Consider the following 57,297-nt stretch of genomic DNA (forward strand, 5'->3'; position numbering starts at 1 on the left):
GATCGCACCGAACTGGAAGTTCTGGTAGCAGCCACCGTTCTTCGTGCCACACGTATACGGACCCGTCGGAGCACCCAAAGCCCCGTCCGCGCCGGAGATCGCGTTCCAGCGACGCCCGATATCACCGGTCACCGGGAACGCACCCGCTGAGGTCCACCCAATGGCTCCCCCCTGGAACGCCTGCGACGCCCGCCCATCCGCATTCACCGGAGCTGCCGTCGGATACCCCAGCGGCCCGCCCTCGAATCCCGAGTCCCGCCAAGCCCCACGGATCGACCCATACGTCTCCCACGCCCCCGTCGACGGCGACCAACTGATCGCGCCGAGCTGGAAGTTCTGGTAGCAGCCACCATCCTTGGTGCCGCACGTCGGCGCCCCGATCGGATAGCCGAGCACACCACCCTCGAAACCGATCCGCGACCAGCGCGCACGAATATCCCCGTAGGTCTCCCACGCCCCCGTCGTCGGCGACCAACTGATCGCACCGAACTGGAAGTTCTGGTAGCAGCCACCGTTCTTCGTGCCACACGTATACGGACCCGTCGGAGCACCCAGCGGGTTGGCACGACCGCCGAGTTCCGTCCACCTGGCGAGGATCGCTCCCCCGATGGGCTGAGACGTCGACCCGAACCAGTCCGTGAAGTAATTGAAGAAGTTCCGGTTCCCATATGCCGAACAGGAATCCCCCTCGCCGTATCCCGCGCGCAGGGCGGCGGCATTGGGCTGGTAGGGCGTGTAGTAGTAGAGGTCGGCGGTCGCCTGATTAGCGATATAGACCGGCGACGAACCGCACGAAACGTTGGGGTTGAAGCGGACATTCCACGTCTGGCCGGGCGCATACCACGTGAAGTACTTGCTCGTCCCCGGCGGGTTGGCATACCGCTTCAGCTGCCACGCTGCGCCGTAGACCTGGTTGAAGAATCCGTAGTACCGGGTGTCGCATGCGGCGGTGTCCGGGCATCCCTGGCCCATGGCGATCCTGTACCGCCAGTCGCTCGGCCACGTGTGGTTCACCAGACCCTGCTCCTTCTGGAGCGTGACGAGAATGACCTGCGGATTGATACCGCAGGCCTGAGCGACCTTGAAGATGATCCGGGAGGCGCGCTCCCGCATCCCGCCCGAATACGCGCCGCACATGGCGTCCGCCGAGGTCGTGCGGGACGTGTCGTACCAATCCTTCAGACAGGTGTACCCGGCCCGACAGGTCGGAACCTTCGCCTCGAGGAAGCTCTGAATTTGAGCCTCCGTCATCGTGCCACTGTTGAAAAATGCCTGATCGGTGATGATCTGGGACGGATTGAAACCGGACGGAGCCGCCGCAACGGCGGCAACCGTCGACACCGACTGCGGCGTCGCAGCCTGCGCCGCCGATACGGACGTCAGAGAACCGATCGCCGTGACCAGGACGGCGACCGCCGCGAAGAATGTGGTCAGCGTGATTCGGCGCCCCGATTGCAGCATTGGCCCAGTGTGACGGATGAGGCTTATGTGAATCAAATGTTTGATCGATCGCGCAACCTACGCGCCCCGTCGACCTGGCCGTGATCGCGCGCTACAACTCCGCGTGCAGCGCCCACACGCGCTCGGCGCACGCCTCCCAGGCGAACCCCTTCGCGCGGTCGCCGGCGAGCACGCGCAGTCGCTCGGCGTCCTCACCGAGGGCACGAGCCACGGCTCCGCCGAGCTGCTCCTCCCCCGCGTACAGCGCGGCGTCGGCGAGCACCTCGCGGTGGACGGCGGTGTCGGCCGCGACGATCGGCACACCCACGGCGAGAGCGTCGACGGCGCGCCACGGCCAGTCCGTGCGTGTGCCGGCGGCGACGTAGACGACAGCGTGCGAGAGCACGGCCGCGCGGTCCCACTGGTCGAGCGACCCTCGTGCATGAACGCGGGACTCGGGGATGCCGGCCGCCGACGCGAGGTCGACGACGGCGGGTTCGTCTCCCTCGGGGACGTCCAGCACGACCACGTCGCCGCCCCACTCGGCGGCCGAGACTCCCGCGAAGGCGGCGGCGAGCCCGTCGGAGGCGGCGACACCGCCCGCGAGAGCGATGAACGACGACGGCAGATCGAGCGCGCGCAGTCGGCCCACGGCATCCGAGGGCACACGGAACCCGGCCACAGGGGCTCCGCCGATGACGCGCACCTTCGCGACGAGCTTCGCCTTGGCCACCCCCGCCAGACGCTCCGCCATCGCGTGTGAGGGAACGACGACGGCATCGGCGTGCTTGCCGGTCCGCGACAGCAGCGCACGCGCGGCGAGGACCTCTGCCTTGGGCAGCTCGTCCGGCGTCTCCCACGCTCGCAGGTCCCACAGCGTCACGACGATCTGGTGCGTCTCGTTGACGCGGTCGTGTCGCACGAGGGGGGCGAGGGGTGTCGGCGAGTGGATCAGCCCGCGACCGATGCCGGGAGCCACGCCGAGTTGCCAGGATGCCGCGAGCTCGCGTCTCCGCATCGACAGACGCGTCTCGCCCGACAGTCCCGTGATCGCCCCGTCGTCGGGGAGCCCCGGCGAGGGGGTGATCGCCGCGACGTCGCAGCCGCGCGGCGCGGTGTCCACGAGGGCTTGTGCGAGGGAGGCCGAGGCCTCGGCGAGATCACGGGATGTGGGCGTGACGAGCTGGTCGAGGACGACGCGAAGAGTGACGGTCACGGGGCGGGTGCCTCCGTCTCGGTGGGCGGGTGGAGCGTGTCGCGCACCATCTGTTGAATCTGGGCGTAGTCGGGATCGAACTCGTCGACTCCGCCTTCGGGGGTCAGTTCGATCGTACTCACGGGCTGGTCCTTCGCCTTCAGGGCGAGGTCCACGAGGGTGGGGGCGATGAGGCCCTGCGGCAGATCGGTCTTCACGATGGCCGTGCCGGCGGCGGCGACCTCCTGGAAGCGCGTGAGCACGGTCTGCGGGGTGGCCTGCGCGAGGATCGCCTCCTGCAGCTGACGCTGACGCCGCATCCGGTCGAAGTCGCTCGTGGTGTAACGCGAGCGGGCATACCACTGCGCGGTGTCGCCGTCCATGTGCTGCGGGCCGGGCTCGATCCACCCGAACGCCCAGTCGTCGACCGGCTGGCCGTCGTAGGCCGGGCCGCCCTTGGGCAGACGCTCGTCGACGGTGATGTCGACGCCGCCGAGCGCATCGACGACGTCGGCGAAGCCCTTCATGTCGATGAGGACGTAGTACGGGATCTGGATGCCGAGGATGCCCTCCGCGGCATCCTTGGTGGCTTCGATACCCGGCTCGGAGCCGTTGGCGACAGCGTCGGGATAGAGGGCGTTGCCGTCCTGGCAGACCTCGACCTCGGTGCGGAGTTGGTTCACTCCGCTGCCCCACCCGCAGGTCTCGTCGAACTTGCCCGTGTGCCCGTTGGGGTACTCGTCCTGCATGGGGCCGGGGGCGAAAGGGAAGTGCGGCATGTCACGGGGGATGCCGGTGATGGTCACCGCTCCCGATGCCGCATTGACCGAGATCACCGAGATCGAGTCGAAGCGCATGGAGTCGCGCCCCTCGCCGGAATCGGCACCGAGCAACAGGATGTTGTAGTACCCGTCCGACGGGGGGACCACCGGCGCGGACTGCGCGAAGATCGACGAGAAGGCATCGCGAGTCGCGCCCGCCGTCTGCGCGGCCCACGCCGCACCGGAGCCGGAGAGCACCAGCAGCAGGATCGACACCGACGCGATGGCGAACCGCGCGAGGGGGCCGGTACGAACCAATCGGACGAGCCGCAACGTGTCGATCGTGAGCACGATCCACAGCACGACGTATCCCACGATCACGATCTGCACGACGGTGAGGGGCACCCAGCGGAACCACGACAGGAAATCGGGGATGAACGAGCCGGTGGCCAGCGCGAACAGCCCGCTCGGCCATAGCAGCGCACCCAAGGCCGTCAGCACCAGGGCCGTCCAGAGGAACAGGGTGGCGCCGAGACCGAACCTGCCCAGTCGGCGGCTCCCCGCCAGCACCTGCGCTGACCCGGGGATGAGGAAGTTCAGGGTCACGAGCCACCACCCGCGGCGGGTCATGACCTCGCGCGACGAGGTGTCCGGGTTGCGCATCGGACGCGACTCCACGAGCGGCTCGCGGGGGCGCGCCCGCGGCGGAGCGGCCACGCTCACAGCGAATCCTTCAAGCGGCGGTTCTTCTCCTCCACCTGCGCCTCGAGGTCGGCGGCATAGGACTCGACGCGGTCGCCCAGCTCGGTGTCCGCGGCACCGAGGAGGCGGGCCGCGAGCAGACCGGCGTTCTTCGCACCGTTGATCGACACGGTCGCCACCGGGATACCGGCCGGCATCTGCACGATGCTCAGCAGCGAGTCGAGCCCGTCGAGGGTCGCCAGCTGCACCGGCACACCGATCACCGGGAGCGCCGTGACCGAGGCGAGCATGCCGGGCAGGTGAGCGGCACCGCCCGCACCGGCGATGATCGCCCGCAGGCCCCGGGCGCGGGCCTCCCGGCCGTAGCGGATGAGCTTGTCGGGCGTGCGATGCGCCGAGACGACTTCGACCTCGTGCGGGATGCCGAACTCGGTGAGCACCTGGGACGCGTCGCTCATCACGCGCCAGTCGGAGTCGGAGCCCATGACGACGCCGACCACGGGCGTCTCGGAAGAATGCAGCGGTCGGGTCACCGATCCAGGCTAGGGCGGCTCGCTGGAAGATCCCGGAACGGCGCGCTCAGTCGAAGAAGGCCGCCGCGGCCCGGGCCTCGTAGACCACGTCGTCCAGGTCGTCGCCGGCGACGTTGACGTGACCGACCTTGCGCCCCGGTCGCGGATCCTTGCCGTAGGTGTGGATCTTCGCGGTCGGGTGCGCCGCCATCGCCGGCGCGAACCGATCGGTCAGACCGCCCTCGGCCGGCCCGCCCAGGATGTTGATCATCACTGTCCACGGGGCGACCGCATCCGAGGATCCGAGGGGGAGGTCCAGCACCGCGCGCAGGTGCTGTTCGAACTGGCTCGTGACCGCGCCGTCCTGCGTCCAGTGCCCGCTGTTGTGCGGCCGCATGGCGAGCTCGTTGATGAGGATGCGCTCGTCGGAGGTCTCGAACAACTCCACCGCGAGCATGCCGGTCACCCCGAGCCCCTCGGCGACGGCGATCCCGATCTCGGCGGCGGCGCGCTGCATCCGCTCCCCCGCCCGGGGCGCCGGGGCGATCACCTCGGCGCACACGCCGTCGCGCTGCGTCGTGGCCACGAGCGGGTAGGTGCGCACCTCACCGGAGGGGCGACGCGCGACCTGCTGTGCCAGTTCGCGCGTGAAGTCGACGAGTTCCTCGACCAGCAGCGCACCGCCGTTGGCGTCCTCGGCGAGCGCCGCGAGCCAGTCCTCGGCCTCGGTCGCGGCCGATACGACACGCACGCCCTTGCCGTCGTAGCCGCCGCGCGGGGTCTTCACGACCGCTCGACCACCGTGCGCGTCGAGGAAGTCCTGCAGGCCCGCGGCATCGGAGACGGACGCCCAGTCGGGCTGCGGCATCCCGAGTTCGGCCATGCGCGCGCGCATCACGAGCTTGTCCTGGGCCACGAACAGCGGCGCGGGGCCGGGGTGCACGGCGACACCGGCCTCCACGAGGACCGACAGCACGTCCTGCGGCACATGCTCGTGGTCGAAGGTGAGCACGTCGACGTCCTGAGCGAAGCGCAGAACGGTATCGGCATGGCGGTAGTCGCCGACGGCCGTCGCCGCCAGCGCCGCCGACATGCCCTCGGTCTCGGCGAGGACGCGGATCTCGATCCCGAGCTCCTCGGCGGGCGCGATCATCATCCGCGCCAGCTGTCCGCCACCGACCACTCCGACTCGCAGCGCCATGCCGCTCCTTCCGTCCCGTCCATTGTGGACGACGGCTCCGGGGCCCGCGAGCCCAGAGGGCTCACCGAACACGAAGAAGGAAACCCCGGCACCCGGCTCCGCCCGGAACCGCGCGTGCGCGACCGGGAGCACGGATCTCCTTCGTCGTGTCTGCCGAGGGGACGGGCCGCCCGGAGGCACGGCGGAGGGGCCGGATGCCGGCCGACCGGAAGCAGCGGCAGGTCCGATGAGGCGTGAGGGACCGCTCAGTCGACGGGGCCGGACGCCTGCGCCTGCGAATCGCGGTGGGCGAGGATCTGGTTCACCTCGACCTGATCCACGAGAGTCTCGTGCACCAGCACGGCATGCGGCACGTTCTTCAACCGCATCGGCGGCTCGACGCCGTTCGAGAGCGTGAGCGTCCCCGCGCCCCACAAGCGCTGCAGGATGCCGCGACGCATCTGGATCGCGTACCCGCGGACGTGCGAGATCTCGCGGCTGCTCGAACCGAAGAAGCCGGAGCGTTCGATCACGCGCCGCGTCGTGATGGTCCAGGACCGCGACAGCCACACGAGATAGGGGATGAGTACGAGCAGCAGCACCACGGCCCCCGCCGCGCTCAGCAGCATCCAGTTCTCGAACGGGGCCGGAACGTTGTCGTAGAAATAGGCCGTCGCGCCCGACACCGCGATCAGCACGAGCGCGGACCACGAGAGCCGCCGCGCGTGGCCGCGCAGTCGCGCGATGCGGCGTTCGGGCATCGCCGAACCCGGGGCCGGCGTGCGCGGGCGGCCTCCGTAGATGGTCGGCTGGGTCACGTTCTCATTCTGCGGGGCCGCGGGCTCCACCGTCGCCCGCACACGCGGAACGACCGCGGGTCAGCGCACGTGGACGACGTCGCCCGCCGACACCACGGTCTGAATCGTGCCCGATCCCACCACGAGGCGTCCCTCCTCATCGAGCCGTTCGGCGCGGCCCTGCACGGTGGTGCCGTCGGGGAGCGACACGGACACCTCGCGCCCGACCGTGGCGCACAGCTTCTCGATGTCGCGGTGCACGTGCGCGATGTCGCCCTCCGACAGATGCGAGAGGAAGCCGGCCAGCGCCTCGAGGTAATCGGCGAGCAGCCGGTCCTCGTCGACCTCGAGCCCGATCGCGGCGAACGACGTCGCGGTCGACACGGGAAGATCGGCGCGGGTCATGCGTGTGTTGATGCCCGACCCGACGACGACCGTGTCGAGCGTGCCGGGAACGGCCTCGGCCAGGATGCCGCAGATCTTCGCACCGTCCACGAGCACGTCGTTCGGCCACTTCAGCTCGGCCTTCGAGCCGTGCCCGCTCAGACGGGCGTTCACGGCGCGCGTCATCGCGGCACCGGCAGCGAGAGGGATCCAGCCACGTGCCGCCATCGGTATGCGGCCGGCGTCCACGACGACGGACACGGCCAGGGCGGTTCCGGCCGGCGCGGTCCACGTCCGGTCCAGTCGTCCGCGCCCCGCGCGTTGGTCGTCCGTGATCAGCAACGACAGGTGGGGCCAGCCCGCGGGATCGGACGTGACGGCCGCGACGACGTCGGCGTTGGTGGAGTCGGTCGTCTCGACGACCTGGACGCGGGGACTGAGTGCGGCGGTGAGCGGGTATCCGGCAGCGGGGATCGGCATGTGCACACCCTAGGCAACACGCGGGGAGATCGGCATCCGCTTGCCTTCCGCGCGCGCACCGCCTCCGCGGCGCGGATGGATGGATGCCACAGCCTGTGGCCGAGGTGCTTGTGCGCACCCTCCAACATCGGCGCGGAACCGGTCGCTAGGGTGGAAAGCGTGACCGACCAGCCCGATCTCTCCACGACCGCCGGCAAGATCGCCGACCTGCGCACGAGGTTCCAGGAGGCGGTCGTCGACGCCGAGACCGCCGCGCGCACCAAGCAGCACGCCAAAGGCAAACTGACCGCCCGCGAGCGGATCGAGATGCTCGTCGATCCCGGCTCGTTCGTCGAGCTCGACGAATACGTGCGGCACCGCACGTCGGCGTTCGGCATGGACAAGTCGCGCCCCTACGGCGATTCGGTCGTCACCGGCACCGGCACGATCCACGGGCGCACGGTCGCCGTCTACGCACAGGACTTCTCCACGTTCGGCGGTTCGCTCGGTGAGGTCGCCGGCGACAAGATCATCAAGGTCATGGAGCTCGCCCTCCGCAGCGGCATCCCGATCATCGGCATGCTCGACTCCGGCGGCGCGCGCATCCAGGAGGGCGTGGTCGCGCTCGGCAAGTACGGCGAGATCTTCCGACTCAACACCGCCGCCTCCGGCGTCATCCCCCAGATCTCGATCATCATGGGGCCCGCCGCCGGCGGCGCCGTCTACTCCCCCGCCCTGACGGACTTCGTCATCATGGTCGACAAGACCAGCCAGATGTTCGTCACCGGCCCCGACGTCATCAAGACCGTCACCGGGGAGGACGTCGGGATGGAGGAGCTCGGCGGCGCACACACCCACAACACCCGTTCGGGCGTCGCCCACTACCTCGCCGACGACGAGGACGACGCGCTCGACTACGCGCGCACCCTGATCGGCTTCCTCCCGGACAACAACCTCGCCGAGCTCCCCCTCTACGAGACCCCGTTCGAGTTCGAGACGACGGATGCCGATCGCGCGCTGAACACCGTCATCCCCGATTCCCCGAACCAGCCCTACGACATCCACACCGTCATCGAGGGCATCGTCGACGGAGCCGACTTCCTCGAAGTCCAGCCGCTGTTCGCGCCGAACATCGTCATCGGCTTCGGTCGCATCGAGGGACGAACCGTCGGCATCATCGCCAACCAGCCCTCGCAGATGGCGGGGACGCTCAACATCGACGCCGGCGAGAAGGCGAGCCGCTTCGTGCGCTTCTGCGACGCGTTCTCCGTGCCGATCGTGACGCTCGTCGACGTCCCCGGGTACCTCCCGGGCACCGACCAGGAGTGGACGGGTGTCATCCGTCGCGGCGCGAAGCTGTTGTACGCGTACGCCGAGGCGACCGTGCCGCTGGTCACCGTGATCCTTCGCAAGGCCTACGGGGGCGCATACATCGTCATGGGCTCGAAGCAGTTGGGCGCCGACATCAACCTCGCCTGGCCCACCGCCGAGATCGCCGTCATGGGCGGCCAGGGCGCGGTCAACATCCTGTACCGCGGCGAGATCAAGCGTGCCGAGGAGGCCGGCGAGGACGTCGCGGCCGTGCGGACGCGACTGGCGAACGAGTACACCTACAACGTGGCATCCCCGTTCCTGGCCGCGGAGCGCGGCGAGCTGGACGGCATCATCGAGCCGGCGCAGACGCGCGTGTCGATCGCGAAGGCGCTCCGGGCCCTGCGCAACAAGCGCGCGAGCCTGCCGGCGAAGAAGCACGGGAACATCCCGCTGTGACCGGCGCCGACACCGTCGACCCGTCAGAGACGATCGCCCGCGTCGTCCGCGGGACGCCGACGCCCGAAGAGCTCGCCGCGGCCATCGTGGTCGTGGGCGAGGCGTACGCCCGCGAGACGGCGGATGCCACGGCCCCGGAGGCCACCATCCGATCACGCTGGGAGCTCTCGGCACGCGGGCTGCGCGCGCCGCTGAACCGCGATGCGGGCTGGCGCGGCGTCACCGGCTGACTGTCCCCCGAAATACCTACAGACGCCGAGGAATCGCTCACGGATACTGGAGGAGCTGGAACGCATCACGCGTTCGGTCGGTCCGCTCCATCGAGCCGGTTCTGACCACGCGGACGGTTTTCGGGTAGCCGTTCGCATGGGTGAGGGGCAGGCGTCATCGCCGCCCCTCACCGCTTATCTTTCGCACTCTTCCCCGGATGCTGATACCCGAACACGGCCCCCGCCGGCGTTCACGCCGCGGGGGTCTTCCGGTTGCTCACCGAGGGCGACGGATCTCGCGCCAGAGGTCGACATCGTCCTCGTCCGCCCCGGCGCCCACGGTCGCCGTGCGACCGACGACCGTCACGGCCACCTCGTGGTGGGGCGAGGTGCGGATGATGAGCCGCTCGGACGCGGCGCCGGCCACGATGCCCGCCAGCTCGGCGCGGATGCTCTGCAGGGCGGATGCCGGGAGACCGTCGAGTCCACCCTCGTCGAACAGCATGACGATCGTGCCGCGGCGGCGCGCGGCGTCGATCTGGGCGCGCACGCCGTCGTCCAGAAGACGCGGACTGCGCAGTTCGTCGCGGAGGCTCTGCTCCGCCAGGCGCGCGGCGCTCTTCTCGCTCGGCCGCAGATTACCCCCGGTCTCGATCGTGCGACCGAGCACGGGCCCGGCGACGTGCAGCGCCCGCTGCACGTGCAGACGACGCTCGCGCTGACGACCGCTCTGCGAGGCCTGCCAGGCCGACGCCGCCTGCTGGAGCTCGGAGAGCTGTTCCGCGTCGCGGGCGACGCGATCGAGGGCGATCGTGATGAGCTGCGCGGCGGCGACCCAGACGAGCGACCCGACGAGTCCGAGACTCAGCGCCGAGAGAGGACCGAGCCAGACCGCGGTGGAGACGGCGAGGAGGCCCGTCCCGGTCCACGCCACGGCCGGGCGCCGACGGACCATCACGACGGTCATGAGCGCTCCGATGCCGCCGATCACCCAGGTGACGAACGGCTGGGAGCGACCGGCCTCGCTGACCGCGGCGAAGGCCGCGTTCGGGACGACCGCCGCCGCCATCAGCGCGAGGCCGACGGCCCAGCGCGGCGGTGTCAGCCGCATGCCCTCGCGCGCCTCGTCGGTCCCCGCGGAGCGTCGCCGCGTGGGCAGGAGGATCCAGAGCCAGGTGATGGGGAGATAGAGCACGAGAGCGGCGATGAGCAGCCACCCGCGCTCCACGGTGTCCGGGAGCGTCCACAGCAGACTGCGCGCGGACAGATACGCGGTGAAGGCCAGCGCGATGCCCGAGAGGATCGAGCGGACGGTCACCAGCGGTCCCCGCTCTCCCACTCGAGGGTCACCGTCGTCCCGGCCGGCGAGGAATCCACGGTGGAGCGCCCCCCGACAGCGGTCACGCGGGCGATGATCGACCCCCGGATGCCGAGCCGGTCGGCCGGGATCGCGTCGACGTCGAAGCCGCGACCCGCGTCGCGCACGCGGATGGTGACGCCCCCGGGTTCGGCGGAACCGATGACCTCGACCGTCAGCGCGCGCGCCTCGGCGTGCTGCACGGCATTGGCGACCGCCTGCATCGCCGCGAGCACGAGGGCGCGCGCGACGCGGCCCGGGACGCGGGGCGTCCCCTCCTGCACGCGCCGCGTGACGGCGAGGGTGACACCGAAGTCACGGGCGGACGTTTCGATGTCGTCGGCCAGCGCGCCGGCATCCATCGGCTCGTCGCTGCCCTCCAGGGCGTCCTTCTCGGCGTTGGCGAGCCTGGTGAGCGCCTCGCGTGCCATGCTCACCGCGAGGGTGCGTTCGCGTGGGGTGCCCGCCCGTTCCGCTGCCAGCAACGCGCCCAGGACGCTGTCGTGCATGAGAGCGGCCACCGCGATGCGCTCGTGCTCGGTCGCGGCCGTCGCCGCCGCCGACGCGTAGCTGGCGACCGCGCGCGCCCGCGTCTCGTCGACGTTGGCCGCGATCGATCGATACATCCACGTCAGGGTGACCAGGACGCTGCCCAGCAGCAGCGCGAACGAGACGTCGAGCGCCACCGGGAGCAGGAATTCGGGCTGGCCGCCCGCCTGCAGGAGCCGCACCACCCCGAACAGCAGCGGCGCACTGACCGTCCACGCGACCTGCAACGCCAGAGGGAACGCCACGACCGTGGCGACGGTCGCGACGTTGATGAGGTAGAAGATCCACGGGTTCTGGGTCGGCGAGGGCGCCGGGCCACCGGTCGTGGCGACCGGCCACAGGGCGAGGGCGACCATGAACAGCACGGCGAACAGGCCCGAGAACAGGCGCGCGAAGCGGCCGACCGCACAGGCGACGACCATTGCCACGAGAGGCACGAACACTCCGACCACCAGCGGCAGATGCCAACCGTCGGCCTCGTCGGTCGGGCCGAATGCGGCGACGAAGGCCTGGACCCCCAGGACGAGGCAGGCTGGGCCCACCAGGAGGGTGATGACGCGTTCGATGCGCTTCTGAGTGAAGGAGCCGGGGTCGTCGCTGGTCTCCCGCGTGTGGGGGATGCGCCCCCACGCCTCATCGAGGACGGACCGGTCGATGTCAGGCATCACGGGGGGTCTCGGGCGTCTCGTGAAGGATGCCGTCCTCCATCGCCCGTCGCAGCAGATCGACCTTGGTCGGGGCGGGGCGGCCCACCTCGACGTACTTCACGCGCACGCGTGTGATGTTCTCCTTGGCCGTGGAGTAGGCGACGCCGAGGCGTTCCGCGACGGCCTTCAGCGGAAGGCCCGCCGCGTACAGCCGCAGAACCTCGCGCTCGCGCGCCGACAGTTGCGCGTCGGCGAACTCGCGGTCGCCCTCGACCGCGCTGGCCCACTCGACGTTGTCCAGCAGCTCGCCTCGGGCGACGGTGCCGATCGCCGCGAGGACCTCGTGCGTGGGAGAGGACTTGCTCACGATGCCGGCCGCGCCGGCGGCGAGCGCCTCGCGCACCGCGGCCGGACGGTCGGCGACGCTGTGGATGATGACGCTGGACCCGTCGCGCACCACACGGTCGACGTTCTCGGACACCGTCGTACCGTCACCGAGGGTGAGATCGAGCACCACGACGTCGGCCGGAGCCTCGCCCGCGGCTCGACGCCAATCGAGGTACGCGGCGACGTTCGCGCCCGAGGACACCACCTGGAAGGACTCGGTCTGGGCCAACGCCGCCTCGAGACCGAGTCGGACCGATTCGTGGTCATCGATGAGGGCGACGCGCGTCATCCCCTCATCGTATCCGCGCACGCCCCGCGCGACGGGGAGTGCACAGCCCCCGATCGGCTGGTCATCGCCGCAGCGAGACGACGGCCTCGACGTGGTGGGAGTTCGGGAAGAGGTCCAGGCCGTGCACGCCTCCTTCCGCGCGGTATCCCTGAGCGGCGAACGTGGCGAGATCCCGCGCCAACGCCACGGGATCGCACGCCACGTAGACGACCGCGCGAGGAGCCAGCGCCGCGATCCCCTCGACGACCTCCCGCCCCGCCCCCGCACGCGGCGGATCCAGGACCACGACGCCCCGGGAGAGACGCTCGCGCTCGCGCTCGGAGGCGTCGGCCACGAGCCGGCCCACGTAGCGGTCGACGCGGGCGGTCTCGGCGCGCGCGCCGACCCACTCGGCCAGGTTCTCCCCCGCGTGCTCGGTCGCCCGCGCGTCGCTCTCGACGCTGACGACCCGCGCGGCCGTGCCGCCGAGGCCGGCCAGCGTCGCGGCGAACAGGCCCACCCCGCCGTAGAGGTCCAGGTGCGTGGCATCCGGATCCAGCTCTCCCGCCGTGGCGCGCACCCGCTCGGCGACGGCCTGCGTAAGCGCGGAGGCCGCCAGCCGGTGCACCTGCCAGAAACCGCCGACATCGACCCGGAAGACCCGCTCGCCCACGCGCTCCTCGACGACCTCGGCAGTCCCGGTGGTGCGCGCGCCGTCGGGACGGGGCAGTACGCGGACGCGTCCATCGGCGGGCTGCACGAGATCGATGCGACCCGGCGCGGCCCCTCGCAGCTCGCCGGCGGCGCGCCCGAGCGCGGCCGTGGCCAACGGCAGGTCGGGGGTTTCGATGACCCGGTGCGAGCGCGGGGCGAACGGTCCGACGCGTCCGGCCTTGTCGACGTGCAGACTCACGCGGGTGCGCCAGCCCGTGCCGTCGGCGGTCTCATCGGCACCGGCGGGAGCGACCGCGACGGGCAGCTCGAGACGCCCGACCCGCTCGAGGGACTCCCGGATGACGCGCTCCTTCAGCGCCCGCTGGTGATCGAGGGCGATGTGTCCGAACTCGGCACCGCCCGCACGATCGTCGGGGGCGCGGTCGATGGATGCCGAGGCCCACACGTGCCGCTGGCGTTCGGGAGCGGCATCCAGCACCTCGACGGCCTCGGCGCGCCAGAACGCCTTCTTCTTCGTGTCGGTGAGCCGCACCCGCACCCGCTCTCCCGGCAGGGTGTCGGGCACGAAGACCACGCGCCCTTCGTGGCGCCCCACGAAGATGCCGCCGTGGGCGACGCCGGTGATGTCGAGATCGATGAGGTCGCCGTTGTGCATCCTCCGAGCCTGTCACACGACGGCGCCCGGCGACCGGCGTCGTCGGTAGCGTGAGGGCATGCGCGTATGCCTGGCATCCACCTCCCCCGCTCGTCTCATGCTGCTGCGGCAGGCCGGCATCGAGCCTGAGGCCCGCGCGCCGCAGGTCGACGAAGAGGCGGTGATCGCGGAGGTCGAAGCGTCCGAGGGGCGCACACTCCCGGCTCCCGAGCATGTCCTGCTGCTCGCGCGGCGGAAGGCTGCCGACGTCGCAGATCGCCTGAGGGAGGAAGAGCCCGGGTTCGACGGCTTCGTCATCGGCGGCGACTCCATGTTCGCCCTCGGCGACGACATCCTCGGCAAGCCCTACACGCCCGCGGCGGCGACCGCGCGGTGGCACGACATGCGCGGGCGGACGGGCGTGCTGCACTCCGGGCACAGCGTGTTCCGACTCGCCCCCGGATACCGGCCGCGCGAGGCGTTCGCCGTGGCGGAGGCGTCGGTGAGCTTCGCGGCCGACATCGACGACGACGAGATCGCCGCCTACGTCGACAGCGGCGAGCCGCTGCACGTCGCCGGCGCGTTCACCGTTGACAGCCTCGGCGGCGCCTTCATCGAGCGCATCGAGGGAGACCCGTCGACCGTGGTCGGGATGTCGCTGTCGACGGTGCGACGGCTGGTGCGCGAACTCGGGGGCTCCTGGCCGGCCCTGTGGAACCGTTCGTAGACTCCCCCACACGTTTTCCGGCGTTTCTTGTGGAGGTGGGTCAAAAGACGCACACGCCCCCTCGCTAGGCTGGGAGGATGCCGAAGATCGCCAAGGTTCTCGTCGCCAACCGCGGCGAGATCGCCGTCCGTGTCATCCGCGCCGCACGCGATTCGGGCAAGGCCTCCGTCGCCGTCTACGCCGACCAGGACCGGGATGCCCTGCACACCCGCCTCGCCGACGAGGCCTACGCTCTCGACGGCGCCACCAGCGCCGACACCTACCTCTCGATCGAGAAGATCCTCTCGGTCGCCCGCCGCTCCGGCGCCGACGCCGTCCACCCCGGGTACGGCTTCCTCGCCGAGAACGCCGACTTCGCCCGCGCCGTGATCGACGCGGGACTGATCTGGATCGGTCCCTCGCCTGAGGCGATCGAGGCCCTGGGCGACAAGGTCACCGCCCGTCACGTCGCCGAGAAGGTCGGCGCCCCGCTCGCGCCCGGCACCCCCGGTCCGGTGGCCGGCGCCGAGGAGGTCATCGCGTTCGCCGAGCAGGTGGGCCTGCCGATCGCCATCAAGGCCGCGTACGGCGGGGGCGGGCGAGGCCTGAAGGTGGCCCGCGAGCTCGACGAGGTCGCCGAGATGTTCGAGTCCGCCACGCGTGAGGCCGTCGCCGCGTTCGGCCGCGGCGAGTGCTTCGTCGAGAAGTACCTCGACAAGCCGCGCCACGTCGAGACCCAGTGCCTGGCGGATGCCGCGGGCACTGTCGTCGTCGTCTCCACCCGCGACTGCTCCCTTCAGCGCCGCCACCAGAAGCTGGTCGAAGAGGCACCGGCGCCGTTCCTCACCGACGAGCAGAATGCCGTGCTGTACGCGGCATCCAAGGCAATCCTCCGCGAGGTCGGCTACGTCGGGGCCGGCACGTGCGAGTTCCTCATCGGCGCCGACGGCACGATCTCGTTCCTCGAGGTCAACACGCGCCTGCAGGTGGAGCACCCGGTCTCCGAGGAGGTCACCGGTCTCGACCTCGTGCGCGAGCAGTTCCGCATCGCCGAGGGCGAAGAGCTGGGATACGACGACCCGGCCCCGTCGGGGCACTCGTTCGAGTTCCGCATCAACGGCGAGGACCCGGGCCGCAACTTCCTGCCGCAGCCCGGTCCGATCCACGTCTTCAAGACGTTCGGCGGTCCCGGTCTCCGCCTGGACTCGGGTGTGACCGCGGGCGACAGCGTCTCCGGCGCGTTCGACTCGCTCCTGGCGAAGATCATCGTCACCGGCCGCGACCGTGCCGAGGCCCTGGAGCGCGCCCGCCGCGCCCTGGACGAGTTCGAGGTCGCGGGCCTCCCCACCGTCCTGCCGTTCCACCGCAAGGTCGTCCGCGACCCGGCCTTCACCGCCGAGGACGGCTCGTTCGGCGTGTACACGCGCTGGATCGAGACGGAGTTCGTCAACGACATCCCCGCGTGGGACGGCGAGCTCGAGGCCCCCGGCGAGGCGCCGGGCCGCCACACGGTCGTGGTCGAAGTCGGCGGCAAGCGTCTGGAAGTCAGCCTCCCCGACCGCATCGCCGCGCCCGCCGCGAAGCCCGGCCGCCCGGCCGTGGCCCCGCCGTCGCGCCGCTCCCACGCGGCGTCGCCGGCCGCCGGCTCCACCGGCGACGCGGTGAAGTCTCCGATGCAGGCCACCGTCGTGAAAGTCGCGGTCGAAGAGGGTCAGCAGGTCGTCAAGGGCGACCTCGTCGTCGTGCTCGAGGCCATGAAGATGGAGCAGCCCATCCAGGCACATAAGGACGGCACGATCGCCGGCATCGACGCGAACCCCGGCACCACCGTGTCGGCGGGTCACCAGCTGCTGCTCATCAGCTGAGGCATCCGCCCTCTTCCGGCGCCGCGTCCCTCCGGGGGCGCGGCGCCGTCGCGTTGCGCGGTCGCGCTGCTCCGTCGCGTTGCGTGGCGCCGTGGGGTGGCGCCGTCACGTTCGCGGTCGCGTTGCGCGGTCGCGTAGCGCGGTCGCGTAGCGCGGTCGCGTAGCGCGGTCGCGTAGCGCGGTCGCGTTGCGTGGGGCGTACTGCGGGCTCGGGCGAGCGGGAACGGTTCCCTTCCCGCGCATAAACGCGATTCGCGCCCATAAACGCGCGGTCACCACGTTTATGGGCGCTGGGAGCGTTTATGCGTGGCCCGAAGCCGGACCCGCACGCCGGGGCGCGCGGGGCGCGCGACGCACGCCGGGGCGCGCTCAGTCCTCGCCGGGATCATCGCGGTCGACGATGTGCATCGCGCGCGCGGCGTCGGTGATGCTGGAGGTGAGCGACGGGTACACGGCGAAGACGCGGGCGACCTGGTCGACGGTCAACCGGCGCTCGACCGCGATCGCGATCGGGTAGATCAGCTCGGAGGCGCGCGGGGCGACGATGACACCGCCCATGACCGTGCCGCTCCCCTGCCGCGCGATGATCTTCACGAAGCCGTCGGTGATGCCCTGCATCTTCGCGCGCGGGTTCGCCGACAGCGGCAGCTTCTTCACCACGCCCGCGATCCTGCCGTCGACGACGTCCTGCTCACTGAATCCCACCGTGGCGATCTCGGGGGCGGTGAAGATGTTCGCCGTGATGCGGCGCGTCTCGAGCGGGATCACGATGTCGCCGAGCGCGTGGAACACGGCCTGACGTCCCTGCATGGATGCCACCGAGGCCAGGGGGAAGAAGTTCGTGCAGTCGCCCGCGGCGTAGATGTTCGGCACCGAGGTGCGGGCGACGCGGTTGACGCGGATGTGACCCGACGGCGTCATCTGGACGCCCGCCTGCTCCAAGCCGATCCCGGCGGTGTTCGGGATGGATCCCACGGCCATGAGGCAGTGGCTGCCCTCGATCGTGCGCCCGTCGCCGAGGGTCACCGTCACGCCGTCGCCGGTGTTGACCACCGACTCCGCGCGCGCCTTCGACAGCAGCGTCATGCCGCCGCGCTCGAAGACGCGCTCCAGCACCGCAGCGGCATCCTGATCCTCACCGGGCAGCACCTGGTCGCGGCTGGAGACGAGCGTCACCTTCGCGCCGAGGTTCATGTAGGCCGAGGCGAACTCGGCGCCGGTGACACCCGAGCCGACGACGATGAGGTGCTGCGGGACGGACTTCATGTTGTACAGCTGCGTCCAGGTGAGGATGCGCTCACCGTCCGGGCGGGCCGAGGGCAGCTCACGCGGCGACGCACCGACGGACACGACCAGGGTCTCCGCCTCGATGCGGTCGAAGTCGGTGCCGCCCGCCTCGGTCGAGACGACCACGGCGCCGGAACCGTCGAGGCGCCCGTGGCCGGAGATGATGCGCACGCCGGCCTCGAGCAACGAGGAGCGCATGTCGTCGGACTGCTGACGGGCGAGCGAGAGCAGGCGCTGGTTCACGGCGGCGAGGTTGATGGCGACCTCGGGGGTCAGCGGCTTGCCCCGGTCATCCTTCGCGAACAACTGCACACCGAGCTCGCTGGCGTTGCGGATCGCCACGGCGGCGTCGGCGGTCGCGATGAGCGTCTTGGAGGGCACGACGTCGGTGATGACCGCCGACCCGCCCACCCCCGCCCGCTCGACGAGGGTCACGTCGGCGCCCAGCTGGGCGGCCGACAGCGCCGCTTCGTAGCCGCCGGGGCCACCGCCGACGATCGCGACGGACTGCTTGCGCTCGAAGCTCTGCACCATGGCATCCATTCTCCCCCAGTGCGACGCGCGGCTCGCTCGCCTGGCCCCGGATGCCGCGGCTTTCTAGAGTGGGTCCATGGCACACAGCACACTTCACCCGCTCGACGACCCGGCGGCCGACCCGTTCGAGATCGCCGCGGCGGCGGCCGCCGACATCGCACGCCTCTCCGGCGTCGAGCGTCACGACATCGCGGTCACCCTCGGCAGCGGCTGGGGCCGCGCCGCCGAAATCATCGGCGAGGAGACCGCGTCGTTCCCCGCGACCGAGGTCGTCGGCTTCTCCAAGCCCGCCCTCGAGGGGCACGTCGGAACGCTGCGCAGCGTCCGGACCCCCGGGGGGAAGAACGTCCTCGTCATCGGCGCTCGAACCCACTACTACGAGGGTCACGGCGTCCGTCGGGTCGTCCACAGCGTCCGCACCGCCGCGGCCACCGGCGCGACCACGATGATCCTCACCAATGGCGCGGGCGGTATCCGCGAGACGTGGAAGCCCGGCCAGCCCGTCCTCATCAGCGATCACATCAACCTGACTGCCGACTCCCCACTCGAGGGTGCGACCTTCATCGACCTCACCGACCTGTACTCGCAGCGCCTGCGCGACCTCGCGCGGTCGATCGATCCCACGCTCGACGAGGGCGTCTACACGCAGTTCCGCGGTCCGCACTACGAGACCCCGGCCGAGGTGCAGATGGCCAAGACCATCGGCGGCCACATCGTGGGCATGTCCACCGCGCTCGAGGCGATCGCCGCGCGACAGGCCGGCATGGAGATCCTCGGCTTCTCCCTCATCACGAACCTGGCCGCCGGCATCCAGAAGACGCCCCTCAGCCACGAAGAGGTCCTCGAGGCCGGACGCGAGGCCGAGCCGGTGATCTCCGCGCTGCTGGCCCGTGTGATCGGGGCACTGTGAGCGCCTTCGTCGCGGCGGCCCGCGCGTGGCTCGCCCAGGACCCGGATGCCACGACCCGCGAGGAGTTGACCTCTCTGCTTTCTCGCGTGGAGGAGGGGGATGCCGAGGCGGCCGCTGACCTCGAGGACCGTTTCGCCACGCGCCTCGCCTTCGGCACCGCGGGGCTCCGCGGCACCCTCGGCGCGGGCTCGAACCGCATGAACCGCGTGCTCGTCGCGCAGGCCGCGGCGGGCTTCGCCGCGTATCTGCGGGAGAAGCAGCCCGACGCGACCCCGACCGTCGTGGTCGGATACGACGGACGCCGCAACTCCGACGTCTTCGCGCGGGACTCGGTGGAGATCTTCGCCGGGGCCGGGCTGCGCGCGATCCTCCTCCCGCGCATGCTGCCCACGCCCGTGCTCGCGTTCGCGGTGCGGCACCTTCGTGCCGACGCGGGCGTCATGGTCACCGCCAGCCACAACCCACCGGACGACAACGGCTACAAGGTGTACCTCGGCGGTGCCGACGACGGCGCGCAGATCGTCTCGCCCGCCGACGCCGAGATCGCCGCGCACATCCAGCGCGTGGCCGACGCGGGCGATGTCACGGTGCTGCCCCGCTCGGTCGGGTACGAGAACGCCCCCGAGTCGCTCGTCGAGGCCTACATCACCGCGACCGCCGCCGTCGCCCCGGCACCCGCCGGGGCCGAGGGGCTCCGCTGGGTCTACACCGCGATGCACGGCGTCGGGTGGGAGACGGTCGCACGCGTGCTCACCGAGGCCGGGTACCCCGAGCCCGTGGTCGTGGAGGCGCAGATCCACCCGGACGGGCGCTTCCCGACGGTGGCGTTCCCCAACCCGGAGGAGCCCGGCGCCATGGACCTGTCGTTCGAGACGGCCCGCGCCGTCGACGCCGAACTGGTCATCGCGAACGACCCGGATGCCGACCGCCTCGCCGTCGCGATCCCGGATGCCGAGACCGACGGCGGCTGGCGCCGCCTGACCGGCAACGAGATCGGGCTGCTGCTGGGGTGGCGCGCGGCGCGCGCGGCGGCCTCGACGGGCGGAGCGCTCGCCTGCTCCCTCGTGTCGTCCCCCGGGCTGCAGGTCGTCGCCGAGCACTACGGTCTGGACTTCCATGCGACCCTCACGGGCTTCAAGTGGATCTCGCGCGCCCCCGGGATCGTCTTCGGCTTCGAGGAGGCGCTGGGCTACCTCGTGAACCCCGAGACCGTGCGCGACAAGGACGGCATCTCCGCCGCCGTCGCGTTCCTCGACCTCGCCACCGCCGCTCGCGCGGAGGGCCGTACGGTCGCCGACCTGCTGCAGGAGTTCCGCGACACGTTCGGCGCGTTCGCGAGCGACCAGATCTCGGTGCGCGTCACCGACCTCAGCGAGATCGCCGGGATCATGGCATCCCTCCGTGCCCAGCCGCCCTCCGCGGTGGGCGAGGTCGCCGTCGAGCGCATCGACGATCTGCTGCTCGGCGTCGACGGTCTTCCCCCCGGCGACGTGCTGCGCATCTGGCTGGAGGACGGTTCGCGTCTCATCGTGCGTCCGAGCGGCACCGAGCCGAAGCTCAAGCTGTACCTCGACGTGCGCGGCTCGTCGGCCAAGAAGGCGCGCCGACGCCTCGACGCGCTGCGCTCCGGCGCCGAGGCGCTGCTGGTGTCGCTGCGCTGACGCGCGGCTGCTCCGGCGGCCCGGCGGGGTCGACGGCCCGGCGATTGGGGCACATTTCGTGCACTGGGGCGGTCGTTGTACGCCCCGGTGCGCGAATGCAGCCCCGGTGTCGGAGGGCGCACGGTTCGTCCCCCGGGCGGTGGGTGGGGATGCCATCCACAAAGCGGCGGAAATGGCGCCCGGGCCGCGGGCGTCCCGGGCACAGTGGGGCGATGAACAGCGCTGCCGTCGCCCTGATTCGGCGTTCGCAACTCGCGGACCACGGGTGGCACTCCCGCCGTATCCGGCTCGAGGTGGAGAAGGGATACCTTCGCGCCATCCGCCCGGGTGTCTACGCCCGCGGTGCGGACGTCGATGGACTCCGGCCCGAGCAGAAGATCGTCGTGCGCGCGAGGGCACTCGCGCTCGTCAGCGCACACCGTCCGACCTTCTGCGGCGTCACGGCCGCGGCAATCCAGGGCCTTCCGTGCCTGCGCGATGACGGTCTGCTGCACGTGCTCGCCCCGGACTCCCGGCCGGGCGGTGCACGGGGCGTCGTCCGTCATCGGGACCTCGCACGCGACCCGCACCACGTGGAGCTCGACGGCCTCCGATGCACTCCCCTCGCCCGAACGGTCGCCGACGTCGCCCGCATGGAGTCGCGCGATGCGGCGGTGACCGTCATGGATGCCGCCCTCCGCGAGCGCGCCTTCACCCCGCCGGGCGGCTATGACGTCGAGGAGGCGGAGCGGTTCCGCGAGGAAGCGATGAGCTGGACGCGATTCGCCACCCGCGGACGCCGTGCGGCGGAACGAGCGCTGACACTCGGGGACGGGCGGGCGCAGCTCCCCGGCGAGAGCGTGAGCCGATTGCGGCTGCGGGAACTGGGATTCGCCCCTCCCTCCCTCCAGGTTCCGGTCGCCGGTCCGCGAGGCAACACGTACTGGATCGACTTCGGGCTCGACGATGTCGGAGCGTGGGGCGAGTTCGACGGGATGCTGAAGTACCGGGGTCTCGCGACCGACGCGGGGAGAAGTCCGCAGAGCGTCGTCGAGGACGAGAAGCGCCGGGAGGATTGGATCCGCGGCACCACGCAGCGGCGATTCGCGCGGTGGGGCTGGGAGCATCTCACTGACGCGGCGACGCTGGGCCGTCGCCTCTCCGCCTTCGGCATCACTCCCGTCTGAGTTGCCGCCGCATGCCTGCCGCCGGGGCACCACGCATCCACCCCCACACGGGGGCGCCATGCATGCACCGGAGCGCACAACGACCGCCCCACTGCACAACCCGCGCCCCAAACCCCACCCGCCGCGCGCCTGCCGCCGGGGCACCACCCGTCCACCCCCGCACGGGGGCGCCATGCGTGCACCGGAGCGCACAACGACCGCCCCACTGCACAACCCGCGCCCCAAAACCCACCGTCGCGCGCCGGCCGCCCCGCTGCACGACCCGCGCCCCAAAACCCGAAGCCCGCCGCCCCACTGCACAACCCGCGCCCCAAACCCGAAGCCCGCCGCCCCACTGCATGACCCGCGCCCCAACCCCGCGGGGATGCCACGCAGCCGAGCGTCAGCCGTCGATCACCGCCACCAGCTCATCCAGGAACGCCGGGAAGTCGGTCCCCCGGCGCACGATGCGCTGCACGCTGTCGCGTTCGCTGAACACCTCGACGAACTGCTCGAACACGGTCTGGAAGGCTTCGCGGTCGGTCTCCGAGAACGCCACGAGCGCCACGACCTGCACCCGCCCCTCGCCCCACGCGATGGACGGGTCGGCGATGCCGATGGCGATGCGGGTCTGCGTCGCGGTCATCCCCATCGCGTGCGGCACCGCGAGCGCATCGGTGAACGCCGTGGACGAGATCGCTTCGCGCTCGACCGCCCGGGCGACGTAGTCGTCGTCGATGACGCCCTCGGCCACCAGCAGCCCACCGAGCCGACGGATGACGCCCGCCTCGCCGTCGGCGGCATCCAGGCCCCGGATGAAAGCGTCGGGCGAGAAGTACCGCTCGAGCTCCGCGCGCAGCCGCGCCAGACGCCGGGCCCGTCGCACCCGCGACGCCGCGGCCTGCACGCGTTCGACGTCGGCGTCGGTGAGGAACGGCTGGATCCGAACGAACCGGTCGCCGGGACGCGGCGGGTCGATCGTGGTCAGGACGAGGTCGGTGTCGATGGAATCCCACGTGGGGTCGATGCGGGTCTCGACCCCGACGACCTCGATCGCCTGCCCGAGCGAGCGGTCGACGCTCGAGCGCAGCAGCTCGTGCAGCTCGTAGTAGCCGGGGCACACGATCGTCGCGGTCAGCAGCTGATCGGAACGACGGCTGCGCTCGAGCCGCCCGCCGACGTGCATGGCGATGTACGCGATCTCGTCGTCGAGGATCGGGATGCCGAGAGCGTCCTGCAGCCCCTTGGCGATGTACACCGCCACCTCGAAGATCATCGGGTACGTCGACTTCAGGGAGCGGGTGAGCGGGTTGCGCGACCAGGCCTGCTCGCGCGAGCGGTGCAGCAGATTCTGCACGTGCAGGGCGAGCCGCAGCACGAAGTCGTCGTGCGCGATGTCGACGAGGAACTGGGATGCCGCGGCCTCGACGACGGCGCGCACGGCGTCCTCCACCGCAGGGTCGAGGCGCGCACGCACGTCGTCGGCGGCGGGCGCCCCGGGGGCGACGATGCGCGTGAGGACGAGGGTGGCGAGGTGGCGGAGGTCACCCGCGCCGAGCTGCACGCCGATGTGTTTGAGGGTGAGGCGGTCGAGCAGATCGGCGACGACATCCGCGGCATCCGAAGACTCCCCCGCCGCCGCGCCCAGGCCCCGGTCGCGCGTGACCCGGTCGGCGGCGATCGCGATGTGCATGACGACATCGCCGATCCCGATCTCGTTGACGAAGTATCCGAGGGCCCCCAGCTCCGCGACGAGTTCGGCCTTGAACGGCCCGAATGCCCGGGCGCCTACCGACCTCTCACCCAGCGTGCGTCTCAGGGCGTCGAGATCGAACATCCCGGCATCCATCTCGTCGTGCGCGAGCTTGGACAGCAGCCGGCGCTGGGCGACCTCGGTTCCGCGCAGACGGGCGGTGGATGCCGAGCGCTCCAGGGTGAGCTCGGTTCCGCCGAGGAGCCCCCGCACGCGCGCAAGGTCGGCCTCGAGGGTGGCGGCGCTGACGTGCAGCGAATCGGCGGTCTCGAAGACGTCGATGCCGTCCGCGGAATCGAGCAGCCGCCGCACGAGCGTGTGCAGGCGATCCCGCGGAGTGCCGCTGTCGGCCGGGGAGCCGGAGCGCAGCGCGACGGCCGCGTCCGAACCGGCGCGGTACCCGAGCGGACCGGACTCGATCGCCGCACCCCCGGGCACCCGGGCGTTCACCGCCGTGACGTACGAGCGCACGCTGCGAGGGGTCACACCCAGCGCATCCGCCAGGGACGCGGCCGTGGACCACTCCGCGTCCCGCAGCAGCAGGGCCAGCAGGCGGTCTTGGCGAGCTTTCGTCGTCACGATCCGTCCTCCGCGCCGCCCCCGGATGGCAACGCTCCCTCCATCCAACCACGCGGTGTCGCCCGCGGCGTCGGGGCCGCGGCATCCGCGTTCCGGGGGGTGGGAAACGAACCTGGTTGTCTGCTGTGAACGCGGTACCGAGAATCGAGTCAAAGGAGGCGGGTCGATGAAGATCCTCGTGGTGTGCGGCGCGGGTGCGTCGAGCACATTCGTCGCACAGCGTGTTCAACGCGCCGCCCACGATCGCGGCCTCCCCTACTCCGCTTCGGCGGGGACCGTGCGGTCGTACCCGATCGACCTGCTCGCGACCGACATCGTCCTCGTCGGCCCGCACCTCGGTCCCGAGTTGGAACGGATACAGCAGGATGCCGCGACACGGGGGGTGCGGGTCGCGCTGCTGCCCGAGGACGTCTTCACCGACCTGACCGGTACCCGCACGCTCGCTCTCGTGGAAGAGGCGATGGGCGCGCGGGAATCCGCGGACACCGTCTGACCCGCCGCCGGAAAGGAACACCCATGCCCCAGATCACCCGGACGGTCCGCATCGGCTCGTCGCACGGCCTGCACGCCCGCCCCGCGAAGCTCTTCGCCCAGGCGGCGAAGGAGTCCGGCATCCCGGTGACCCTCTCCAAAGACGCCGGAAGCCCGGTCAACGCCGCGAGCATCCTGGGCATCATCGCGTTGGGCCTGGAGCAGGGGGACTACGTCACGCTCACAGCCGACGGCGACACCGCCGAGGCGACGCTCGAGCGCCTCGCCGAGCTGCTGACCACCGACCACGACGCCGAATAAAGGAAGCACAGGAACATGACGGAACTCCGCGGAGTCGGAATCGGACTGGGAGTCGCCCAGGGACCCATCGCGCGCATGGCCGAGCCCCTGCCCGCCCCGAAGGACACCCCCAGCGAGCGATCGGTGGAGGACGAGACGGCGCGCGTGCGCGAAGCCGTCGCCGCCGTGGCACGCGAGCTCGAGGCGCGCGGCGCCCAGGCCGGTGGCGCAGCGCGCGAAGTCCTCGAAGCGCAGGCCATGATCGCCGAGGACCCGACCCTCGAAGCCGAGGTCGACGCGCGCCTCACCGCGGGCAAGACCGGCGAGTTCGCCGTCCACGACGCCTTCGCCTCCTTCCGCGAGCAGCTCATCGCCCTCGGCGGCTATCTCGGCGAGCGCGCAGCCGACCTCGATGACGTCGCTCAGCGCGTCATCGCCCGTCTTCGAGGCGTCGCCGCTCCCGGCGTGCCCGACCCGGGACACCCGTTCGTCCTGGTCGCGAAGGACCTCGCCCCCGCCGACACCGCCCTGCTCGACCTCGACAAGGTGCTCGCGCTCGTGACCACCGAGGGCGGACCCACCTCGCACACCGCGATCCTTGCGCGAGAGAAGTCCATCGTCGCCGTCGTCGGCGCCAGCGGCGCGAAGGATCTGGTCGACGGGCAGATGGTGATCGTGGATGCCGCCGCCGGCGTCGTCACGGTCGACCCGAGCGACGACGATCTGGCGCGCGCACAGAACCGCGCGGACGCGCGGGCGGCCGCCGCTTCGGCCCCCATCACCGACGGCGCCCTCGCCGACGGGACGAAGGTGCCGCTGCTGGCGAACCTCGGAAAGCCCGGCGGTGCCGCCGAGGCGGTCGAGCTCGGCGCCGAGGGCGTCGGACTCTTCCGCACCGAGTTCCTGTTCCTGAGCTCCAGCTCCGCGCCCACGGTCGAGGAGCAGCGCGCCGCATACGTGGAATTGCTGAGCGCCTTCCCCGGCAAGAAGGTCGTCGTGCGCGTGCTCGACGCCGGTGCCGACAAGCCCCTCCCCTTCCTCAACGACGCGCACGAGGAGAACCCCGCTCTGGGCCTGCGGGGTCTGCGGGCGCTCCGCGCGAGCGAGGACATCCTGCGCGAGCAGTTGACGGCCCTGGCGGAGGCGGATGCCGAGACCCGCAAGAGCGCGGCGGGCCCCGCCGACCTGTGGGTCATGGCGCCCATGGTGTCCACCGTCGAGGAGACCCGCTACTTCACGGCCCTGGCCAAGGACTACGGTCTGAAGACCACGGGCGTGATGGTGGAGGTGCCGTCTTCCGCGCTCCTGGCCGACCGGATCCTGCAGATCGCCGACTTCGCCTCGATCGGGACGAACGACCTGACGCAGTACACCCTGGCCGCCGACCGGCTGCTCGGTTCGGTCGCGTCCTTCCAGGACCCCTGGCATCCGGCCGTCCTCCGCCTGATCCGTGAGGTCGGGGCCGCCGGTCGCGCGAACGGCAAGCCCGTCGGTATCTGCGGCGAGGCCGCAGCCGACCCGCTGCTGGCGGTCGTGCTCGTCGGACTCGGCGCCACCACGCTGTCGATGGCCCCCACCGCCCTCGCCGACGTGCGCGCCACACTGCTCACCCACACTCTCGACGATGCCCGCCGCATCGCCGAGGCCGCTCTGGCCGCCGATGACGCGGCCTCCGCACGGGAGGCCGCCCAGGCCGCCTCCGGATCCACCGCGGCCTGAGCCGCGCCCCCACCCGCGACCCCGGTCGCACACCCACAACAAGGAGACACAGCAATGACGACGGCGTCGACAGCCAAGAAGCCGGGAGGAGCACGGGTCGCAGTCCAGCGATTCGGCACGTTCCTCTCCGGCATGATCATGCCCAACATCGCGGCGTTCATCGCGTGGGGCTTCATCACCATGCTCTTCATCCCCGCCGGGTTCTTCGGCGCGGACAGCCCCTTCGGCTGGCACTGGGCCCCCGTGGCCGAGATCATCGGCGGCGGCGGTGACGCCGCTCAGATCGGCTGGCCGGGCGCCATGACGGCCCTCACGGAGGGTGCCGACGGCACCTACCAGGGATACGTCGGTCTCGTGAGCGTCATGATCACCTACCTCCTGCCCCTCCTCATCGCGAACACCGGCGGCCGCATGGTCTACGGCGCGCGCGGTGGAGTGGTCGCCACGATCGCCGTCATGGGCGTCATCGTCGGCACGAACATCCCCATGTTCCTCGGCGCCATGATCATGGGCCCGCTGGCTGCCTGGATCACGAAGCAGATGGACCGCATCTGGGACGGCAAGATCCGCCCCGGCTTCGAGATGCTGGTGAACAACTTCTCCGCCGGCATCCTCGGCATGGTCCTCGCGATCGTCGGGTTCTTCGCCTTCGGCCCCGTGTTCCTCGGTATCAGCGCGTTCCTCGGCGGCATCGTCGGCTGGCTCGTTCAGTTCAACCTGCTGCCGCTGCTGTCGATCATCGTCGAGCCCGCGAAGGTGCTGTTCCTCAACAACGCCATCAACCACGGTGTCTTCACCCCGCTCGGTGTCGAGCAGGCCGCGGAGACGGGCAAGTCGATCCTGTTCCTCATCGAGGCCAACCCCGGACCGGGCCTGGGCCTGCTCCTGGCCTTCACCTTCTTCGGTGTCGGTGCGGCCAAGGCTTCGGCGCCGGGCGCGATCATCATCCAGTTCTTCGGTGGCATCCACGAGATCTACTTCCCGTACGCGCTCGCCAAGCCGATGACGATCCTCGCGCTCATCGCCGGTGGCGCCGCGGGCGTGACGACGAACATGATCTTCGGCGGCGGCCTGGTGTTCCCGGCTGCTCCCGGCAGCATCATCGCCGTGACCGCCGCCGCGATCGGCGCGGGCCCGGCCAACCTCCTGGTCGTCTACCTCTCGGTCATCGTGGCCGCCGCGGTCACCTTCCTGGTGGCGGGCGTCATCCTGCGCGCCTCGCGCAAGCGTGACCTGGCGGCCGAGGGCGGCGACGACGCGTTCGCCGCGGCGATCGACCAGACCGAGGCGAACAAGGGCAAGGAGTCCTCGACGCTGGGAGCCCTGCGCAACCGTTCCTCGAGCGATGTCACCGCCTCCGCCGACCGCGACGTCGAAGGCGCCCTCGGGGGCATCGGCGGTGCCGTGGCCACCAAGCAGCTGAACACGATCGTGTTCGCCTGCGACGCGGGCATGGGCTCGTCGGCGATGGGCGCCAGCGTCCTGCGCAACAAGATCAAGAAGGCCGGCATCGACGGGGTCACGGTCACCAACCAGGCGATCGCGAACCTCGACGGCACCGCCGACCTGGTCATCACGCAGAACCAGCTCACGGACCGCGCTAAGGCGCAGAACCCCGACGCCATCCACGTGTCGGTGGACAACTTCATGAACTCGCCGAAGTACGACGAGGTCGTGGAGATGGTCCGCGCCCAGCACGAAGCGAAGTAATTCCCTACCACGGAGGGGCCGGAGCTTTCGTTCCGGCCCCTCCGCCTTCCCGTCCGGCTCGCTTCCTGCGAGGCTGGACGGCACGACGAGAAAGGCGAGATCCATGGCGAACGACGTCCTGCGTATCGAATCCGTCCGCATCCACCCCGGCAGCGCCACCCGCGAGGAGGCGATGAAGGAGGCCGCCGACCTGCTCGAAGCCTCCGGCTCCGTCACCGGTGAGTACTTCAGCGCCATGCAGCAGCGCGAGGAGACGGTGTCCACCTACATGGGCAACGAGCTCGCCATCCCGCACGGCACCAACGAGACCAAGCAGGCGATCCTGACCTCCGGGCTCTCGGTCGTCCGCTACGACGGGGGCGTCGACTGGGGCGGGGAGCCCGTGACCTTCGTCATCGGCATCGCAGGCAAGGGCGATGAGCACCTCGAGATCCTGTCCCAGATCGCGATCCTCTTCTCCGAGGAGGACGACGTCGCGCGTCTGAAGGCCGCCTCCTCCCCCGAGGAGCTGTTCGAGGCCCTCGCGGGTTCCGTCAACGCATGAAGGCCGTCCACTTCGGAGCCGGCAACATCGGTCGGGGCTTCGTCGGTCTGCTGCTGCACGAGGGCGGCTACGACCTCGTCTTCTCCGACGTCTCCGCTCCGCTGGTCGCCGCGATCAACGCGGCATCCGAGTACACCGTCCACGAGGTCGGCGAAGGCGGCACCGACAAGACGGTGACCGGTTTCCGCGCGATCGACAGTTCGACGGATGCCGAGGCGCTGGTCGACGAGATCGCCACGGCGAATGTGGTCACGACCGCCGTGGGCCCCACGATCCTGAAGTTCGTCGCACCGCACATCGTCGCCGGTCTCGCCCTGCGCGACCCCTCGCTCCCGCCGCTGCACATCATGGCGTGCGAGAACGCGATCGGCGCGACCGACCAGCTGCGCGAGCACGTGGTCGAGCTCGCGGGCGAGTCCTGGGACGCGCTGGCGTCGCGCGCGGTGTTCGCCAACACCGCGGTCGACCGCATCGTCCCCGCCCAGGCGCAGGGCGGTGTCGACGTCACCGTCGAGCCGTTCTACGAGTGGGCCATCGAGCGCGGTCCCTTCGGCGACAACCCGCCGCACATCCCCGGCGCCCACTTCGTCGACGACCTGACGCCGTACATCGAGCGGAAGCTCTTCACCGTCAACACCGGTCACGCGGCCACCGCCTATTTCGGCGCCCGCGCCGGGGTCGAGCGCATCTCCGACGCCCTGTCCGATGCTGACATCGCCGCACAGGTGGAGGCTGCGCTGGAGGAGACCAGCGCACTGCTCGTGCAGAAGCACGAGCTCGACGCCGAAGTGCAGGGGCAGTATCGCGAGACGATCCTGCGCCGCTTCCGCAACCCCGCACTCCCCGACACCGTGTGGCGCGTCGGACGTCAGCCGCTGCGCAAGCTCTCACGTCACGAGCGCTTCGTCGGACCCGCCGCCGAGGCGATCGAGCGGGGGCTGCCCGTGGACGCGCTCGTCGCGGCGATGGCCGCGGCCCTGGAGTTCCAGGATGCCGAGGACGCCCAGGCCGTGGAGCTGGAGCGCCTCCTCGGCGAGCTCGACGCCGACACCTTCACGGCGGAGGTCACCGGCCTCGAGCCGGAGCACCCGCTGTTCCCGCGGATCGTCGAGATCGTGGCCGCGCGACAGGCGGCACTGCGCTCGTGAGCTGACCGACACCCCCGCGCCGTCCGCCGGCGGGGCGCCCCGTGCGCTCCGCCGGCGTTGTCGTGTCCTGCGGTGTCGGCGCCCCGCGGCGCGGCGCGGTGCCGTCCCGCGCTCCGGAGAGTACTGCCGTTTGCGGCCGGTGGGCCTGCCAGGCGTGCGGATCCGACGCCATCACTCCGGAGCGCGGCACAGACCTGCGCGGGTGCCCACCATTCCTCCACAGCCGTCGACCATCCACAGCTTCGCCTAACGGGCCGTCGTGGGGGGCGGAACGTCCCAAGCTGGGTCGGTGCACGGCCGCCCCCTCCCGACCGATTTCTCCCGATCACTGTCGACGAGCGCGCTCAGAGAGTCCGGGCTGACCAAACGCGACATCACCGCCGCCGTCGCGCGGGGCGATCTCCTTCGTCTGCGGCTGGGACGATACGCCCCGCGGCATACCCCCGAAGTCATGATCGACGCGGCTCGATGGGGCGGCCGCCTCGACTGCGTCTCGTTGCTGTCGCATCTGGGGGTCTTCGTTCACACCCGGGCGGGCACGCACATCCAGATCGATCCCCACGCGACCCGCCTACCGCCGCATCCGGTGTCGGTTCGCTGCCACTGGCGCCCGACGGCAGCACCCGCGGAGTCGCTCGTGGTCGAGATCACAGAGGCGCTCGCACAGGCCGTCATCTGTCAACCGGCACGACACGCCATCGCGACGCTCGACAGCGCGTGGCACATCGGACTCGTCGACGAGCGCGCTATCGGCGACGTCTTCCGGCGGCTCCCGCCCCGGTTCCAGGTGCTTCGCGGGCTGCTGGATCGGCGCAGCGAGGCGGGGGTCGAGACCCTTGTGCGGCTGATCCTGCGCACGCTGGGTCACCGCCCGGAGCTGCAGGTGGTCATCGACGGCGTCGGTCGTGTCGACCTCGTCGTCGACGGGTGGCTCATCGTCGAGTGCGACAGCCGCCAGTTCCATTCCGGTTGGGAGGCTCAGATGCGGGACCGACGTCGCGATGCCGCCGCTCTCGCGCGGGGGTATGTCACCGTCCGCCTGCTCGCCACGGACGTGCTCTCCCGACCCGACGCCGTACGCGCGCAGCTCGAGGAGATTCTCGGTCACGGACGAGCCGTGCCGCACTCCGGAGAAACTCGCGCCTTCCGGGCGAGCAGCGCACGGCGCAGCAGGTTTATGCGGCCATAATCCGGAGCGCGGCACGCCACCGGCACCCGACCCGCACCCCACCCGCAGCCGTCCCGCACACCACCGGCACCCCACCCGCACCCGGCCCGCACCCGGCCCGCACCCGACCGGCGCGGCTCCACCGGTCCGAGATCAGAAGACAGCGTCGCGCGCTCCCGGGACGCCACGTCGCCGCCTCTGCGTCGACGTGTGCCGCGCTCCGGAGAAACCCAGCCCCGCGACCCGGTTGGCCGCACGCGAGACCGGGTCGGGCGAGTGCGCTCCGGAGAGCGGGCCCCCGGGCCGCCGCGACGCCGCTCAGCGCGCGAAGCCCTCGGCGATGATCTCGATGAGCTCCTCACGCTCCTCGACCGGCAGGAACGCCCCCGCGGCGGCGTTGAGCTGGAACGCCTCGAAGTCGTCGAGGTCGTAGTCGAACGCCTGCGCCAGCAGCCCCAGCTCGCGCGTCAGAGTCGTGCGGCTCATCAGACGGTTGTCGACGTTCACCGTGACCGAGAACCCGAGCTGGTAGAGCAGGTCGAACGGGTGGGCGTCCATCGTGTCGCCCCACGCCGTGACCGCGCCGCTCTGCAGGTTCGACGTCGGCGACAGCTCCAGCGTGATCTCGCGGTCGCGGACCCATCGCGCCATGTCACCGAAGGTGACCAGCACCTCCTCGCCCTCACGCGAGACGACGTCGAGGTCGTTGGCGATCCGCACACCGTGCCCGAGGCGCACCGCCCGACCGTCGATCAGCGCGGAGCGGATGGATGCCAGCCCCGCCCCTTCGCCGGCGTGCACGGTCGTGGGGAAGAACCGCTCGGCGAGGTAGTCGAACGCCGCGCGGTGGTTCGCCGCCGGGAAACCGTCCTCGGGACCGGCGAGGTCGAAGCCGACCACCCCGCGCCCGCGCCACGCCACCGCGAGCTCGGCGATCTCGCGGGAGCGGGACCCCTGCCGCATCGCCGTGAGCAGCTGCCCGACGCGGATGTCCTTGCCGCGCGCGTCCGCGGCATCCTCGCCTTCCTCGATGCCCTCCTGCACGGCATCCACGACATCATCGAGACTCAGGCCGCGCGTGAGGTGCTGCTCTGGCGCCCACCGCACTTCGCCGTAGACGACGCCGTCGTCCGCGAGGTCTTCGACGAACTCCTTCGCCGCCCGCACGAGGCCCTCGCGGGTCTGCAGCACGCCGACGGTGAGCGAGAACTTCTCGAGGTAGTCCTCGAGCGAACCCGACTCGACGTGGTCCGAGAACCAGTCCTCGAGGCCCGCGGCGTCATCCGCGGGAAGGTCGAGGTCGAGGTCGTCGGCGAGTTCGAGCACGGTCTGCGCGCGCATGCCCCCATCGAGGTGGTCGTGCAGCGACACCTTCGGCAGGTTCTTGAGCTTCTTGCCCTGGATGCGGACGTCGTCGGTGGCCATGCTGCTCCTCGGGTCGGATGCCATCACGCGGTGATGCGCTCGCGCACGAGCGGGGTGCGCACGGGAGCGACATCGCCGATCTCCCACGCGCCCTCGACCGCTTCGAGGGCGCGCGCGAAACGCGTCTCATCATCGGCCGAGAGGGTGAACAGCGGCTGACCGGCGGCGACGGATTCGCCCACCGTGACGTGCAGGTCGATGCCCGCGGCGTGCACGACGGCGTCCTCGGCGCGCGCGCGGCCGGCACCCAAGCGCCACGCCCCGATGCCGAACGGCAGGGCTTCGACCCGCGTGACGACGCCCGCGCGGTCGGACACGACGGTGTGCGTTTCGCGCGGCGTGGGGAGCGCGGCATCCGGATCGCCGTCCTGCGCGCGGATCATGCGCTTCCACACGTCCATCGCACGGCCGTCGGCCAGGGCCGCCTCGACATCGGCATCGGGCTGTCCGGCGAGCGTCAGCATCTCGCGGGCGAGCGCGACGGTGAGCTCGACGACGTCGGCGGGCCCCCCGCCGGCGAGCACCTCGACCGACTCGCGCACCTCGTTGGCGTTGCCGATCGCGCGACCCAGCGGGGTGTTCATGTCGGTGAGCAAGGCCGTGGTGTTCACGCCCGAGTCGGTGCCGAGCGCGACCATCGTCTCGGCGAGCTCGCGTGCCCGGTCGATGTCCTGCATGAACGCGCCCGAGCCGAACTTCACGTCGAGGACGAGCGAGTCGGTGCCCTCGGCGATCTTCTTCGACATGATGCTCGAGGCGATCAACGGGATGGCCTCGACGGTGCCGGTGACATCGCGCAGCGCATAGAGCTTCTTGTCGGCGGGGGCCAGCCCGGTACCCGCCGCGCAGATCACCGCACCCACGTCGGCGAGCTGCGCGAGGATCTCGTCGTTGGACAGGGCAGCGCGCCAGCCCGGAATGGACTCGAGCTTGTCGAGTGTCCCTCCGGTGTGCCCGAGCCCGCGTCCTGACAGCTGTGGAACGGCGACGCCGAATGCGGCGACGAGCGGCGCGAGCGGCAGCGTGATCTTGTCGCCCACGCCGCCGGTCGAGTGCTTGTCGACGGTGGGCTTGCCCAGCGACGAGAAGTCCATGCGCTCGCCCGAGGCGATCATGGCATCCGTCAGCACGCGGATCTGGTCGCGGCCGAGGCCGTTCAGCAGCACCGCCATCGTGAACGCCGACATCTGCGCGTCCATGACGTAGCCGCGCGTGTAGGCGTCGACCAGCCACCGGATCTCGCCCTCGGAGATGGCGCGCCCGTCGCGCTGCGCCCGGATGATGTCGACGGCGTCGTACTGTTCGCCGCTCACCGGGCCGCCTCCTCGAGGTCGCGCGGACCGAAAGCGTCGGGCAGGACCTCGTCGATCGTCCGGATGCCGCTGACCGTCTCGAGCAGCATGCCCGGGATGGCGTGCTCGAACAGCAGCTGCCGGCACCGCCCGCAGGGCATGAGCGTGCGCCCCTCCCCGTCGACGCAGACGAACGCCACGAGCTGTCCGCCGCCGCTCATGTGCAGCTCGGACACGAGTCCGCACTCGGCGCAGAGGGTCACGCCGTACGACGCGTTCTCGACGTTGCACCCCGAGACGATGCGCCCGTCGGCGACGAGGGCCGCGGCGCCCACCTTAAAGCGGGAGTAGGGGGCGTAGGCGCGGTGCATCGCCTCGGTGGCGGCGGAACGGAGTTCGTCCCAGTCGATGTCGGTCATCGTGGAGCGGTGGATCCTCTCGTGAAGGGAAGGCGGGCCGGATCAGCCCTTGACGTACGGTTTGCCGGCGGCCGCGGGGCCGCGGACCTTCCCGACCAGACCCGCGACGGCGAAGATCGTCACGACGTACGGCAGCATGAGCATGAACTCGCTCGGCACGGGCGAGCCGATGACGCCGAGGGTGTTCTGCAGGTTGGAGGCGAAGCCGAACAGCAGCGCCGCGAGCGTCGCCCGGATCGGGTCCCACTGACCGAAGATGACCGCGGCGAGGGCGATGTAACCGGCACCTGCCGTCATCTCCTTGTTGAAGGCACCGACGGATCCGAGGGTGAAGAAGGCACCGCCGAGGCCGGCGATGGCACCGCCCAGCGAGACGTTCCAGAAGCGGGTCCGGGCGATGTTGATGCCCACCGTGTCGGCCGCCTGGGGGTGCTCGCCCACGGCCCGCAGGCGCAGACCCCAACGCGTGTGGAACAGACCGACGTAGACGGCCACGACCGTGACGTACATCAGGTACACGATGATCGTCTGGTTGAACAGCATGGGCCCGATGATCGGGATATCGGCCAGCACGGGGATCGGCAGCCTCGCGAATCGCGGCGGCGAGTTCAACGCCGCCGCGTTCGGGGACAGCAGCTGCGAGAACAGGAAGCTCGTCAGGCCGACCACCAGCACGTTCAGCACGACGCCGACGATCACCTGGTCGACGAAGTACTTGATCGCGAAGGCGGCCAGCACGAACGACACGAGGACGCCCGCGACGGCGGCGGCGATGAGGCCGATATAGGGGTTCCCGGTCATCGTCGCGACGACCGCCGACGTGAAGGCGCCGGCCAGCAGCTGCCCCTCGATCGCGATGTTGACCACTCCGACGCGCTCGCTGAGCACACCGCACATGGCACCGAAGATCAGGGGCACGGACAGGCTGAGGCCTCCCGCGAGAAGACCCGTGAGCGGGATGACCGCGGTCGTCGCACCGGCGGCGGCCCACGTCAGGAAGCCCACCATGAACACCAGCGCGAAGATGACGGCCAACCAGATCGGGGGACGACGGTGCGCCCGGACCATCAGCACGCTCGCGAGCGTCACCAGTGCCAGCAGCACGGTGCAGACCGCTCCGGTGACGACGCCGCCGAGGACGACCTCGGGCAGCTGGATGAACTCACCGGGGCTGGAGATGCGGAAGACGGCGTCGCCGTCCTGCCGCGCGATGACGAAGAGCACGGCGGCGAGGACCGTGATGACGCCGTAGACGATCGGCGCCTTCCAGCTGACGACGACGGCGGTGTCGAGCGCGTCAGCCGCGGGTGCGGCCTCGGGGCGTGCGGCGGTGGTGCTCATCGGGCCGCCTCCTTCTTCTTGGCGGCGCGAGCCTTCGGCTGGCGCGCTCCGGGAGCCGGCAGGCGGAAGATCGCGCGCACCAGCGGCGGGGCCGCGATGAAGAGCACGATGAGCGACTGGACGACCAGGACGATGTCGATCGGGACGCCGTTGGCGGCCTGCATGGCGAAGCCGCCCGCCTTGAACGCGCCGAACAGGATGCCGGCCACGAGGACGCCGACCGGAGTGGAACGGCCCAGCAGCGCCACCGTGATGGCGTCGAACCCAATGCCCGCGTCGATGCCACTGGAAAAGCCCGTGGTCACGGTGCCCAGCACCTGGTCGACGCCGGCGAGACCGATGAGGCCGCCGGAGATCAGCATCGCGTACACGTACATCGACTTCACGTTGATGCCGGCAACGCGCGCGGCGTGGGGGTTCAGCCCCACCGCGCGGAAGCGGAAACCGAGCGAGGAGCGCTCGAGGATCCACCACACCAGGATCACGGCCGCGATCGACAGCACGAAACCGAAGTGGAGGTTGTACCCGGAGCCGAGCAGGTCGGGGAAGACCGCGGTCTCTTTCATCGCCGGCGTCGTGGGGTTGCTGGAGCCCGGGGCCTGCAGCAGCCCGGGGGTGCGCAGCATGTAGTACACGAGATAGAACGCGACGTAGTTGAGCATGATCGTGACGATCACCTCGTGCGCACCGGTGCGGGCCTTGAGCACCCCCGCGATACCGGCCCAGATCGCGCCGGCGGCGACGCCGGCGACGAGGGCGACCAACGCGTGCAGCCCCCACGGCAGATCGAAGGCGAAGGCGACGTATCCGCCGGCGGCGGCGGCGACCAGCATCTGGCCGCGACCGCCGATGTTGAACATCCCGACGCGGAAGGCCAGGGCGACGCCGAGGCCGGCCGCGATCAGCGGCGTCGCGAACGTGAGCGTCTCGGTCAGGGGCCGGATGCCGGTGGCGAACTCGGGCCTGCGGAAGTTGTACACCGCGCCCTGGAAGAACGACGCGTACGCGCCGGACACCGACTGCCAGATCGCCGTCAGGGTGTCGCCAGGACGGGCGAAGAAGTATCCGGCCGCTGCCTGCACGTTCTCGTCGGTCGCGGCGATCATGATCGCGCCGACCAGCAGAGCCAGCACGACGGCGAGGACGGAGATGATCGCGTTCCCGGTGGCGATCTCGCGCAGGGCACGGCGCCACCGGTTCTCGTCCGATGCGGGCGGCGGTGACGTGACACGTGCGCCGGCGGCGGTGTCGACGACGGCGCCGCCCTCGAGCGCGACGTCTGCTTCGGTGGCGGCGGCCACTTCGGCGGCTCGGTCGGAGCGCGACGCCGTGGGATCGTGCGGGCTGTGCGGATCGCTCACGCGGCGACTCCTTCGTTCTGAGGCGCTTCGCCGGCCATCATGAGGCCGAGGACGTCGCGCGAGGTGTCGCCCGGGACGATCCCGACGACGCGCCCGCGATACATGACCATGATGCGGTCGGCCAGAGCGGTGACCTCGTCGAGCTCGGTGGAGACGACGATCACGGGAACACCGGCGTCACGGGTCTCGATGACGCGCTTGTGGATGAATTCGATCGAGCCGACGTCGACGCCGCGTGTCGGCTGCGCGGCGACGAACAGCCGTAGATCGCGGCTGAGCTCGCGGGCGAGCACGACCTTCTGCTGGTTGCCGCCGGAGAGGCGACCCACCGGCGTCTCGATCGAGGGGGTGCGAACGTCGAACTCGCTCACCTTGTCGCGGGCGAAGTCGGCGAGCGTGGACAGCTGAAGCGACCCGCCCTTCACGAACGGGGCGCCGTCGGACCGGTCGAGCATGAGGTTCTCTGCGATGGAGAACTCCCCCACCAGGCCGTCTTCCTTGCGGTCCTCGGGCACGAACCCGACGCCGGCGTCGAGCACGGCGCGGACGCTGCGGCCGTTCAGCTCGCTGCCGTCGAGGACGATGGATCCTTCGACGCGATCCTGCAGGCCGAGGAGCGCCTCGGTGAGCTCGGTCTGGCCGTTGCCCTGCACGCCCGCGATGGCGAGGACCTCGCCGCGACGGACCTCGAAGCTGACGTCGTTGACCACGAGCTGGCCGATCGGGTCGACGACGGTGAGGTGCGAGACGGACAGGCCCACCTCGCCGAGCGAGGGGGCTTGCTTCTGCACCGTGAGCTCCACGGCGCGACCGACCATCAAGGACGCGAGCTCGGCGTTCGACGCGCGGGGGTCGGCCTCGCCGACGACCTTGCCGAGACGGATCACGGTGATGCGATCGGCGACTTCGCGCACCTCTCGCAGCTTGTGCGTGATGAAGACGATCGAGGTTCCGGAGGCCTTCAGCTGCCGCATGATCGCCATCAGCTCGTCGGTCTCCTGCGGCGTCAGCACGGCGGTCGGCTCGTCGAACACGAGGACCTTGGCATCACGGGAGAGGGCCTTGATGATCTCGACGCGCTGCTGCACGCCGACGGGCAGATCGTCCACGAGGGCGTCGGGGTCGACGTCGAATCCGAAGCGGTCGGAGATCTCCGTGACCTTTGCGCGCGCGGCGGCCAGGTCGAGCCGACCGCCGAACTTCGTCGGCTCGTGGCCGAGCATGACGTTCTCGGCGACGGTGAAGACCGGGATGAGCATGAAGTGCTGGTGCACCATGCCGATACCGGCGCGCATCGCATCGCCGGGGCCGGCGAAGTGCTGGACGGCGTCGTCCAGCAGGATCTCTCCCCCATCGGCCTGGTAGAGGCCGTAGAGGACGTTCATCAGGGTGGACTTGCCGGCACCGTTCTCGCCGAGCAGGCAGTGGATCTCGCCGGCCTCGACGGTGAGGTCGATGTGATCGTTCGCCACCAGGGATCCGAAGGTCTTCGTGATCCCGCGGAGTTCGAGCTTCATGTTCCCGATCCTAGGTTCTGTGGCACCGCACGCGGGGGTGCGGTGGGACGGACGCCCCTCGTGAGGGTGTCTCATCCGACGCCGCGATCAGCGTCGCGCCCCATAAGGGAGGGGAGGCCGGCATGGAGCCGGCCTCCCCCAGGAGAGTGGTGCTCTCAGCCGGCGAGGTAGGACTCGACGGTGATCGCGCCGCTGATGATGTCGGCCTTGAGGGCGTCGATCTCGGTGGTCAGCTCGGCGGGGACGCGGTCCGACCAGTCGTGGTACGGGGCCAGGCCCACACCCTCGTTCTCGAGGGTGCCGACGAACGGCGCGGCGTCGAACTCGCCGTTGCCGGCGGCGACGATGGCGTCCTTCGTACCCACGTCGATGCCCTTCAGGATCGAGGTCAGCAGCAGGTCGCCGACCGAGGGGTCGGTCTCGTAGACGTCGGCGTCGACACCGACGAGGGCGATCTCGCGGCCCGCGTCCTGGATGGCGACAGCGGCCGACTGGTAGATCGGGCCACCGACGGGAAGGAGCACGTCGACGTTCTGGTCGATGATCGCCTGAGCGGTCTGGCGCGCGGTGTCGTTCGCCTCGAAGCCACCGGTGAAGGAGCCGTCCTGAGCGGCGCGGTCCCAACCGACGACGCGAACGGACGTACCGTTGTCGGCGTTGTACTTCTCGACGCCCTGCGCGAAGCCGTCCATGAAGATGGTGACGGTCGGGATGTTCATGCCACCGAAGGTGCCGACGACGCCGGTCTCGGAGACACCCGCGGCGAGGTAGCCGGCGAGGTAGGCCGCCTGGGCGGTGTCAAAGATGATCGGCTTGATGTTGGGGGCGTCGGTCTCGCCGTCGAAGTCGCTGTCGACGGTGTCGTCGATCGAGACGTACTGCAGGTCGGGGTTCGCCGTGGCCGACTCCAGCGCCGCGGGGGCCAGGAGGAAGCCGACCGTCACGATCGTGTTGCAGCCCTGGTCGACCAGGCTCTGCAGGTTGGAGGCGTAGTCGGTCTCGGACTGCGACTCGACCTCGATGGGGGTCTGCGAGCCGAGCTCTGCGGCCGCCTCGTCGACGCCCTCCTTGCCGAGCTGGTTGAACGACTTGTCGTCGAATCCACCGGCATCCGACACCATGCAGGGCAGGTAGTCGCTGGCGCCGGCACCGGCAGACGCGCCGCCGTCGCTCTCGGGCGCGGCACCGCAGCCGGCGAGCAGCACGGCCGTGCCGATCATCGCGAGGCCGCTGACGACGGCCTTCTTCGTGGTCTTCACGAATGGTCCTCCAAGAAGGGGCCCCCAACGGGTTCGGGGGACGATGGAGTCACGTTACCCACTGTGACGAATCGCTTGCGTGTCGAGACCGGCCGCGCGAGCCAATGGTTACAAAGACGCAATCTCACGTGACGCGCGCGCCACACAACACCGCGAGGACGGGACCGGATGCCGCCGTCAACGGCATCCGGTGTCAGAGCACGTCGCCGCGTCCGGTGAGCTTGAGGGCGTCCACGACGCCCTTGACGCGCTGCGCGTTCTCGCTCGTGGTGACCAGGAGCGCGTCCGGGGTGTCGACCACGACGATGTCGCGGACGCCGATGAGGCTGATGACGCGCTTGGTCTGCGAGACGACGATGCCGCTCGACGCGTCGGAGAGCACCCGCGCGTCCTCTCCGAGGATCGCCAGCTCGTTGCGTCCGCCCGAGGAGTTGAGCTTGGAGAGGCTGGCGAAGTCGCCCACGTCGTCCCAGTCGAAGTGCCCCGGGATGACCGCGAGGCGGCCCTTCTCTGCGGCCGGCTCGGCGACGGAGTAGTCGATGGCGATCTTCTTCAGCTCCGGCCAGATGCGGTCGACCGCGGGACCGCGGCGGTCGCGGTCGTCCCACGCCTCGGCGAGTTCGATCAGACCCGCGTGCAACTCCGGCTCGTTGACGGCGAGCTCGGCCAGCAGCACATCGGCGCGCGTGATGAACATGCCGGCGTTCCACAGGTACGAGCGGTCGGCGAAGTACCCCTTGGCCGTCTCCAGGTCGGGCTTCTCGACGAAGCGCTCGACCATGTAGGCCTCGGGTGCGCCGTCGACGATGAGTTCGTCGGACTGCTTGATGTACCCGAAGCCGACGGAAGGCTCGCTGGGTTGGATGCCGATGGTGCAGATGTAGCCCGCTCGCGCGACGGCGACGGCCTGGCGCACGGCGAAGTCGAACTGGCGCGTCTGGCGGATGACATGATCGGCGGCGAAGGAGCCGATGATCACGTCGGGCTCGCGGCGGACGAGGATCGCGGCGGCCAGACCGATCGCGGCGCTGGAATCGCGCGGCTCGGACTCGAGGAAGACGTTGTGATCGGGCACACCCGGCAGCTCGCGTTCCACGGCGGCGCGGTGCGCGCGGCCGGTGACCACGGCAATGCGATCGGCGCCCGACAGCGGGGCGAGACGGTCCCACGTGTCGCGCAGGAGCGTCTGACCGGACCCGGTGAGGTCGTGGAGGAACTTGGGGGCGTCCGCGCGCGAAAGCGGCCACAGGCGGCTGCCGATCCCCCCGGCGGGGATCACGGCATAGAAGTCGTCGATAGCAGGTTCGGCCATGGGACCGACACTACTGGGCGCGCCCCCGCCGATCCGCGCACCGCCGTGGCCGAGCGGCACATGGAAACCGACGCGAAACTATCTCGACATCGAGAGAGTGTTAGGCGACCCTCATCCCTCGAATTCATAGCCCGGACGTAGTATTCGATGGCGCCCGTGTGACGCTCGGGGCCTGTGCAGGCCCCCACACCGTGTTCGATCAGGGAGGACGACCGTGTCAGCACCAGCACGTGTCACGCCGTCGGTGAAAGAGACCACCTCGAAGAGGCCGCGCGGCACTCTCTACCGCGGCCGCGAGGGTATGTGGTCCTGGGTCCTGCACCGCATCACGGGCGTGGCGATCTTCTTCTTCCTCCTCGTGCACATCCTCGACACCGCCCTGATCCGCGTGTCGCCCGAGGCGTACGACGCCGTCATCGGCACGTACAAGAACCCGATCATGGGTCTCGGCGAAGTCGCCCTCGTCGGCGCCATCGCTTACCACGCGTTCAACGGGCTGCGCATCATCCTCGTCGACTTCTGGCCGTGGGCCACGCGTCACCAGCGTCAACTGTGGTGGGGCGTCCTCGGACTCTGGGTCGTCACGATGCTCGGGTTCACCCCGCGCCACCTCATCAACGTCTTCAGCGCCGTCACGGGGAGCCACTGATGTCCGTCGCCCAGGAAGCCAGCACGATTCCCGCGCCCCGTACGCCCGCCGTACGCAAGAAGGGCTCCAATCTCGAGAAGTGGGGCTGGGTCTACATGCGCGCCTCCGGTGTGCTGCTGATCGTCCTCATCTTCGGTCACCTCTTCGTCAACCTGATGACCGGCGACGGCATCCACCAGATCGACTTCGCGTTCGTCGCGGGCAAGCTCGCCTCGCCGTTCTGGCAGTGGTGGGACGTTCTGATGCTGTGGCTCGCCCTCATCCATGGCGCCAACGGCATGCGCACGATCGTCAACGACTACGTCACCCACGCGCAGGTGCGCCGCATCCTCATCGGTGCGCTCTGGGTGTCGGCCGCGTTCCTCATCCTGCTCGGCACGCTCGTCGTCTTTACCTTCGACCCCTGCCTCGGCGTCACCGAGAGCAGCTCCCTCTGGGAGATCTGCCAGGCGTGAGCCGTGGCATCCTCCTTCCCGACTGAGACAGCAGAGGCATTGCACACGTGAGCACTCAGAACAGCGCGGACACGATCGTCAAGGACGGCGTGCACTACCACCAGTTCGACATCGTGATCGTCGGCGCCGGCGGTGCCGGCATGCGCGCGGCGATCGAGGCCGGCCCGGGCGCGAAGACCGCCGTGATCTCCAAGCTCTACCCCACCCGCTCGCACACGGGTGCGGCGCAGGGCGGCATGGCTGCGGCCCTGGCCAATGTCGAAGAGGACTCGTGGGAGTGGCACACCTTCGACACGATCAAGGGCGGCGACTACCTCGTCGACCAGGATGCCGCTGAGATCCTGGCGAAGGAGGCGATCGACGCCGTCATCGACCTCGAGAACATGGGCCTGCCCTTCAACCGCACGCCCGAGGGCAAGATCGATCAGCGCCGTTTCGGCGGCCACACCGCCGACCACGGCAAGACCCCCGTCCGCCGCGCCTGCTACGCCGCGGACCGCACCGGCCACATGATCCTGCAGACGCTGTTCCAGAACTGCGTCAAGCTCGGTATCAACTTCTTCAACGAGTTCTACGTCCTCGACCTCATCACGGTGAAGGACGACGCAGGGCGCACCCAGGTCGCCGGCGTCGTGGCGTACGAACTGTCCACCGGCGACCTCCACGTCTTCCAGTCGAAGGCGGTCGTGTTCGCCACGGGCGGTTTCGGCAAGATCTTCAAGACCACCTCGAACGCCCACACCCTCACCGGTGACGGCGTCGGCATCGTCTGGCGCAAGGGTCTGCCGCTGGAGGACATGGAGTTCTTCCAGTTCCACCCGACCGGCCTCGCCGGCCTCGGCATCCTGCTCACCGAGGGCGCGCGCGGTGAGGGCGCGATCCTGCGCAACGCCAGCGGTGAACGTTTCATGGAGCGCTACGCCCCGACGATCAAAGACCTGGCTCCCCGCGACATCGTGGCTCGCTGCATGGTCCAGGAGGTCGCGGAGGGTCGCGGCGCCGGTCCTCACCGCGACTACGTGCTGCTGGACTGCACGCACCTGGGCGCCGAGGTCCTCGAGACCAAGCTCCCCGACATCACCGAGTTCGCCCGCACGTACCTGGGCGTGGACCCCGTCGTGGAGCCGGTCCCGGTCATGCCGACCGCGCACTACGCGATGGGGGGCATCCCCACGAACATCAAGGCCGAAGTGCTCGCCGACAACGAGACGGTGGTGCCCGGTCTCTACGCCGCCGGTGAATGCGCCTGCGTCTCCGTCCACGGCTCCAACCGCCTCGGCACCAACTCGCTCCTGGACATCAACGTCTTCGGCAAGCGCGCCGGCCGGAACGCCGTCGAGTACGTCCGGACGGCCGACTTCGTCCCCCTCCCCGAGGATCCCGCGAAGGAGGTCCGCGAGATGATCGAGGGCCTTCGCGCCAACTCCGGCACCGAGCGCATCGCGGTTCTGCGCAAGACGCTCCAGGACGAGATGGACAAGGGCGCCCAGGTGTTCCGCACCCACGACTCCCTCGCCGAAGTCCTCGACATCATCGCCGACCTGCGCGAGCGGTACAAGAACGTCCACGTCGACGACAAGGGCAAGCGGTACAACACCGATCTGCTCGAGGCCGTCGAGCTGGGCTTCCTCCTCGACCTCGCCGAGGTCGTGGTGTACTCCGCGCAGAACCGCGAGGAGAGCCGGGGCGGTCACATGCGCGACGATTTCCCGACGCGCGACGACGAGAACTACATGCAGCACACCATGGCGTACCTGACGGGCGACCCGCACTCGTCGCACCCCGCCGACCACATCGAGCTCGGGTGGAAGCCCGTGGTCTTCACGAAGAACGACGCCGGCGAGTTGCGCTACCCGCCCCTGGAGAGGAAGTACTGAGATGGCATCCACCGTCATCGACACCGTCGACACCTCGGACGAGATCGAGCAGTCCCCCGCGGACACCGGCATCCAGTCGTTCCTGGTGACCTTCAACATCCGTCGTTTCGACCCCGAGGTCGACGACGAGCCGCGCTGGGTCGACTACGACGTGGAGCTGTACTCCACCGACCGTGTCCTGGACGCCCTGCACAAGATCAAGTGGGAGGTCGACGGCTCGCTGTCGTTCCGCCGTTCCTGCGCGCACGGCATCTGCGGATCGGATGCCATGCGCATCAACGGCCGCAACCGCCTGGCCTGCAAGACGCTGATCAAGGACCTCGACATCTCGCAGCCGATCTACGTCGAGGCGATCAAGGGCCTGCCGCTGGTGAAGGACCTCATCGTCGACATGGAGCCGTTCTTCGCCTCCTACCGCGAGGTGCAGCCCTTCCTCATCGCCAACAGCAAGCCGGAGCCGGGCAAGGAGCGCATCCAGTCGATCGTGGACCGCGAGGTCTTCGACGACACCACGAAGTGCATCCTGTGCGCCGCGTGCACCTCGTCGTGCCCCGTGTTCTGGACCGACGGCCAGTACTTCGGCCCCGCGGCGATCGTGAACGCCCACCGGTTCATCTTCGACTCGCGCGATGACGCGGGTGACGTGCGCCTGGACATCCTCAACGACAAGGAAGGCGTGTGGCGCTGCCGCACCACCTTCAACTGCACCGAGGCCTGCCCCCGCGGCATCGAGGTCACCAAGGCCATCGCCGAGGTCAAGCAGGCGGTCCTGCGCGGTCGCTGATCCCCGCTTCGGACGGCGGGTGCGCTTCGGCGCCCCGCCGTCCGGCGTTTCCGGGGAGACGCCGTGCCCACCCCGATCGGTCCCGAGCGTCTTCGTGGCCACGTGACCCGCGACGGCTCTCGAAGCGAGAGCCCGGGGACGCGGCATCCATTCATTAGGCTCGAACGGTGACCGAGAGCCGCCACGACCCCCGACCGCTGCCCGGCGCGGCGACGGAGGAGACATCGTTGCGCGAGCGCCTCGAAGCCGCGCAGACGGCCGTACGCGAACGGCTCGACCACCCGATCGCGCGCGCCGCGAAGCTCGCGCAGCTGTTCCCGGTGCGCGTGTGGCGCCACTTCCTGCGGCACAACGGGTTCCTGCTGGCCGCGGGGATGAGCTATCAGGGTCTGTTCGCGATGTTCTCGGCGCTGTATCTGGCGTTCGCGGCCGTCGGCATCTGGTTGGGCGGCAGCAAGACCGCCATCGACGGACTGATCCGGATCGTCAACGGGTACATCCCGGGCATCATCAGCACGAACGGCCTGGTCAAGCCGGAGCAGGTCGAAGCGGTCGCCCAGGAGAGCGGCAGACTCCTGGGCGTGACCGGTGTCGTGGCCGGTGTCGTGGTCGTCTGGACGACGATCGGCTTCGTCACCTTCACCCGCCGAGCCGTGCGCGACACCTTCGGACTGCCCTTCGACCTGCGCAACTACGTGCTGCTCAAGGCCCGGGACTTCGTCGCCTCCGTGCTGTTCGGCCTCGCCCTGCTCATGGGCGCTCTTCTCGGATCGATCACGACCGGCGCCGTCGACCTCGTGTTCGGTTGGATCGGCTGGACCCGCGAGACCGCGTGGTGGTCGCTCGGCGCCCGCGGGGTCTCGCTCCTGGTGGCGTTCGCCGTCAACACTCTCGCGTTGGCATCCCTCTTCCGCTTCCTCACCGGCACCGCGCTCCCCTGGCGCCGGATCTGGCCCGGGGCCCTGGTCGGATCGGCGGGTCTGATCGTGCTGCAGGTCTCGGCGGGCTTCCTGTTCGTCTACACCCCGTCCAACCCGCTCCTGGCGACGTTCACCGTGCTCATCGGGTTCCTGCTGTGGTTCCGGTTCGTGGGCATCGTGATCCTGGTCGCCGCGGCGTGGATCGCCGTCGCGGCCCACGACCGCGACGTGCCGCTGCGCTCGCCCGAAGACCGCCGGGCGATGGAGCAGACCGCGCTCGTCATCGCCGCGCAGGTCGCCGTGCGCGAGGCCGAGCGACGAGCCGCGCTGGCCCGCTGGCCGCGGCGCGGGTCGGCACGACGCCGCCTCCGCGCGGCCCGCGCCCGCCTCGCGCGCGCCGAAGCGGAACTCCCCGCCCCCCGTCGGGCGACGCTGCTGCTGGACTGACCCGGGGTCGACGGCGAGGCTCGTCGTCGCAGACGCACGCTCGGTGTCGGAGGCCCCGGCTACGCTCGACGGGTGGCCCGTTCCGTACGCATCGTCTCCGTCAACGTCAATGGCATCCGTGCCGCCGTCCGCAAGGGCATGACCGAGTGGCTCGACGCTTCGGGCGCCGACATCCTCGCCCTGCAAGAAGTGCGGGCGACCGCCGAACAGCTCGCCGAGGCGCTCCCGGGCTGGCAGATCGTCAACGACGAGGCCCTGCAGAAGGGCCGCGCGGGCGTCGCGATCGCGAGCCGACTCCCCGGCGTCGAGACCCGCACCCACCTCGGACCCGAGCCGCTCGACGCCTCGGGCCGCTGGATCGAGACCGACTTCGACATCGACGGCGAGACCGTGACCGTCGTGAGCGCCTACGTGCACAGCGGTGAGGTCGACACCCCCAAGCAGGATGCCAAGTGGCTCTTCCTGGATGCCATGGAGCGACGCCTCGCCGAACTGGGGCAGACGCGCCCGTTGGCCGTCGTCATGGGCGACCTCAACGTCGGACACCGGGAGCTCGACATCAAGAACTGGAAGGGCAACCGCAAGAACGCAGGGTTCCTCCCCCGCGAGCGCGCGTACTTCGACCGGTTCTTCGGTCCCGCCGGCGCGCAGGTCGAGGGCGCGGACGGCTCGACCGGCCCGGGGCTCGGGTGGGTCGACGTGGGGCGACACCACGCGGGCGAGGTCGAGGGGCCGTACACGTGGTGGTCGATGCGGGGGAAGGCGTTCGACAACGATTCCGGATGGCGGATCGACTACCACGTCGTGACGCCCGCCCTGGCCGAGCGGGTCACCGACTACCGCGTCGACCGGGCACCGTCGTACGACACCCGGTGGAGCGACCACGCCCCGGTCATCGTCGACTACACCTTGGGGATGTGATCCGGGGGTCGACACCTCTGCAGCGGCCTAGGATCGTACGGTGACCCCGCAGCGCCTCTACTCCGGAATGCAGCCCTCCGCCGACAGCCTCCAGATCGGCAACTACATCGGGGCTCTCCTGCAGTGGCGCGAGCTGCAGGACGAGTACGACGCTTTCTTCTCGGTCGTCGACCTCCACGCCCTCACACAGCCCGGCGACCCGGCCGAGCGTCGGGAGAAGACGCGGCGCACCGCGGCGCAGTACATCGCCGCGGGCATCGAGCCGTCGCGGTCGACGTTGTACGTGCAGTCCCACGTGCCCGCGCACGCCGAACTGCAGTGGGTGCTGTCGACCCTCACGGGTTTCGGCGAGGCCGGGCGGATGACGCAGTTCAAGGACAAGTCCGCCCGCTACGGCGCGGACGCCACGAACGTCGGGCTGTTCACCTATCCGGTGCTGATGGCCGCCGACATCCTGCTGTACCAGACCGATGTCGTGCCCGTCGGCGACGACCAGAAGCAGCACATCGAGCTCACCCGCGACCTCGCGGAGCGCTTCAACCAGCGCTTCGGTGAGACGTTCACGATGCCCAAGCCCATGATCCAGCGCGAGACGGCGCGCATCTACGACCTGCAGAACCCCACGTCGAAGATGTCGAAGTCGGCCGAGTCCGACGCCGGTGTGCTGTGGATGCTCGACGAGCCGAAGGTCAGCGCGAAGAAGATCATGCGGGCGGTGACCGACTCCGAGGGAGCCGTGCGATTCGACCGCGAGGCCAAGCCGGGTGTGTCGAACCTGCTCGTCATCTACTCGGCCTTGACCGGTCGCGAGATCGCCTCGATCGAGGACGAGTACGCGGGCCGCGGCTACGGCGACTTCAAGAAGGGCCTCGCCGAGGTCGTCGTCGCGGAGTTCGAGCCGGTGCGCGAGCGCGCGCTCGAGCTGCTCGACGACCCCGCCGAGCTCGATCGCGTGCTCGCGCTGAACGCCGAGCGGGCGGCATCCGTCGCCGAGAAGACCCTCGCCGACGTGTACGACCGCATCGGCCTGCTGCGCCGCGGCTGACGCCGTCGGGGCCGGTGTGCGCCGAGCTGCCCACCGCGCCGAGTTCGCTGAGCAGCCTCAAGACAGCACTACTCCTGCAGAACCGGCCGAGCCGCCATTGATATGCGTGGCCGCGACGGCTCCGCCGGAGTTGCGCGGTGCGGGACAGGCACGGCGCGGCCGCATTGGGAGCCGGAAGCGCCGGAGGTGCCCGGCTCACCCGCCGCTGCGCGCAGCCTCGCCCGCACCCCGGCCTGCACCCCGGTCAGCACAACTCCGGCATTGGTCACTCGAGGGCACTGCGGCGGGGTGAAACAGCCGCCTCTGCCGGAGTTGTGCAGCCGGGCGCCTCAGCGAGGAGCACCGAGGTGGACACCTCGCCGGATGCCTCGCGACGGCGACGCCGCCGCCCGCCCCGCAGCACACCCGCGAGTGCACGCTGCACAGCGTCGGGGCGGTAGAGAATGTCCTCCGCGACCAGGCGCAGCGTGGCGTACCCGAGTTCAGCGGCGACGCGGTCCCGGCGTCGATCGCGCAGTTGCTCCTCCCACGACGAGTGATGCGCACGGCTGTCGCACTCGACGATCAGCCACCCGTCGACCAGGAAATCGACGCGTCCCACGCCGGCGATACGCACCTGCGTCTCGAAGCGAGCGCCGAGACTCCGGAGCATGAGCCGGACGAACGTTTCCGAACCCGCCTCCGCCGATCGGTCGGCCAGCGCCCGGAGCCGTCGGAAGCGTCGCGGAAGCCGCGCGAACACGGCGTCCACCTCCTCCCGAGTGATCAGGTGTTTGTTCCAGGCGCTGTCCACCGAGGCGAGTCCGGCGCGGGGCCCCTGACATCGGAAGGCCTCGGCCAAGGCCTCTACGAGGTCCGCATGCAGATGGCCCGGTCGCGCGCCGGTCGATCGCCAGTGCGCAACGACATCGGGCGGACGGTCGGGGAGCCTGCTCATCTCGCGATCGAACTGCACATGAAGCTGCGGCGCATGCAGAACGAAGACGCCCAGGAGCGAGAGCAGAGACACGCAATCCACGCGCCCGCCGAGACGACCCGCTTCACAGGTGGTGGGGTCGAGGGAGCCTTCCGCGTATCTCCCCCGGCGGAGGCGAACCAGCGCCCCCTCACGCACGGCCCGATCGATCTGTGGACGCGCCATCCCGCGATACGGAGTTCCCGATAGGTATGGAAGCGAGGCGTCGTCATCCTCTTCACTCTGCTCAGATCCCGGGCGGCGGGCGCCGTCCGCGACTCGTTCTGGGGACGAGAGAGCGCCGTTACCGTGATGGGCAGGAGCCGTCGCGAACACAACTCCTGCGGACTGCCCGGGGTCTCTGGCATCCATGCACCTCGGGCCGGGATGCCGGAGTTATGCCGCATCGGTACCGTGGGCGGATGGAGCATGAGCACCTGCACACCGCACGCCTCGAACTCTCGCCCCCGACGACGGCCGACGTCGCCGCCATCCATGCGGCGTGCCAGGATGCCGATCTGCAGCGCTACACCATGGTGCCGTCGCCGTACCTCCTCGAGGACGCGGAACGCTTCGTCGAACTGACCGGGCGATGGTGGGCGGGTGGCACGGAGCCGACGTGGGCGATCCGCCGCGGCGGACGCCTCGTCGGCATGATCGGGCTGGCGAGGCTCGACACCGGGGCGCCCGAGATCGGGTACTGGATCGCCCGCGACGCTCGTCGACAGAATGTGGCAGGCGAAGCCGCCGCGGCCGTCGTCGACTGGGCGTTCGCGGACGAACGTCTCGCCGTCGAGCGGATCGAGTGGCGCGCGGTCGTCGGGAACATCGGCTCCGCCCGAACCGCCCGACGGCTCGGCTTCCGTTACGAGGGGCTGCTGCGACAGGCGCACGTGAACAGTCTCGGCCGCGCGGACGTGTGGATCGGCGGTCTGCTCCGACACGACGACCGGGTCCCGCAGGAGTGGCCTTTCGCCCTCGGGTGAAACCGCCCCCACTCCTGCAGGACCGGCTCCCGCTTGCGGCCACCACCACCGCGTCCGTGTTCCGCAGGAGTTGTGTCGCGGGACCGCGGACCAAACGACCGGACCCGCCGAGCACAACGCTGGCAGATTCGCCGCCGCGCTGGCATCCGCTCCGCACTGACACGCCCCCGCAGGAGTTCTGCGTCGCCAACCCGGCGACTCGTCCTCGGCGCATCGCGGCAAGGGCCTGTCGGATGTCGGAGACGGATGCCACGATGGGCCCATGCCCGAAATGCCCGAGGTCGAAGGACTCGTGGAGTTCCTGCGCGGACGCGTCACGGGGCTGACGTTCACGAAGGCGAGCGTGTCGGCCATCAGCGCCCTGAAGACGTACGATCCGCCGATCGACGCGCTCGTGGGCTCGGCGGTGACGGCGGTCGAACGCCACGGCAAGTTCGTCGACCTCGCCACCGACGGCGGCATCCATCTGATCTTCCACCTGGCCAAAGCGGGGTGGGTGCGCTGGTACGACGCGCTGCCGTCGACGCTCATCAAGCCGGGCAAGACCCCGATCGCCCTCCGCGTCGGCTTCGACGACGGCTCCGGTTTCGACCTCACCGAGGCGGGCACCAAGAAGTCGCTCGCCGTCTACGCCGTCCGCTCCCCCGGCGACGTGCCGGGCGTCGCGCGGCTCGGCCCCGATCCTCTCGATGCGGCTCTGGACCGCGACGCGTTCGCCGCGCTCCTGGCCGGCCGTCGTACGCAGATCAAGGGAGTGCTCCGCGACCAGTCGATCATCGCGGGCGTCGGCAACGCCTACTCCGACGAGATCCTGCACGCCGCGAAGATGTCGCCCTACGCCCTCGCGGCGAACCTCACCGCCGCCGAGATCGACACCCTGCACGCCGCGATGATCTCGACCCTCACCGAGGCGATCGACACCGCGCGCGGTAAGCCGCCGGCCGATCTGAAGGATGCCAAACGTCGGGGCATGCGCGTGCACGGGCGGCGTGGCGAGGCGTGTCCGGTGTGCGGCGGCGAGGTGCGCAGCGTCTTCTTCGCCGACAACTCCCTCGAGTACTGCCCCACGTGCCAGACGGGCGGGAAGATCCTCGCCGATCGCCGTCTTTCGCGCCTGTTGAAGTAGCACCGTCGCCTCCGGCGTCGGCGGGAATGAATCCGTGTCGGCGGTGTTGATTAGACTTCGACCAAGCAACACGTGCTCCGGGGTCGGTGAGAATCCGAACCGGCGGTGACAGTCCGCGAACCCCTCCGCTCAGCGGTGGGGCCGATCCGGTGGAATTCCGGAACCGACGGTGATGAGGCGAGAGATCTCCTCTAGTCCGGATAGGAGGCAGCACGGTCGGCATGCCGCGCCGCCCTGCCCTCTCCTGCCCCGTTCACGACGGGAAGGACAGGAAATGGCATCCGCCGCCGAAACTGACGCCATGCGCCAGGCGCTGCGTCTCGCGCGGAACGGCCCCCGCGGGCTCAACCCGCAGGTCGGCGCCGTGATCCTCTCCCCCGCCGGCGACGTCCTCGCCGAGGGCTTCCACCGCGGTGCGGGCACGCCGCACGCCGAGGTCGACGCGCTGTCCACGCTCGCACCGGGAGCCGCCCGCGGAGCGACCGCGGTCGTCACGCTCGAGCCGTGCAACCACACCGGGCGCACCGGTCCGTGCGCCGTCGCGCTCCTGGAGGCCGGCGTCGCGCGGGTGGTCTACGCCCTCGACGATCCGACGGATGCCGCCGCGGGCGGGGCAGACCGTCTCCGGGCCGGCGGTGTCGATGTCGAGGCGGGGCTCGAGCGCGAGGCCGCGACCGACCTCGTCCGCGACTGGGTGCACCTGCAGCGCACCGGCCGTCCCCGCGTGACCGTGAAGTGGGCGCAGAGCCTCGACGGCCGCGCCGCGGCGGACGACGGTTCCAGCCAATGGATCACCGGACCGAAGGCCCGCCGCGACGTCCACGAACGCCGTGCGGCCGCCGACGCGATCCTCGTCGGCACAGGAACGGTCCGCGCGGACGACCCCGCGCTCACGGCTCGCGACGCGGACGGGGCTCTCCTCGGAGACCAGCCCGTCCCGGTCATCGTGGGTGAGAGCGAGATCCCCGTGGATGCCGCGGTGCGCCGTCACCCGCACGCGCCGCTGTTCTTCGCCACCCGCGACCTCGCCGCTGTCCTCCACGACCTCGGTGGTCGTGGCATCCAGTCCGTGTTCGTCGAGGGGGGTCCCACCCTCGAGAGCGCCCTGGTGCGCGACGGACTGGTCGACGAGCTGCTGGTCTACCTCGCGCCCGTGCTGCTCGGCGGCTCGCGCCTCGCGCTCGGCGACCTCGGCGTGCCGGACATCGCCGCCGCGCGGCGGCTCGCGGTGGCATCCATCGACATCCTCGGCGACGACATCCGCGTCGTCGCCCGTCCCGTCCACGACACCCAGGGGGAATCCTGATGTTCACCGGAATCGTTGAAGAGGTCGGCGAGATCACCGCCGTCGAGCCGTCCGGAGACGGCGTGCGCGTGACCGTGAGGGCGCCGCTGTCGGTGTCGGATGCCGGCCACGGAGACTCGATCTCGGTCAGCGGCGTGTGCCTCACCGTCGTCGAGCAGGGTCCCGACTGGTTCACCGCCGACGTCATGAAGCAGACGCTGGACATGTCGACGCTCGCCGACGTCGCGGCCGGTCGCGCGGTGAATCTCGAGCGCGCCACCGCCGCCCACGGACGTCTGGGCGGTCACGTCGTGCAGGGCCACATCGACGGCACGGGCGTCGTGCGCGAGGTACGACCGGGCGCTCAGTGGAGCGTCGTACGCGTCGGCATCCCGGCCCACCTCGCCCCGCTCGTGGTCGACAAGGGGTCCATCGCGATCGACGGCGTCTCGCTGACGGTGAGCGCGGTGAGCGAGGCCGCCGATCCCGAGCCGTGGCTGGAGGTGTCGCTGATCCCCGAGACCCTCGAGGCCACGACCCTGGGCCGCGCCGAAGCGGGCGTCCCGGTCAACCTCGAGACCGACATCCTGGCCCGGCACGTTCAGCGCCTGCTCGCCTTCCGCAGTACCGAGAACCCCGCGGCCCCCGCCGCGACGACCGAGAGGGGCTCCGCATGAGCCTGTCCACCATCCCCGAGGCCCTCGAGGCCCTGCGCGCCGGGCGGCCGGTGCTCGTCGCGGACGATGAGAACCGCGAGAACGAGGGCGACGTCATCATCTCGGCCCAGCTCGCCACGCCCGAGTGGCTCGCGTGGACGGTGCGCTGGTCCAGCGGCTACGTCTGCGCGCCCATGCCGGCGGACTGGGCCGACCGCCTCGACCTCCCGCCGATGGTCGAGGTCAACCAGGATGCCCGCGGCACCGCGTACACGGTCAGCGTCGACGCGGCCGAGGGCGTCGGGACCGGGATCAGCGCCGCCGATCGCGCGCACACGCTGAACGTCCTCGCCGACCCCGAGTCGGTGCCCGCGAGCCTCATCCGCCCGGGTCACGTGCTGCCGCTGCGCGCCGTCGACGGGGGCGTGCGCGAGCGCGCCGGCCACACCGAGGCCGCCGTCGACCTCATGCGCCTGGCCGGTCTCGAGCCCGTCGGCGCGATCGCCGAGGTCGTGGCCGAGGACGGCAGCATGATGCGTCTGCCCGGGCTGATCGAGCTCGGGCAGCGCGACGGTGTGCCGGTCATCACGATCGAGCAGCTCATCGCCTACCTCGACCAGACCGAACCGGTCGCGACCTCCCCGGCGCCGCGTCGTCGCGTGAGCCTGCGCGCCGAGGCGAACGTGCCCACGGCCCACGGGACGTTCCGCTTCCTCGCCTACAAGGACCGCATCACCGGCACCGACCACATCGCGGTGGTCTCGGGCGAGATCACCGACGCGGCGCCCCTCGTGCGCGTGCACTCGGAGTGCCTGACCGGTGAGGCGTTCGGTTCGCTCAAGTGCGAGTGCGGTCCTCAACTGGATGCCGCGCTCGACACGATCGAACGCGAGGGAGGCATCGTGATCTACATGCGCGGCCACGAGGGGCGCGGCATCGGCCTCATCAACAAGCTGCGGGCGTACAGCCTGCAGGAGCGGGGCCTGGACACCGTGGACGCCAACCTGGCCCTGGGGCTGCCGGCGGACGCCCGCGACTACGCCGCCGCCGCCGGCATCCTCACAGACCTCGGTGTCGAACAGGTCCGCCTGCTCACCAACAACACCGACAAAGTGGCACAGCTGCGCAGCTTCGGACTGGACGTCGTCGAGCAGGTCCCCCTGCTCGTGGGTGTCGGCCCCAACAACCACCAGTACCTCGAGACCAAGCGCGACCGGATGGGTCACGTCATCGACGAGGACGAACTGCGCGACGCGCTCGCGCACATGAAGGAAGGACTCTCCTGATGGCGGGAAGCGGAGCACCCGAGACCGGCGGCATCGACGCGACGGGACTGAACGTCGTCGTCGTCGCGGGCACGTGGCACGAGGTCATCACCGACGGCCTGATCGCCGGCGCGAGGAAGGTCCTGGATGCCACGGGCGCGACGTACCGCGTCGTGCGCGTGCCGGGCTCGTTCGAGCTGCCGGTGGCCGCCGTCGCGGCGTTCGAGGGCGGCGCCGACGCCGTGGTGGCCCTGGGCGTCATCATCCGCGGGGGCACCCCGCACTTCGAGTACGTCTCTTCGGCGGCGACGGACGGGCTGACCCGCGTCGCGATCGACGCGGGCAAGCCCGTCGGTTTCGGTGTGCTCACCCTCGACGACGAGCAGCAGGGACTCGACCGCGCCGGGCTCGACGGGTCGAAGGAGGACAAGGGTGCCGAGGCTGCCGATGCGGCCCTCCGCACCGCCCTGGTCCTGCGCGACCTGCGCGGCTGAACGACCCGGCGAGGCGCGCCTCCCGCGCGGTGAGGCGCGCCTTGCTGGCGTCGAGATCACGGCATCCCTAATCTGACGGTCATGGAGATCCTGCGTCACGTCGTCGTGCTCGTCCACCTCGTCGGATTCGCCGTGCTGTTCGGCGCCTGGATCGTGGAGGCGGTCGCCCGCCGTGTGCAGGTGACGCGTCTGATGAGCTACGGCATGCTGACCGCGCTGGTCTCCGGGCTCGCCCTGGCTGCGCCGTGGGGGATCGATCACGACCTCAACTACGTCAAGATCGGCACGAAGCTCGTCGTGCTCATCGTCATCGGTGCGCTCCTGGGCATCGGCTCGGCCCGGCAGAAGCGCACCGGTGCGGCGCCGTCGGCACTGTTCTGGCTCGTGGGCCCGTTGACGTTGCTGAACGCCGCACTCGCCGTGCTCTGGCGCTGATCGGCGCGTCTCCCGCGAAGGCCTAGACTGGAGGGTCTGGACCCCCACCCGGGTCCTTCCCGGTGCCCCCCGCCGCGCGCCCGGACACGCACACCAGGTGTGTCCGACTCCGCGCCACCGCTGCGCCCCCACGACGGACGCGATTGATCGATCTCCTGTCAGGCAGTCATGACCTCCTCCTCCCCCACCCTCCGCTCGTCGTCGGCTCCGGCCAATCCCCGTTCGCGCGTCATCACCGCGAGCCTCATCGGCACCACGATCGAGTTCTACGACTTCTACGCGTACGCCACCGCGGCCGTGCTCGTCTTCCCGATCCTCTTCTTCCCCACCGGGAACGAGACCACCTCGCTCCTGCTGTCGTTCAGCGTCTTCGGAGCGGCGATGGTCGCCCGCCCCCTGGGCGCCGTGGTCTTCGGACACTTCGGCGACCGGTTCGGCCGCAAGGCCACGCTCGTGGCATCCCTTCTCACGATGGGTGTCGCGACCTTCCTCATCGGATGCCTCCCCACGTACAACGACATCGGCGTGTGGGCCGCGGTGCTGCTGCTGATCATGCGCCTCGCGCAGGGCTTCGCGCTCGGCGGCGAGTGGTCCGGAGCGGCCCTCGTCGCGACCGAGAACGCACCGAAGGGCAAGCGCGCCTGGTACGGAACGTTCCCGCAGCTGGGTGCGCCCATCGGCTTCATCATCGCCAACGGCATCTTCCTCATCATCAACTTCGCCCTCCCCCACCCCGACGGCACGGCGCAGCGTTCCGCGGAGTTCCTCACCTGGGGCTGGCGTGTGCCGTTCCTGTTCTCGGCGGTCATGGTCATCGTCGGGCTGTGGGTGCGCCTGAAGCTCGTCGAGAGCGAGTCGTTCGCGAAGGCCGAGAAGAGCGGTGCGATCCGCAAGTTCCCGCTGGGCGAAGTCATCCGTCGCAACTGGGTGCAGCTGATCCTCGGCACGTTCATCATGCTGGCGACCTACGTGCTGTTCTACCTGATGACGAGCTTCACGCTGTCGTACGGCACCAAGCCGACGCTCGACGGCGCCGCCGCTGCGGCCGAGAAGGCCGGGACACCGTTCGACGCCGCCACGTACGTGCCCGGACTCGGCTTCGGCTACACCGACTTCGTGATCATGCAGATCATCGGCGTGGTCTTCTTCGGCGTCTTCACGATGCTGTCCGGCCCGATCGCCGACCGCATCGGCCGGAAGCGCCTGCTCATCGGCGTCACGATCGCGATCATCGCGTTCGGTCTGACGTTCGCGTTCTTCCTGCTGCCCCAGGCGGACGCCGCTCTGACGCGCGTGTACGTCCAGGCGTTCCTCATCATCGGGTTCCTGCTCATGGGCTCGACGTTCGGCCCGATGGGCGCCGTGCTGCCCGAGCTGTTCCCGACGAACACGCGGTACACCGGCTCGGCCATCTCGTACAACGTGTCGTCGATCCTCGGCGCCGCGCTCGCCCCGATCGTCGCGGTGGCGCTGTGGGCCGCCGGCGACGGAAACCCGTGGCTCGTGGGCGCGTACCTGTCGGCGATGGGCGTGCTCACCCTGATCGCCCTGGTGCTCTCCCCCGAGACCAAGGACGTCGCCTACGACGACAACCTCGCCGCGGGGGCGACCGCGCCGTAGCGCTTCGCGGACGGATCACCGGATG

General features: G+C 70.4%; 51 protein-coding genes and 1 riboswitch. Of the genes, 29 read left to right on the top strand and 22 right to left on the bottom strand.

The window, feature by feature from the left end; all coding sequences use genetic code 11:
- The 7 genes from LL239_RS04875 to LL239_RS04905 all read right to left on the bottom strand — a co-directional run.
- Positions 1-1,461: LGFP repeat-containing protein (locus LL239_RS04875; RefSeq protein ID WP_374197612.1), on the bottom strand; the 1,461-nt coding region annotated here is incomplete at its 3' end.
- 91 nt (positions 1,462-1,552) lie between these two features.
- Complete coding sequence (locus LL239_RS04880) at positions 1,553-2,656, bottom strand: glycosyl transferase (RefSeq protein ID WP_228162336.1); 1,104 nt, start codon at positions 2,654-2,656, stop codon at positions 1,553-1,555.
- Positions 2,653-4,119, bottom strand: a complete 1,467-nt coding sequence (locus LL239_RS04885; RefSeq protein ID WP_228162337.1) for an LCP family glycopolymer transferase — start codon at positions 4,117-4,119, stop codon at positions 2,653-2,655. Before LL239_RS04885 ends, LL239_RS04880 begins: the two co-directional genes overlap by 4 nt.
- The gene (gene purE, locus LL239_RS04890) at positions 4,116-4,583 is read right to left on the bottom strand and encodes a 5-(carboxyamino)imidazole ribonucleotide mutase (protein WP_228162752.1); all 468 of its coding nucleotides are present in this window, start codon (positions 4,581-4,583) and stop codon (positions 4,116-4,118) included. The genes LL239_RS04885 and purE overlap by 4 nt, the downstream gene beginning before the upstream one ends.
- Before the next feature lie 94 nt (positions 4,584-4,677).
- Positions 4,678-5,811, bottom strand: coding sequence for a 5-(carboxyamino)imidazole ribonucleotide synthase (locus tag LL239_RS04895; RefSeq protein WP_228162338.1), 1,134 nt, complete (start codon positions 5,809-5,811; stop codon positions 4,678-4,680).
- A gap of 245 nt (positions 5,812-6,056) precedes the next feature.
- Complete coding sequence (locus LL239_RS04900; protein WP_228162339.1) at positions 6,057-6,608, bottom strand: PH domain-containing protein; 552 nt, start codon at positions 6,606-6,608, stop codon at positions 6,057-6,059.
- Positions 6,609-6,668: 60 nt separating this feature from the next.
- The gene (locus LL239_RS04905) at positions 6,669-7,451 is read right to left on the bottom strand and encodes a biotin--[acetyl-CoA-carboxylase] ligase (protein ID WP_228162340.1); all 783 of its coding nucleotides are present in this window, start codon (positions 7,449-7,451) and stop codon (positions 6,669-6,671) included.
- Positions 7,452-7,610: 159 nt separating this feature from the next.
- Here LL239_RS04905 and LL239_RS04910 point away from each other — a divergent pair, with 159 nt between their 5' ends.
- Together LL239_RS04910 and LL239_RS04915 are read left to right on the top strand one after the other, a co-directional pair.
- Positions 7,611-9,200: an acyl-CoA carboxylase subunit beta gene (locus tag LL239_RS04910; RefSeq protein ID WP_374197613.1), complete on the top strand. Its 1,590-nt coding sequence runs from the start codon at positions 7,611-7,613 to the stop codon at positions 9,198-9,200.
- Positions 9,197-9,430, top strand: a complete 234-nt coding sequence (locus LL239_RS04915) for an acyl-CoA carboxylase subunit epsilon (protein WP_228162342.1) — start codon at positions 9,197-9,199, stop codon at positions 9,428-9,430. The genes LL239_RS04910 and LL239_RS04915 overlap by 4 nt, the downstream gene beginning before the upstream one ends.
- A gap of 256 nt (positions 9,431-9,686) precedes the next feature.
- Here the strand turns inward: LL239_RS04915 and LL239_RS04920 are convergent, their stop codons facing one another.
- The 4 genes from LL239_RS04920 to LL239_RS04935 form a co-directional block, all read right to left on the bottom strand.
- Positions 9,687-10,727, bottom strand: a complete 1,041-nt coding sequence (locus LL239_RS04920) for a hypothetical protein (RefSeq protein WP_228162343.1) — start codon at positions 10,725-10,727, stop codon at positions 9,687-9,689.
- Complete coding sequence (locus LL239_RS04925; RefSeq protein WP_228162344.1) at positions 10,724-11,980, bottom strand: sensor histidine kinase; 1,257 nt, start codon at positions 11,978-11,980, stop codon at positions 10,724-10,726. Before LL239_RS04925 ends, LL239_RS04920 begins: the two co-directional genes overlap by 4 nt.
- On the bottom strand, positions 11,973-12,638 hold the full coding sequence (locus LL239_RS04930) for a response regulator transcription factor (protein ID WP_228162345.1): 666 nt from the start codon (positions 12,636-12,638) through the stop codon (positions 11,973-11,975). Before LL239_RS04930 ends, LL239_RS04925 begins: the two co-directional genes overlap by 8 nt.
- A gap of 61 nt (positions 12,639-12,699) precedes the next feature.
- Positions 12,700-13,947, bottom strand: a complete 1,248-nt coding sequence (locus LL239_RS04935) for a class I SAM-dependent RNA methyltransferase (protein WP_228162346.1) — start codon at positions 13,945-13,947, stop codon at positions 12,700-12,702.
- 58 nt (positions 13,948-14,005) lie between these two features.
- Between LL239_RS04935 and LL239_RS04940 the strand changes: the two genes are divergently transcribed.
- The gene (locus tag LL239_RS04940) at positions 14,006-14,653 is read left to right on the top strand and encodes a Maf family protein (RefSeq protein ID WP_228162347.1); all 648 of its coding nucleotides are present in this window, start codon (positions 14,006-14,008) and stop codon (positions 14,651-14,653) included.
- A 77-nt stretch (positions 14,654-14,730) separates the two neighbouring features.
- Positions 14,731-16,497, top strand: coding sequence for an acetyl/propionyl/methylcrotonyl-CoA carboxylase subunit alpha (locus LL239_RS04945; RefSeq protein ID WP_228162348.1), 1,767 nt, complete (start codon positions 14,731-14,733; stop codon positions 16,495-16,497).
- A gap of 369 nt (positions 16,498-16,866) precedes the next feature.
- Here the strand turns inward: LL239_RS04945 and LL239_RS04950 are convergent, their stop codons facing one another.
- Positions 16,867-18,327, bottom strand: a complete 1,461-nt coding sequence (locus LL239_RS04950; protein ID WP_228162349.1) for an NAD(P)H-quinone dehydrogenase — start codon at positions 18,325-18,327, stop codon at positions 16,867-16,869.
- Positions 18,328-18,394: 67 nt separating this feature from the next.
- Between LL239_RS04950 and LL239_RS04955 the strand changes: the two genes are divergently transcribed.
- From LL239_RS04955 to LL239_RS04965, 3 genes are all read left to right on the top strand, one after another.
- Positions 18,395-19,228, top strand: a complete 834-nt coding sequence (locus tag LL239_RS04955) for a purine-nucleoside phosphorylase (RefSeq protein ID WP_228162350.1) — start codon at positions 18,395-18,397, stop codon at positions 19,226-19,228.
- Entirely contained in the window at positions 19,225-20,889 is a 1,665-nt protein-coding gene (locus LL239_RS04960) for a phospho-sugar mutase (protein ID WP_228162351.1), read from the top strand. The genes LL239_RS04955 and LL239_RS04960 overlap by 4 nt, the downstream gene beginning before the upstream one ends.
- Before the next feature lie 212 nt (positions 20,890-21,101).
- Positions 21,102-22,055, top strand: a complete 954-nt coding sequence (locus tag LL239_RS04965) for a type IV toxin-antitoxin system AbiEi family antitoxin domain-containing protein (RefSeq protein WP_228162352.1) — start codon at positions 21,102-21,104, stop codon at positions 22,053-22,055.
- A 382-nt stretch (positions 22,056-22,437) separates the two neighbouring features.
- Here the strand turns inward: LL239_RS04965 and LL239_RS04970 are convergent, their stop codons facing one another.
- A complete protein-coding gene (locus LL239_RS04970; protein WP_228162353.1) occupies positions 22,438-24,366 on the bottom strand; it encodes a BglG family transcription antiterminator in 1,929 nt (642 codons plus the stop codon).
- A gap of 166 nt (positions 24,367-24,532) precedes the next feature.
- On the opposite strand from LL239_RS04970, the gene LL239_RS04975 reads away from it, so the two are divergent.
- The 7 genes from LL239_RS04975 to LL239_RS05005 all read left to right on the top strand — a co-directional run bounded on the left by LL239_RS04975 (position 24,533) and on the right by LL239_RS05005 (position 31,447).
- Positions 24,533-24,859 carry a PTS sugar transporter subunit IIB gene (locus LL239_RS04975; RefSeq protein WP_228162354.1) on the top strand — a complete coding sequence of 109 codons (327 nt, stop codon included), beginning with the start codon at positions 24,533-24,535 and terminating at the stop codon, positions 24,857-24,859.
- 23 nt (positions 24,860-24,882) lie between these two features.
- Positions 24,883-25,158 carry an HPr family phosphocarrier protein gene (locus LL239_RS04980; protein WP_228162355.1) on the top strand — a complete coding sequence of 92 codons (276 nt, stop codon included), beginning with the start codon at positions 24,883-24,885 and terminating at the stop codon, positions 25,156-25,158.
- 15 nt (positions 25,159-25,173) lie between these two features.
- Positions 25,174-26,856 (top strand): phosphoenolpyruvate--protein phosphotransferase, encoded by a 1,683-nt coding sequence (gene ptsP, locus LL239_RS04985; protein WP_228162356.1) that lies wholly within the window; start codon positions 25,174-25,176, stop codon positions 26,854-26,856.
- Between the two features lie 54 nt (positions 26,857-26,910).
- Positions 26,911-28,566, top strand: coding sequence for a PTS mannitol transporter subunit IICB (locus LL239_RS04990; RefSeq protein WP_228162357.1), 1,656 nt, complete (start codon positions 26,911-26,913; stop codon positions 28,564-28,566).
- A 103-nt stretch (positions 28,567-28,669) separates the two neighbouring features.
- Entirely contained in the window at positions 28,670-29,110 is a 441-nt protein-coding gene (locus LL239_RS04995) for a PTS sugar transporter subunit IIA (RefSeq protein ID WP_228162358.1), read from the top strand.
- Positions 29,107-30,258: a mannitol-1-phosphate 5-dehydrogenase gene (locus LL239_RS05000; protein ID WP_228162359.1), complete on the top strand. Its 1,152-nt coding sequence runs from the start codon at positions 29,107-29,109 to the stop codon at positions 30,256-30,258. The genes LL239_RS04995 and LL239_RS05000 overlap by 4 nt, the downstream gene beginning before the upstream one ends.
- A gap of 289 nt (positions 30,259-30,547) precedes the next feature.
- Positions 30,548-31,447, top strand: coding sequence for a hypothetical protein (locus LL239_RS05005; protein WP_228162360.1), 900 nt, complete (start codon positions 30,548-30,550; stop codon positions 31,445-31,447).
- A 297-nt stretch (positions 31,448-31,744) separates the two neighbouring features.
- Here LL239_RS05005 and LL239_RS05010 read toward each other — a convergent pair whose 3' ends face one another.
- The 8 genes from LL239_RS05010 to LL239_RS05045 all read right to left on the bottom strand — a co-directional run bounded on the left by LL239_RS05010 (position 31,745) and on the right by LL239_RS05045 (position 41,352).
- Positions 31,745-32,851, bottom strand: a complete 1,107-nt coding sequence (locus tag LL239_RS05010) for an adenosine deaminase (RefSeq protein WP_228162361.1) — start codon at positions 32,849-32,851, stop codon at positions 31,745-31,747.
- Between the two features lie 23 nt (positions 32,852-32,874).
- Entirely contained in the window at positions 32,875-34,164 is a 1,290-nt protein-coding gene (locus LL239_RS05015) for a thymidine phosphorylase (protein WP_228162362.1), read from the bottom strand.
- Positions 34,161-34,562, bottom strand: coding sequence for a cytidine deaminase (locus LL239_RS05020; RefSeq protein ID WP_058595516.1), 402 nt, complete (start codon positions 34,560-34,562; stop codon positions 34,161-34,163). The genes LL239_RS05015 and LL239_RS05020 overlap by 4 nt, the downstream gene beginning before the upstream one ends.
- Before the next feature lie 42 nt (positions 34,563-34,604).
- The gene (locus tag LL239_RS05025) at positions 34,605-35,903 is read right to left on the bottom strand and encodes an ABC transporter permease (RefSeq protein WP_228162363.1); all 1,299 of its coding nucleotides are present in this window, start codon (positions 35,901-35,903) and stop codon (positions 34,605-34,607) included.
- Positions 35,900-37,264, bottom strand: a complete 1,365-nt coding sequence (locus tag LL239_RS05030; RefSeq protein ID WP_228162364.1) for an ABC transporter permease — start codon at positions 37,262-37,264, stop codon at positions 35,900-35,902. Before LL239_RS05030 ends, LL239_RS05025 begins: the two co-directional genes overlap by 4 nt.
- Positions 37,261-38,781 (bottom strand): ABC transporter ATP-binding protein, encoded by a 1,521-nt coding sequence (locus tag LL239_RS05035; RefSeq protein ID WP_228162365.1) that lies wholly within the window; start codon positions 38,779-38,781, stop codon positions 37,261-37,263. The genes LL239_RS05030 and LL239_RS05035 overlap by 4 nt, the downstream gene beginning before the upstream one ends.
- Before the next feature lie 155 nt (positions 38,782-38,936).
- Positions 38,937-40,040 (bottom strand): BMP family lipoprotein, encoded by a 1,104-nt coding sequence (locus tag LL239_RS05040; RefSeq protein ID WP_228162366.1) that lies wholly within the window; start codon positions 40,038-40,040, stop codon positions 38,937-38,939.
- A 193-nt stretch (positions 40,041-40,233) separates the two neighbouring features.
- A complete protein-coding gene (locus LL239_RS05045; RefSeq protein ID WP_228162367.1) occupies positions 40,234-41,352 on the bottom strand; it encodes a mannose-1-phosphate guanylyltransferase in 1,119 nt (372 codons plus the stop codon).
- A gap of 214 nt (positions 41,353-41,566) precedes the next feature.
- Here LL239_RS05045 and sdhC point away from each other — a divergent pair, with 214 nt between their 5' ends.
- The 7 genes from sdhC (at position 41,567) to trpS (ending at position 48,450) form a co-directional block, all read left to right on the top strand.
- The gene (gene sdhC, locus LL239_RS05050) at positions 41,567-42,001 is read left to right on the top strand and encodes a succinate dehydrogenase, cytochrome b556 subunit (protein WP_228162368.1); all 435 of its coding nucleotides are present in this window, start codon (positions 41,567-41,569) and stop codon (positions 41,999-42,001) included.
- Entirely contained in the window at positions 42,001-42,456 is a 456-nt protein-coding gene (locus LL239_RS05055; RefSeq protein WP_228162369.1) for a succinate dehydrogenase hydrophobic membrane anchor subunit, read from the top strand. Before sdhC ends, LL239_RS05055 begins: the two co-directional genes overlap by 1 nt.
- Positions 42,457-42,503: 47 nt before the next feature.
- Positions 42,504-44,333, top strand: a complete 1,830-nt coding sequence (gene sdhA, locus LL239_RS05060; RefSeq protein WP_228162370.1) for a succinate dehydrogenase flavoprotein subunit — start codon at positions 42,504-42,506, stop codon at positions 44,331-44,333.
- A gap of 1 nt (position 44,334) precedes the next feature.
- Positions 44,335-45,117 (top strand): succinate dehydrogenase iron-sulfur subunit, encoded by a 783-nt coding sequence (locus LL239_RS05065; RefSeq protein WP_228162371.1) that lies wholly within the window; start codon positions 44,335-44,337, stop codon positions 45,115-45,117.
- 167 nt (positions 45,118-45,284) lie between these two features.
- Positions 45,285-46,484: a YihY/virulence factor BrkB family protein gene (locus tag LL239_RS05070; protein WP_228162372.1), complete on the top strand. Its 1,200-nt coding sequence runs from the start codon at positions 45,285-45,287 to the stop codon at positions 46,482-46,484.
- Between the two features lie 72 nt (positions 46,485-46,556).
- Positions 46,557-47,405, top strand: coding sequence for an exodeoxyribonuclease III (locus LL239_RS05075; RefSeq protein ID WP_228162373.1), 849 nt, complete (start codon positions 46,557-46,559; stop codon positions 47,403-47,405).
- A gap of 40 nt (positions 47,406-47,445) precedes the next feature.
- Positions 47,446-48,450, top strand: a complete 1,005-nt coding sequence (gene trpS / locus LL239_RS05080) for a tryptophan--tRNA ligase (RefSeq protein ID WP_228162374.1) — start codon at positions 47,446-47,448, stop codon at positions 48,448-48,450.
- 265 nt (positions 48,451-48,715) lie between these two features.
- On the opposite strand, the gene LL239_RS05085 is transcribed toward trpS, so the two are convergent.
- Positions 48,716-49,387: an endonuclease domain-containing protein gene (locus LL239_RS05085; protein WP_228162375.1), complete on the bottom strand. Its 672-nt coding sequence runs from the start codon at positions 49,385-49,387 to the stop codon at positions 48,716-48,718.
- A gap of 440 nt (positions 49,388-49,827) precedes the next feature.
- Here LL239_RS05085 and LL239_RS05090 point away from each other — a divergent pair, with 440 nt between their 5' ends.
- The 8 genes from LL239_RS05090 (at position 49,828) to LL239_RS05125 (ending at position 57,272) form a co-directional block, all read left to right on the top strand.
- Entirely contained in the window at positions 49,828-50,391 is a 564-nt protein-coding gene (locus LL239_RS05090; RefSeq protein ID WP_228162376.1) for a GNAT family N-acetyltransferase, read from the top strand.
- A gap of 262 nt (positions 50,392-50,653) precedes the next feature.
- Positions 50,654-51,517 (top strand): Fpg/Nei family DNA glycosylase, encoded by an 864-nt coding sequence (locus tag LL239_RS05095; protein WP_228162377.1) that lies wholly within the window; start codon positions 50,654-50,656, stop codon positions 51,515-51,517.
- Positions 51,518-51,586: 69 nt separating this feature from the next.
- Positions 51,587-51,734: riboswitch (FMN riboswitch) on the top strand.
- A gap of 57 nt (positions 51,735-51,791) precedes the next feature.
- Positions 51,792-52,823: a bifunctional diaminohydroxyphosphoribosylaminopyrimidine deaminase/5-amino-6-(5-phosphoribosylamino)uracil reductase RibD gene (gene ribD, locus LL239_RS05100; RefSeq protein ID WP_228162378.1), complete on the top strand. Its 1,032-nt coding sequence runs from the start codon at positions 51,792-51,794 to the stop codon at positions 52,821-52,823.
- Complete coding sequence (locus LL239_RS05105) at positions 52,823-53,479, top strand: riboflavin synthase (protein WP_228162379.1); 657 nt, start codon at positions 52,823-52,825, stop codon at positions 53,477-53,479. Before ribD ends, LL239_RS05105 begins: the two co-directional genes overlap by 1 nt.
- Positions 53,476-54,744 (top strand): GTP cyclohydrolase II, encoded by a 1,269-nt coding sequence (ribA, locus tag LL239_RS05110; RefSeq protein WP_228162380.1) that lies wholly within the window; start codon positions 53,476-53,478, stop codon positions 54,742-54,744. The genes LL239_RS05105 and ribA overlap by 4 nt, the downstream gene beginning before the upstream one ends.
- Positions 54,744-55,217, top strand: coding sequence for a 6,7-dimethyl-8-ribityllumazine synthase (ribH, locus tag LL239_RS05115; RefSeq protein WP_228162381.1), 474 nt, complete (start codon positions 54,744-54,746; stop codon positions 55,215-55,217). Before ribA ends, ribH begins: the two co-directional genes overlap by 1 nt.
- Positions 55,218-55,298: 81 nt before the next feature.
- On the top strand, positions 55,299-55,652 hold the full coding sequence (locus LL239_RS05120) for a Fe-S protein (RefSeq protein ID WP_228162382.1): 354 nt from the start codon (positions 55,299-55,301) through the stop codon (positions 55,650-55,652).
- 168 nt (positions 55,653-55,820) lie between these two features.
- Positions 55,821-57,272: an MFS transporter gene (locus LL239_RS05125; protein ID WP_228162383.1), complete on the top strand. Its 1,452-nt coding sequence runs from the start codon at positions 55,821-55,823 to the stop codon at positions 57,270-57,272.
- Positions 57,273-57,297: the final 25 nt, after the last annotated feature.

The sequence above is a fragment of the Microbacterium testaceum genome, from assembly GCF_020781835.1.
In the GTDB taxonomy this organism is placed as follows: domain Bacteria; phylum Actinomycetota; class Actinomycetes; order Actinomycetales; family Microbacteriaceae; genus Microbacterium; species Microbacterium testaceum_H.

Bases quoted from the DNA above. Each gene is read 5' to 3' on its own strand.
- purE (WP_228162752.1), bottom strand. From the start codon at position 4,583: ATGGGCTCCGACTCCGACTGGCGCGTGATGAGCGACGCGTCCCAGGTG.
- LL239_RS04895 (WP_228162338.1), bottom strand. From the start codon at position 5,811: ATGGCGCTGCGAGTCGGAGTGGTCGGTGGCGGACAGCTGGCGCGGATG.
- LL239_RS04905 (WP_228162340.1), bottom strand. From the start codon at position 7,451: ATGCCGATCCCCGCTGCCGGATACCCGCTCACCGCCGCACTCAGTCCC.
- LL239_RS04925 (WP_228162344.1), bottom strand. From the start codon at position 11,980: ATGCCTGACATCGACCGGTCCGTCCTCGATGAGGCGTGGGGGCGCATC.
- LL239_RS04930 (WP_228162345.1), bottom strand. From the start codon at position 12,638: ATGACGCGCGTCGCCCTCATCGATGACCACGAATCGGTCCGACTCGGT.
- LL239_RS04935 (WP_228162346.1), bottom strand. From the start codon at position 13,947: ATGCACAACGGCGACCTCATCGATCTCGACATCACCGGCGTCGCCCAC.
- LL239_RS04940 (WP_228162347.1), top strand. From the start codon at position 14,006: ATGCGCGTATGCCTGGCATCCACCTCCCCCGCTCGTCTCATGCTGCTG.
- LL239_RS04945 (WP_228162348.1), top strand. From the start codon at position 14,731: ATGCCGAAGATCGCCAAGGTTCTCGTCGCCAACCGCGGCGAGATCGCC.
- LL239_RS04950 (WP_228162349.1), bottom strand. From the start codon at position 18,327: ATGGATGCCATGGTGCAGAGCTTCGAGCGCAAGCAGTCCGTCGCGATC.
- LL239_RS04955 (WP_228162350.1), top strand. From the start codon at position 18,395: ATGGCACACAGCACACTTCACCCGCTCGACGACCCGGCGGCCGACCCG.
- LL239_RS04965 (WP_228162352.1), top strand. From the start codon at position 21,102: ATGAACAGCGCTGCCGTCGCCCTGATTCGGCGTTCGCAACTCGCGGAC.
- LL239_RS04975 (WP_228162354.1), top strand. From the start codon at position 24,533: ATGAAGATCCTCGTGGTGTGCGGCGCGGGTGCGTCGAGCACATTCGTC.
- LL239_RS04980 (WP_228162355.1), top strand. From the start codon at position 24,883: ATGCCCCAGATCACCCGGACGGTCCGCATCGGCTCGTCGCACGGCCTG.
- ptsP (WP_228162356.1), top strand. From the start codon at position 25,174: ATGACGGAACTCCGCGGAGTCGGAATCGGACTGGGAGTCGCCCAGGGA.
- LL239_RS04990 (WP_228162357.1), top strand. From the start codon at position 26,911: ATGACGACGGCGTCGACAGCCAAGAAGCCGGGAGGAGCACGGGTCGCA.
- LL239_RS04995 (WP_228162358.1), top strand. From the start codon at position 28,670: ATGGCGAACGACGTCCTGCGTATCGAATCCGTCCGCATCCACCCCGGC.
- LL239_RS05000 (WP_228162359.1), top strand. From the start codon at position 29,107: ATGAAGGCCGTCCACTTCGGAGCCGGCAACATCGGTCGGGGCTTCGTC.
- LL239_RS05010 (WP_228162361.1), bottom strand. From the start codon at position 32,851: ATGGCCACCGACGACGTCCGCATCCAGGGCAAGAAGCTCAAGAACCTG.
- LL239_RS05020 (WP_058595516.1), bottom strand. From the start codon at position 34,562: ATGACCGACATCGACTGGGACGAACTCCGTTCCGCCGCCACCGAGGCG.
- LL239_RS05025 (WP_228162363.1), bottom strand. From the start codon at position 35,903: ATGAGCACCACCGCCGCACGCCCCGAGGCCGCACCCGCGGCTGACGCG.
- LL239_RS05035 (WP_228162365.1), bottom strand. From the start codon at position 38,781: ATGAAGCTCGAACTCCGCGGGATCACGAAGACCTTCGGATCCCTGGTG.
- LL239_RS05045 (WP_228162367.1), bottom strand. From the start codon at position 41,352: ATGGCCGAACCTGCTATCGACGACTTCTATGCCGTGATCCCCGCCGGG.
- LL239_RS05055 (WP_228162369.1), top strand. From the start codon at position 42,001: ATGTCCGTCGCCCAGGAAGCCAGCACGATTCCCGCGCCCCGTACGCCC.
- LL239_RS05065 (WP_228162371.1), top strand. From the start codon at position 44,335: ATGGCATCCACCGTCATCGACACCGTCGACACCTCGGACGAGATCGAG.
- LL239_RS05085 (WP_228162375.1), bottom strand. From the start codon at position 49,387: ATGAGCAGGCTCCCCGACCGTCCGCCCGATGTCGTTGCGCACTGGCGA.
- LL239_RS05090 (WP_228162376.1), top strand. From the start codon at position 49,828: ATGGAGCATGAGCACCTGCACACCGCACGCCTCGAACTCTCGCCCCCG.
- LL239_RS05095 (WP_228162377.1), top strand. From the start codon at position 50,654: ATGCCCGAAATGCCCGAGGTCGAAGGACTCGTGGAGTTCCTGCGCGGA.
- ribD (WP_228162378.1), top strand. From the start codon at position 51,792: ATGGCATCCGCCGCCGAAACTGACGCCATGCGCCAGGCGCTGCGTCTC.
- LL239_RS05105 (WP_228162379.1), top strand. From the start codon at position 52,823: ATGTTCACCGGAATCGTTGAAGAGGTCGGCGAGATCACCGCCGTCGAG.
- ribA (WP_228162380.1), top strand. From the start codon at position 53,476: ATGAGCCTGTCCACCATCCCCGAGGCCCTCGAGGCCCTGCGCGCCGGG.
- ribH (WP_228162381.1), top strand. From the start codon at position 54,744: ATGGCGGGAAGCGGAGCACCCGAGACCGGCGGCATCGACGCGACGGGA.
- LL239_RS05120 (WP_228162382.1), top strand. From the start codon at position 55,299: ATGGAGATCCTGCGTCACGTCGTCGTGCTCGTCCACCTCGTCGGATTC.
- LL239_RS05125 (WP_228162383.1), top strand. From the start codon at position 55,821: ATGACCTCCTCCTCCCCCACCCTCCGCTCGTCGTCGGCTCCGGCCAAT.